Source organism: Streptomyces sp. SKN60, assembly GCF_026236535.1.
In the GTDB taxonomy this organism is placed as follows: domain Bacteria; phylum Actinomycetota; class Actinomycetes; order Streptomycetales; family Streptomycetaceae; genus Streptomyces.
In genome coordinates this window covers 279,831-324,988 of record NZ_JAHTMW010000009.1, presented here as the reverse complement: position 1 = coordinate 324,988, position 45,158 = coordinate 279,831, and the positions used below count along the sequence as shown (strand labels likewise).

General features: G+C 72.8%; 42 protein-coding genes (1 of these 42 only partly in view). 17 read left to right on the top strand and 25 right to left on the bottom strand.

The genetic code is table 11. The annotated features are described in order from the left end of the window. Positions 1-607 precede the first annotated feature (607 nt). Positions 608-1,609, top strand: a complete 1,002-nt coding sequence (trpS, locus tag KV205_RS17900) for a tryptophan--tRNA ligase (protein WP_265865377.1) — start codon at positions 608-610, stop codon at positions 1,607-1,609. On the opposite strand, the gene KV205_RS17895 is transcribed toward trpS, so the two are convergent. Next, the gene (locus KV205_RS17895; protein WP_265865376.1) at positions 1,576-2,604 is read right to left on the bottom strand and encodes a GlxA family transcriptional regulator; all 1,029 of its coding nucleotides are present in this window, start codon (positions 2,602-2,604) and stop codon (positions 1,576-1,578) included. The two genes, trpS and KV205_RS17895, sit on opposite strands and share 34 nt — an antisense overlap. Before the next feature lie 75 nt (positions 2,605-2,679). Here KV205_RS17895 and KV205_RS17890 point away from each other — a divergent pair, with 75 nt between their 5' ends. Continuing rightward, positions 2,680-3,285 (top strand): cysteine hydrolase family protein, encoded by a 606-nt coding sequence (locus tag KV205_RS17890; protein ID WP_265865375.1) that lies wholly within the window; start codon positions 2,680-2,682, stop codon positions 3,283-3,285. Positions 3,286-3,298: 13 nt separating this feature from the next. Here KV205_RS17890 and proC read toward each other — a convergent pair whose 3' ends face one another. From proC to KV205_RS17865, 5 genes are all read right to left on the bottom strand, one after another. Beyond that, entirely contained in the window at positions 3,299-4,108 is an 810-nt protein-coding gene (gene proC, locus KV205_RS17885) for a pyrroline-5-carboxylate reductase (RefSeq protein WP_265865374.1), read from the bottom strand. 110 nt (positions 4,109-4,218) lie between these two features. Then, complete coding sequence (locus tag KV205_RS17880; protein WP_265865373.1) at positions 4,219-4,956, bottom strand: ABC transporter permease; 738 nt, start codon at positions 4,954-4,956, stop codon at positions 4,219-4,221. Continuing rightward, positions 4,953-5,774, bottom strand: a complete 822-nt coding sequence (locus KV205_RS17875) for an ABC transporter ATP-binding protein (protein WP_265865372.1) — start codon at positions 5,772-5,774, stop codon at positions 4,953-4,955. Before KV205_RS17875 ends, KV205_RS17880 begins: the two co-directional genes overlap by 4 nt. A gap of 112 nt (positions 5,775-5,886) precedes the next feature. After that, a complete protein-coding gene (locus tag KV205_RS17870) occupies positions 5,887-6,384 on the bottom strand; it encodes a hypothetical protein (protein WP_265865371.1) in 498 nt (165 codons plus the stop codon). A gap of 80 nt (positions 6,385-6,464) precedes the next feature. Next, a complete protein-coding gene (locus KV205_RS17865; RefSeq protein ID WP_265865370.1) occupies positions 6,465-6,719 on the bottom strand; it encodes an SH3 domain-containing protein in 255 nt (84 codons plus the stop codon). A gap of 172 nt (positions 6,720-6,891) precedes the next feature. Here KV205_RS17865 and KV205_RS17860 point away from each other — a divergent pair, with 172 nt between their 5' ends. Beyond that, positions 6,892-9,057, top strand: coding sequence for a PQQ-binding-like beta-propeller repeat protein (locus tag KV205_RS17860; RefSeq protein ID WP_265865369.1), 2,166 nt, complete (start codon positions 6,892-6,894; stop codon positions 9,055-9,057). 273 nt (positions 9,058-9,330) lie between these two features. On the opposite strand, the gene ilvD is transcribed toward KV205_RS17860, so the two are convergent. The 4 genes from ilvD to KV205_RS17840 form a co-directional block, all read right to left on the bottom strand. Then, positions 9,331-11,184: a dihydroxy-acid dehydratase gene (ilvD, locus tag KV205_RS17855; protein WP_265865368.1), complete on the bottom strand. Its 1,854-nt coding sequence runs from the start codon at positions 11,182-11,184 to the stop codon at positions 9,331-9,333. A 186-nt stretch (positions 11,185-11,370) separates the two neighbouring features. Continuing rightward, positions 11,371-11,997: a TetR family transcriptional regulator gene (locus KV205_RS17850; RefSeq protein WP_265865367.1), complete on the bottom strand. Its 627-nt coding sequence runs from the start codon at positions 11,995-11,997 to the stop codon at positions 11,371-11,373. After that, the gene (locus tag KV205_RS17845) at positions 11,994-12,818 is read right to left on the bottom strand and encodes a sugar phosphate isomerase/epimerase (protein WP_265865366.1); all 825 of its coding nucleotides are present in this window, start codon (positions 12,816-12,818) and stop codon (positions 11,994-11,996) included. The genes KV205_RS17850 and KV205_RS17845 overlap by 4 nt, the downstream gene beginning before the upstream one ends. A 149-nt stretch (positions 12,819-12,967) precedes the next feature. After that, positions 12,968-13,894 carry a Ppx/GppA phosphatase family protein gene (locus KV205_RS17840; protein WP_265865365.1) on the bottom strand — a complete coding sequence of 309 codons (927 nt, stop codon included), beginning with the start codon at positions 13,892-13,894 and terminating at the stop codon, positions 12,968-12,970. 41 nt (positions 13,895-13,935) lie between these two features. Between KV205_RS17840 and KV205_RS17835 the strand changes: the two genes are divergently transcribed. Further along, complete coding sequence (locus tag KV205_RS17835; RefSeq protein ID WP_374214683.1) at positions 13,936-14,841, top strand: hypothetical protein; 906 nt, start codon at positions 13,936-13,938, stop codon at positions 14,839-14,841. A 2-nt stretch (positions 14,842-14,843) separates the two neighbouring features. Here KV205_RS17835 and KV205_RS17830 read toward each other — a convergent pair whose 3' ends face one another. Continuing rightward, a complete protein-coding gene (locus tag KV205_RS17830; protein WP_265865364.1) occupies positions 14,844-16,553 on the bottom strand; it encodes a hypothetical protein in 1,710 nt (569 codons plus the stop codon). 281 nt (positions 16,554-16,834) lie between these two features. Between KV205_RS17830 and radA the strand changes: the two genes are divergently transcribed. Beyond that, complete coding sequence (gene radA / locus KV205_RS17825) at positions 16,835-18,238, top strand: DNA repair protein RadA (RefSeq protein WP_265865362.1); 1,404 nt, start codon at positions 16,835-16,837, stop codon at positions 18,236-18,238. Positions 18,239-18,443: 205 nt separating this feature from the next. Next, positions 18,444-19,502 carry a DNA integrity scanning diadenylate cyclase DisA gene (gene disA, locus KV205_RS17820; RefSeq protein ID WP_265865399.1) on the top strand — a complete coding sequence of 353 codons (1,059 nt, stop codon included), beginning with the start codon at positions 18,444-18,446 and terminating at the stop codon, positions 19,500-19,502. A 96-nt stretch (positions 19,503-19,598) separates the two neighbouring features. Here disA and KV205_RS17815 read toward each other — a convergent pair whose 3' ends face one another. Then, positions 19,599-20,435, bottom strand: a complete 837-nt coding sequence (locus KV205_RS17815) for a hypothetical protein (protein WP_265865361.1) — start codon at positions 20,433-20,435, stop codon at positions 19,599-19,601. Between the two features lie 210 nt (positions 20,436-20,645). On the opposite strand from KV205_RS17815, the gene KV205_RS17810 reads away from it, so the two are divergent. The 6 genes from KV205_RS17810 to cseC all read left to right on the top strand — a co-directional run bounded on the left by KV205_RS17810 (position 20,646) and on the right by cseC (position 26,031). After that, entirely contained in the window at positions 20,646-21,308 is a 663-nt protein-coding gene (locus tag KV205_RS17810) for a phosphatase PAP2 family protein (RefSeq protein WP_265865360.1), read from the top strand. 33 nt (positions 21,309-21,341) lie between these two features. After that, the gene (locus KV205_RS17805; protein ID WP_265865359.1) at positions 21,342-22,349 is read left to right on the top strand and encodes an A/G-specific adenine glycosylase; all 1,008 of its coding nucleotides are present in this window, start codon (positions 21,342-21,344) and stop codon (positions 22,347-22,349) included. A 234-nt stretch (positions 22,350-22,583) separates the two neighbouring features. Beyond that, entirely contained in the window at positions 22,584-23,216 is a 633-nt protein-coding gene (locus KV205_RS17800) for a SigE family RNA polymerase sigma factor (RefSeq protein ID WP_265865358.1), read from the top strand. Continuing rightward, positions 23,204-23,890 (top strand): hypothetical protein, encoded by a 687-nt coding sequence (locus KV205_RS17795; protein WP_265865357.1) that lies wholly within the window; start codon positions 23,204-23,206, stop codon positions 23,888-23,890. The genes KV205_RS17800 and KV205_RS17795 overlap by 13 nt, the downstream gene beginning before the upstream one ends. A gap of 87 nt (positions 23,891-23,977) precedes the next feature. Then, a complete protein-coding gene (gene cseB / locus KV205_RS17790; protein WP_265865356.1) occupies positions 23,978-24,676 on the top strand; it encodes a two-component system response regulator CseB in 699 nt (232 codons plus the stop codon). After that, positions 24,673-26,031, top strand: a complete 1,359-nt coding sequence (gene cseC, locus KV205_RS17785; protein WP_265865355.1) for a two-component system sensor histidine kinase CseC — start codon at positions 24,673-24,675, stop codon at positions 26,029-26,031. The genes cseB and cseC overlap by 4 nt, the downstream gene beginning before the upstream one ends. Before the next feature lie 117 nt (positions 26,032-26,148). Here the strand turns inward: cseC and KV205_RS17780 are convergent, their stop codons facing one another. After that, positions 26,149-27,738, bottom strand: coding sequence for an MDR family MFS transporter (locus KV205_RS17780; protein ID WP_265865354.1), 1,590 nt, complete (start codon positions 27,736-27,738; stop codon positions 26,149-26,151). 115 nt (positions 27,739-27,853) lie between these two features. Here KV205_RS17780 and KV205_RS17775 point away from each other — a divergent pair, with 115 nt between their 5' ends. After that, positions 27,854-28,426 carry a TetR/AcrR family transcriptional regulator gene (locus tag KV205_RS17775; protein WP_265865353.1) on the top strand — a complete coding sequence of 191 codons (573 nt, stop codon included), beginning with the start codon at positions 27,854-27,856 and terminating at the stop codon, positions 28,424-28,426. Between the two features lie 14 nt (positions 28,427-28,440). Here KV205_RS17775 and KV205_RS17770 read toward each other — a convergent pair whose 3' ends face one another. Then, positions 28,441-29,187 (bottom strand): M23 family metallopeptidase, encoded by a 747-nt coding sequence (locus KV205_RS17770; RefSeq protein WP_265865352.1) that lies wholly within the window; start codon positions 29,185-29,187, stop codon positions 28,441-28,443. 465 nt (positions 29,188-29,652) lie between these two features. Here KV205_RS17770 and KV205_RS17765 point away from each other — a divergent pair, with 465 nt between their 5' ends. Next, on the top strand, positions 29,653-29,988 hold the full coding sequence (locus KV205_RS17765) for a trypco2 family protein (RefSeq protein WP_265865351.1): 336 nt from the start codon (positions 29,653-29,655) through the stop codon (positions 29,986-29,988). Then, on the top strand, positions 29,985-32,747 hold the full coding sequence (locus KV205_RS17760) for a serine protease (protein WP_265865350.1): 2,763 nt from the start codon (positions 29,985-29,987) through the stop codon (positions 32,745-32,747). Before KV205_RS17765 ends, KV205_RS17760 begins: the two co-directional genes overlap by 4 nt. A 93-nt stretch (positions 32,748-32,840) precedes the next feature. Here the strand turns inward: KV205_RS17760 and KV205_RS17755 are convergent, their stop codons facing one another. Continuing rightward, positions 32,841-35,363: an ATP-dependent Clp protease ATP-binding subunit gene (locus KV205_RS17755; protein WP_265865349.1), complete on the bottom strand. Its 2,523-nt coding sequence runs from the start codon at positions 35,361-35,363 to the stop codon at positions 32,841-32,843. Positions 35,364-35,824: 461 nt separating this feature from the next. Here KV205_RS17755 and KV205_RS17750 point away from each other — a divergent pair, with 461 nt between their 5' ends. Then, the gene (locus KV205_RS17750) at positions 35,825-36,454 is read left to right on the top strand and encodes an SCO3374 family protein (RefSeq protein WP_265865398.1); all 630 of its coding nucleotides are present in this window, start codon (positions 35,825-35,827) and stop codon (positions 36,452-36,454) included. Here the strand turns inward: KV205_RS17750 and KV205_RS17745 are convergent. From KV205_RS17745 to KV205_RS17700, 10 genes are all read right to left on the bottom strand, one after another. Beyond that, complete coding sequence (locus tag KV205_RS17745; protein WP_265865348.1) at positions 36,433-36,771, bottom strand: Lsr2 family protein; 339 nt, start codon at positions 36,769-36,771, stop codon at positions 36,433-36,435. The two genes, KV205_RS17750 and KV205_RS17745, sit on opposite strands and share 22 nt — an antisense overlap. Before the next feature lie 154 nt (positions 36,772-36,925). Next, entirely contained in the window at positions 36,926-37,468 is a 543-nt protein-coding gene (locus tag KV205_RS17740) for an amino-acid N-acetyltransferase (RefSeq protein WP_265865347.1), read from the bottom strand. 9 nt (positions 37,469-37,477) lie between these two features. Beyond that, complete coding sequence (locus KV205_RS17735; RefSeq protein ID WP_265865346.1) at positions 37,478-37,900, bottom strand: BlaI/MecI/CopY family transcriptional regulator; 423 nt, start codon at positions 37,898-37,900, stop codon at positions 37,478-37,480. Between the two features lie 119 nt (positions 37,901-38,019). After that, a complete protein-coding gene (locus KV205_RS17730) occupies positions 38,020-38,199 on the bottom strand; it encodes a hypothetical protein (RefSeq protein WP_265865345.1) in 180 nt (59 codons plus the stop codon). A gap of 14 nt (positions 38,200-38,213) precedes the next feature. Continuing rightward, positions 38,214-38,813, bottom strand: coding sequence for a hypothetical protein (locus KV205_RS17725; protein ID WP_265865397.1), 600 nt, complete (start codon positions 38,811-38,813; stop codon positions 38,214-38,216). A 160-nt stretch (positions 38,814-38,973) separates the two neighbouring features. After that, positions 38,974-39,780 (bottom strand): type III pantothenate kinase, encoded by an 807-nt coding sequence (locus KV205_RS17720; RefSeq protein WP_265865344.1) that lies wholly within the window; start codon positions 39,778-39,780, stop codon positions 38,974-38,976. Continuing rightward, entirely contained in the window at positions 39,780-40,811 is a 1,032-nt protein-coding gene (nadC, locus tag KV205_RS17715) for a carboxylating nicotinate-nucleotide diphosphorylase (protein WP_265865343.1), read from the bottom strand. Before nadC ends, KV205_RS17720 begins: the two co-directional genes overlap by 1 nt. Then, the gene (locus tag KV205_RS17710; protein WP_265865342.1) at positions 40,808-42,514 is read right to left on the bottom strand and encodes an L-aspartate oxidase; all 1,707 of its coding nucleotides are present in this window, start codon (positions 42,512-42,514) and stop codon (positions 40,808-40,810) included. The genes nadC and KV205_RS17710 overlap by 4 nt, the downstream gene beginning before the upstream one ends. Further along, positions 42,511-43,566 (bottom strand): pantoate--beta-alanine ligase, encoded by a 1,056-nt coding sequence (gene panC, locus KV205_RS17705; RefSeq protein ID WP_265865341.1) that lies wholly within the window; start codon positions 43,564-43,566, stop codon positions 42,511-42,513. The genes KV205_RS17710 and panC overlap by 4 nt, the downstream gene beginning before the upstream one ends. After that, complete coding sequence (locus tag KV205_RS17700; RefSeq protein WP_265865340.1) at positions 43,563-44,552, bottom strand: Rossmann-like and DUF2520 domain-containing protein; 990 nt, start codon at positions 44,550-44,552, stop codon at positions 43,563-43,565. Before KV205_RS17700 ends, panC begins: the two co-directional genes overlap by 4 nt. A 127-nt stretch (positions 44,553-44,679) precedes the next feature. Here KV205_RS17700 and KV205_RS17695 point away from each other — a divergent pair, with 127 nt between their 5' ends. Beyond that, positions 44,680-45,158 carry the 5' end (the start) of a low specificity L-threonine aldolase gene (locus KV205_RS17695; protein ID WP_265865339.1) on the top strand. It continues 691 nt past the right edge of the window, so the window shows 479 of its 1,170 coding nt (coding positions 1-479); its start codon is at positions 44,680-44,682; its stop codon lies off the right edge, out of view.

Below are 45,158 nucleotides of genomic sequence, written 5' to 3'. Positions count from 1 at the left end.
GTTTCCGACTCTATCAGATCTTTCCGATCCGATTTCCTCGGTGCTTTCCGGTCCCTTTTCGACTTTCGTCGTTCCGGTCCCTTCCGGCGGTTCCGACTCTATCAGATCCTTTCGGCGTCTGATTCCCAGTCAGCGGGGTTCGTCTTCCCGGCTGTTGGGCCGTTCCGACGAGTGAGACTTTAGCGGATTCCGCGGCTCCGACGCTAATCGGGGCCTAGCGCTCAAACCTTCGAACGCGGATTCCTCATTTCGCAAAAACGCACGGAAACGCAGGACGGCACGACGAATCGACACCGTCAGGCATTGATGGTTCTTGCGGAATGGCTGTCCGGGGCCGACCGGGGTCGGTGCTCACGTCGGACAACTCGGAGAACACTACGGATCGGGTAATCCCGTGTCAACCCGGGGCCCTGGGCGTACCCTGTGCGTATGACGAAGCATGCGCACACCACTCAGTGGTGGGCCGCCTGACCGGCGGCCCGTAGCTCACGCATGCAGACAACGGCCGCCGCCTCGGCGGCCGTTCGCGTATCCCCCTCCGGGAGCCCGGCCGACGGGCCGGCGGTGCTCAGACCAGAGAGCACAGGAGAGAGGGAGAACGACGCTCATGAAGCGGATCTTCAGTGGGGTCAAGCCGACCGGGCACCTGACGCTGGGCAACTACCTCGGGGCCGTACGGCAGTGGGTCGAGGTGGACCAGTACGCGGCGGACGCGCTGTTCAGCGTGGTGGACCTGCACGCGCTGACCGTGGAGCACGATCCGGCGCGAGTGACGCGGCTGAGCCGGCAGGCGGCGACGCTGCTGCTGGCGGCGGGGCTCGATCCGGAGCGGTGCACCGTCTTCGTACAGAGTCATGTGGACGAGCACGCCCGGCTCTCGTATCTGATGGAGTGCGTGGCCACGGACGGCGAGATGCGCCGGATGATCCAGTACAAGGAGAAGAGCGTGCGGGCCCGGGAGTCCGGGCAGGGGGTGCGGCTTTCGCTGCTCACGTATCCGGCGCTGATGGCGGCGGACATCCTCGCCTACGCGACGGACGAGGTGCCGGTGGGTGAGGACCAGACGCAGCACGTGGAGCTGGCGCGGGATCTGGCGGTGCGGTTCAACCAGCGGTACGGGCAGGTGTTCACGGTGCCGAAGGCGACGCATCCGAAGGTGGCGGCGCGGGTCATGGATCTGCAGGACCCGACGTCGAAGATGGGGAAGTCGCACGAGAACGGGTCCGGGATCGTCTATCTGCTCGACGACGCGGACACCGTACGGCGGAAGATCATGCGCGCGGTGACGGACAGCGGGCGCGAGGTCGTCTACGACCCGGAGGTCAGTCCGGGGGTGGCGAACCTGGCGGATCTGCTGGCCGCCGCCACCGGCTGCCGGGATGTGGCCGAGCTCGCCGCCACGTACGACTCGTACGGCGCCCTGAAGAAGGACACCGCCGAGGCGGTCGTCGAGCTGCTGCGGCCGGTGCGGGAGCGGCATGCCGAGCTGGCGGCGGATCCGGCGTACGTGGAGAAGGTGCTGCGGGCGGGGGCCGAGCGGGCGCGGGGGATGGCGCGGCCGGTGGTCGACCGGGCCTATCGGGCGATCGGGCTGCTGCCGGCGTTCTGACCGCCACTCCGGCGGAAGGCCTGGCGGTAGTCGCGCGGGCTGGTGGCGAGGTGCGAGGCGAAGTGCTGGCGCATCGTGACCTCGCTGCCGAAGCCCGCGCGGCGGGCCACCTCGGGGAGGGGGTGGTCGGTGCGTTCGAGGAGTTTCTGGGCGGCGGCGAGGCGCTGCGCGATCAGCCAGCGGGCGGGGGTGGTGCCGGTCGTCGCCTGGAAGTGGCGGGCGAAGGAGCGGGCGGACATGCCGGCGCGGGCGGCGAGGCTCGCGACGGTGTGCGGCTCGTCGAGGTGGGCCAGGGCGTGGGCGCGTACGGCGGCGAGGGCGTCGGCGTCGCGGTCGGCGCGCGGGGTGGGGTGCTCGATGAACTGGGCCTGGGTGCCGGTGCGGAACGGGGCCGTCACCATCGAGCGGGCGATGGTGGCGGCGACCTCGGCGCCGTGGGCCGTACGGACCAGGTGGAGGCAGAGGTCGATGCCCGCGGCCGTACCGGCGGAGGTCCAGATGCCGGTGTCCTCGACGAACAGGGCCTCGGCCTCGACGGTCACCCGGGGGTGGCGGGCGGCGAGGGCCGGGGCGAGGCGCCAGTGGGTGACGGCGCGGCGGCCGTCGAGGAGGCCGGCACGGGCGAGGACGAAGGCGCCGGCGCAGAGGGAGGCGACAGGGGTGCCGGCGGCGTGGGCGCGGCGCAGCGCGTCGAGCACGGGGGTCGGGAAGTCGGCGGCGGGGTCCTCGATGCCGGGGACGAGGACGAGGTCATCCGGGGTGAGTTCGTCGAGCCAGTCGAGTGGGCGGTCGGGGGTGAGGCTGAGGCCGCCGCGGATCGGGACGGGGGCGGCCGGGTCGGCGGCGGCGCGGCGCAGTTCGAAGGGCGGGACGCCGCGGGTGCTGCGGTCGGTGCCCCAGACCTCGGTGATGACGGAGACGTCGAAGGCGCGGATGCCGGGGAAGGCGAGGAGGGCGATGCGTTGCGCGGCCTGCGCGGCTTCTGCTTCTGCCATGAGTGGCAGTAAACCATCGATCGATGGCTTTTCTGCCTCTGGGGCGGGACTCCGGGCGGCGGCAGGATTCAGGGCATGGAGATCACGGAGAACATCACGGTCGAGAACAACGCGGCGCTCATCGTCATCGACGTCCAGAAGGGCTTCGAGGACGCGTTCTGGGGCCGGCGGGACAACGCGGAGGCCGAGCAGAACATGGCGGCGCTCATCGACCGCTGGCAGGAGACGGGGCGTCCGGTCGTCTTCGTACGGCATGACTCGCCGCGTGCCGGTTCGCCGCTGGCCCTGGGGACCGAGGGCAACGAGCTCAAGGACTTCGTGGAGGAGCGGCGGGGCAAGGGGACCGGGCCGGAGCTGTTCGTGACGAAGACCGTGAACTCGGTGTTCTACGGGGAGCCGGACCTGGACACCTGGCTGAAGGAGGCGGGGATCCGGCAGTTCGTGATCGTCGGCATCCAGACGAACATGTGCAACGAGACGACCGCGCGGATGGGCGGCAACCTCGGCTACGACGTGCTGTTCCCGCTGGACGCGATGCACACCTTCGACCTGACCGGGCCGTTCGGGTGGAAGCAGACGGCGGAGGAGCTGACCCGGGCGACGGCGGTGTCGCTGCACGGCGGGAAGTTCGCCCGGGTGGTGACCACGGAGGACGTACTGAAGGGCGCGTCCGCTCAGTAGGAGGAGGTCGGGCTCAGCCGTTGCCGGAGGCGAGCTCGCGGCTGCGGTCGCGGGCGGCTTCGAGGGCGGCGATGAGGGCGGCCCGTACCCCGTGGTTCTCCAGCTCGCGGATGGCGGAGATGGTGGTGCCGGCCGGGGAGGTGACGGCCTCGCGGAGCTTGACCGGGTGCTCGCCGCTGTCGCGGAGCATCACGGCGGCGCCGATGGCGGCCTGGACGATGAGGTCGTGGGCCTGGGCGCGGGGCAGGCCGAGCAGGATGCCGGCGTCGGTCATGGCCTCGACGAGGTAGTAGAAGTACGCCGGGCCCGAGCCGGAGAGGGCGGTGGCGGCGTCCTGCTGGGACTCGGGGACGCGCAGGGTCTTGCCGACGCCGCCGAAGATCTCCTCGGTGTGGGCGAGGTGGTCGGGGGTGGCGTGGCTGCCGGCGGAGATCACCGACATGCCCTCGTCGACGAGCACGGGGGTGTTGGGCATGACGCGGACGACCGGGGTGCCGGCGGTGAGCCGCTCCTCGATGAAGGCGGTGGTGATGCCCGCGGCGGCGCTGACGACCAGGCGGTCGGCGGCGACGTGCGGGGCGAGCTCGTCGAGCAGGCGGCCCATGTCCTGGGGCTTCACGGCGAGGATGAGGGTGTCGGCGCGCTTGGCGGCGTCGGCGTTGCTGACGGCCTCGACGCCGTAGCGGGCGCGCAGTTCGTCGGCGCGCTCGGCGCGGCGGGCGGTGACGAGGAGGTCGGCGGGGCGCCAGCCGGCGCGGATCATGCCGCTGAGGAGCGCTTCACCGATCTTGCCGGTGCCGAGGACTGCGACGGTCTGGGTCATGGCTCTGTTCACCTCGCCGGAGGGGGTACGTGCGGCCATCCTCGCACCGCGCCCGCTCCGGCGACGTGGCTGTCCGAGGGGCGGGCACGTGATCCGGTCAGGCGATCCGGTCATGCCGTGCGGCGGCGGAGGGTGGCGGCGCCGAGGCCGAGGACGAGGACCGCGCAGCCGGCGACGACGAGGGCGTCCCGTACGAAGTCGGTGGTGACGTCGGTGTGGCGCAGGACCTGGTTCATGCCGTCGACGGCGTACGACATGGGCAGGACGTCCGAGATCGCCTCCAGGGCCGGGGCCATCCGGTCGCGCGGGGTGAACAGGCCGCACAGCAGCAGCTGCGGGAAGATCACGGCCGGCATGAACTGGACGGCCTGGAACTCGGAGGCGGCGAAGGCCGAGACGAACAGGCCGAGGGCGGTGCCGAGCAGCGCGTCGAGCAGGGCGACGAGGAGCAGCAGCCAGGGCGAGCCGATGACGTCGAGGCCGAGGAACCACAGGGCGAGGCCGGTGGCGAGGACGGACTGGACGACGGCGACGAGGCCGAAGGCGAGGGCGTAGCCGGCGATGAGGTCGCCCTTGGCCAGGGGCATGGCGAGGAGGCGTTCGAGGGTGCCGGAGGTGCGCTCGCGCAGGGTGGCGATGGAGGTCACCAGGAACATCGTGATCAGCGGGAAGATGCCGAGGAGCGAGGCGCCGATGCTGTCGAAGGTCTGCGGGCTGCCGTCGAAGACGTAGCGGAGCAGGAAGAGCATCACGCAGGGCACGAGCAGCATCAGGGCGATCGAGCGCGGGTCGTGGCGGAGCTGGCGCAGGACGCGGGCGGCGGTGGCGAGGGTGCGGGCGCTGTTCATCGGCGCTCCTCCTTGGCGGCGGTACGGGTCTGGGCGCGGGCGGCGCGGGCCGCGGCGGCGTCGACGAGGCGGAGGAAGGCGTCCTCGACGGTGGCGGTGTCGTTGCGGCGGCGCAGCGCCTCGGGGGTGTCCTCGGCGAGCAGCTCGCCCTCGCGGAGCAGGAGCAGTCGGTGGCAGCGCTCGGCCTCGTCCATGACGTGCGAGGAGACCAGGAGCGTGGTGCCGCGGTCGGCGGCGATGCGGTGGAACAGGTCCCACAGGTCGCGGCGCAGGACGGGGTCGAGGCCGACGGTGGGTTCGTCGAGGACGAGGAGCTCGGGGGTGCCGAGCAGGGCGACGGCGAGCGAGACGCGGCTGCGCTGGCCGCCGGAGAGGCGGCCGGCGAGGGCGTCGGCGTGGGAGGTGAGGTCGACGTCCTCGATCGCCCGGTCGACGGCGGCGCGGCGTTCGGCGTGGTGGGCGCGGCCGGGGAGCAGGATCGCGGCGAAGTAGTCGAGGTTCTGCCGGACGGTGAGGTCGTCGTAGACGGAGGGCGCCTGGGTGACGTAGCCGATGCGGGAGCGCAGGGCGGGGTCGCCGGCGGGCCGGCCGAGGACGTCGAGGGTGCCGGTGACCTTGGCCTGGGTGCCGACGATCGCGCGCATGAGCGTGGTCTTGCCGCAGCCGGAGGGGCCGAGGAGGCCGGTGATGCGGCCGCGGGGGACGGTGAAGTCGAGGCCGCGCAGGGCGGTGCGGTCGCCGCGGACGACGGTGAGCGCGGTCGCCGTGATGGCGGCGGACGGGGCGGCCGGTGGGGCCTCACCGGTTTTATTCATCATGTGATGAATAATGGGCCGGAGGGTGCGGAACGTCAAGAACCCCGGACGGCGAACGTCCGGGGTTCTCGGAGGGTGTTTGGCGAGGTTTGGCGAGGTTCGGCGAGGGTGGGGGTCAGCCGCGCTTGGGCTTCTTGCGGCCGCGGCGCTTCTCGAAGCGCGTGACGGCCTCCTCGTACTCCGTGCGCCGCAGCTTCTCGCCGGGCGCCTCGCTGAGGCTGCGGAAGAAGTAGGCGAGCAGCGAGCCGATGAAGCCGATGGCCTTCAGGCTGCGCAGGGCATCGTCACGGGCGGGGTCGTCCGGGCGGCGGACGAAGCCCTCCCAGGTCTTGCGGAAGGCGATCGCGCTGCAGATCGCGAACATCACGACCACCAGTAGGTTGACGAAACCGCCGACCTTCGCGATCTCCAGGCCCTGGTAGGCGAAGCGCAGCACGAAGCAGCCGGCGACCGCGGCCACCAGCGAACCGGCCGCCACGCCGATCCGGCGCAGCCCGTAGTTGCCGCTGTGGTCCAGCCAGGTCGTGCCGAAGAAGCGGAGCTCCTCGGGCTGCGGCCCGGCGGGGGTCGCGCCGGCGGTCTTGCTCTGCTTGTCCTCGCGTGCGTCGCTCACGGGGTCGATTATCCCCGGACGGCGAAAGAAGGCGGAAAACCGCCGTATGGCCGTAAGGCCGTAAGGCCGTAAGCAGGAGGTCAGCAGCGCGGGGCGACCATGCCGTCCCTGCCCGTGTGCACGTAGGCGTCGGAGACGTACTCCGCCCCGTCGTCGATCTTGTCCCAGATGTTCGTGGTGCCGTACGGGCCGGTGACCCACGTGCCGTACGTCTGGCAGTAGACCGGCACCGTGACCCCCAGCGGCAGGGTGCGGACGATCGGGTACTGGGTGCCCGGGCCCGAGCGGACGTTGAGCCGGACCCCGGGCGCGACCGGGTAGCGCTGGATGCTCATGGTGTTCCTCCCCCGTTGGCCGGAATACGCTCCCCGTGAAGCGCTCCGCCGAATTTCACTCTCTGCGACGCGCAGGCTAGCAAGCCCCACCGACATCGGCCCCGTCATCGACTAGGCTCCGTGCGTCGCGCGGGCGCGCGGACACCGACGGGGAACCACACGGGGGTTGGCGATGCCGCCGTTGCGCAGGACCGGTGCCGACCGGGAAGCGGAAGGGCCCGACTACGCGGGCGAGTACCGGCTCCAGGCCTGCCTCGGCGCCGGTGGCATGGGCGTCGTCCATCTCGCCACCTCCGCCTCGGGCCTGCGGCTCGCGGTCAAGGTGGTGCACGAACAGTATGCGGAGGACCCCGAGTTCAGGGCCCGGTTCCGGCAGGAGGTCGCGGCCGCGCGGCGGGTCAGCGGGGCGTTCACCGCGCCCGTCGTGGACGCCGACCCCGATGCCGTACGCCCCTGGATGGCCACCCTCTACGTGCCCGGGCCCACCCTCGCCGACCAGGTGAAGCGGAGCGGCCCGCTGTCCCCCGCCGAGCTGCGCCGGCTCACCGCCGGGCTCGCGGAGGCGCTGCGCGACATCCACCGGGCGGGTGTGGTGCACCGCGATCTCAAGCCGAGCAATGTGCTGCTCACCGACTCGGGTCCGAAGGTCATCGACTTCGGGATCTCCCGGCCGGTGGACAGCGATCTGCACACGGAGACCGGGAAGTTGATCGGCTCGCCGCCCTTCATGGCGCCCGAGCAGTTCCAGCGGCCCAGGGAGGTCGGGCCGTCGGCGGACGTGTTCGCGCTCGGCTCGGTGCTGGTGCACGCGGCGACGGGGCACGGGCCGTTCGACTCCGACAGCCCGTACATCGTCGCGTACCAGGTCGTGCACGACGAGCCGGATCTGACGGGGGTTCCGGAGGAGCTCGCGCCGCTGGTCGCGCGGTGTCTGGCCAAGGAGCCGGGCGAACGGCCCACACCGGCCGAGATCATGGCGGCGCTGCTGCCGCCCTCGTACGACGCGACCGCCTTCATACCGGCGCAGCGACGGCCCGCTCTGCGCGCTCTGCCGGTTCCGGACCAGGCCGGGCCCGGTGCCGCCTGGGACGCGGACACGCCGGTACGGGCCCCCGCGCCCGGGCCCGCGCCACGGCGGCGCAGGCTGCTGCGGCGCGGGCCGCTCGCCGTCGGCGCCGCGTTCGTGCTCGCGGCCGGCGGCACCGTCGCCGCCCTCTCGTACGCCGGCGGGCCGGAGCCCGCCCCCCGCCACCCCGCCGAGGCCGCGAAGGCCTTCAGCGGCTGGCAGACCGCCCTGCAGAAGAACGGCGAACCGGCCGCGCCCGCTTGCGCCCTCGACGGCGGCGCACTGTACTGCTCCGGGCGCGGGATCGCCGCCGCCCGGCTCGACCCGGCCACCGGACGGGTCCTCTGGTCCCGGCCCGGGCCCGCCGACGCGTTCCCGCCGCCGGCCCCGGCCGCGCTGGCCGGCGGGCGGCTCGCCGCTGCGTCGGCGACCGGTGAGCTCCGGACGTACGGCGCCGACGGCGTCCCCGGCTGGCAGCGGACGGCGAAGGGCGGCCGGGCCGAGAGCGCGCACGCCGCCGGCGACGTCCTCGTGCTCTCCGACGGCACGGCCGCGCTGCGCGGCGTCGACGCGGCGACCGGCCGGGAACTGTGGCACCACGCGCTGCGTGGGCACCAGTACCCGGTGCCAGGCGCGTACGACGTGGCCACCGGCCTGCTCACCGTCACCGAGGTGCTCGTCGACGGGCGCCACACGCGCGTGAGCACCGTCCGGCCGCGCACCGGCGAGGTCGTCCGGCAGCAGCGGCTCACCGGCCAGCTCTCCCCCGCCGACTCGGTGCGGGGCGGGGTGCTGGTCCTGGCCGCGCTGAACGGCGACGGGATGGCCGAGGCCCTGGTGCGCTACGGCCTCGCGGACGGCTCCGTCCACCGGTCCGTGCTGCCGGACCTGGTCGACGGCCCGTCCCTGGCCGCGCACGGCGACGTCGTCATCCTCCTGTCGCCCAGCGGGCGGCTCGGCGCCGTCGACATCTCGGGTCAGCGCGGCCGCCTCCTCTGGGGCCTGGAGACGGCCACCGCCCACCTCTCCGCCCCCGTCCTCGACGCCGCCGGGGCCCGCCTCTACCTCTCCGCCCCGGACGGCCGCCTCCTCGCCGTCGACGCCCACCGCGGCACCATCCTCGGCCAGACCACCCCCCGCCTGCACGACGGCCGCCCCTCCTCCCCCACCTCCACCGTCCCCGCCCCCTCCCTCGCCCCCGACCGCGTCTACGGCACGGCCCCGGACGGCTCGGTCTTCGCGGTGGACGCGGGGGATCCGGCGGGGTGGTAGGGCGGGCGCTCCGGCGTGGGCCGGGGGCGGTCACCGGACCTGCGGCCCGGAGGCCCAGCCCGGCCTGGGCCGGGCGCTGCGGCACGGGCCGACGCCGGGCCCCGGGCCCTGCGCGGCCGGTGACCCGCCTGGCGGAGCCGGTGAGGCGCCGCGTATTCAAAGCCTCGGGGCCGGAGGCCCGGGCGGCACGCGCCCCGCACGCGAAACCGGCCGTGGCCGGGGTCCTCGATTCGAGGGCCCCGGCCACCGCCGGTTGTCCGTTCCCGCGGGGCCTCAGCCCAGCTTCGTCACGTCGCGGACCGCGCCCTTGTCCGCGCTCGTCGCCATCGCCGCGTAGGCGCGCAGGGCGGCCGTGACCTTGCGGGTGCGGTTCTTCGGGGCGTAGACGCCGCCGAGGGCCTCGCGGCGGGCGGCGAGGGTGGGGGCGTCGACGAGGAGGTCGATCGAGCGGTTGGGGATGTCGATGCGGATCCGGTCACCGTCCTCGACGAGGGCGATCGTGCCGCCCGAGGCGGCCTCCGGGGAGGCGTGGCCGATGGAGAGGCCCGAGGTGCCGCCGGAGAAGCGGCCGTCGGTGACGAGGGCGCAGGTCTTGCCGAGGCCGCGGCCCTTGAGGAAGGAGGTCGGGTAGAGCATCTCCTGCATGCCGGGGCCGCCCTTGGGGCCCTCGTAGCGGATGACGACCACGTCGCCGTCCTTGACCTGCTTGTTGAGGATCTTCTCGACGGCCTCCTCCTGCGACTCGCAGACGACGGCCGGCCCCTCGAAGGTCCAGATCGACTCGTCGACGCCCGCGGTCTTCACCACGCAGCCGTCGACGGCGATGTTGCCGCGCAGCACCGCGAGGCCGCCGTCCTTGGAGTAGGCGTGCTCGGCGGAGCGGATGCAGCCGGCCGCCGCGTCCACGTCGAGCGTGTCCCAGCGCTCGGACTGCGAGAACGCCTCGGCGGAGCGGACGCAGCCGGGGGCCGCGTGCCACAGCTCGACGGCCTCCTCGGACGGAGACCCGCCGCGCACGTCCCAGTTCTTCAGCCAGTCCGCGAGGGACGGGCTGTGGACGGCGTGCACGTCCTCGTTGAGCAGACCCGCGCGGTGCAGCTCGCCGAGGATCGCGGGGATGCCGCCGGCCCGGTGCACGTCCTCCATGTAGTACGTGCCGCGCGGGGCGACGTTCGGGGCGACCTTGGCCAGGCAGGGCACGCGGCGCGAGATCTCGTCCATGTCCGACAGGCCGTAGTCGAGCTCCGCCTCCTGGGCGGCGGCCAGCAGGTGCAGGATCGTGTTGGTGGAGCCGCCCATGGCGATGTCGAGGGCCATGGCGTTCTCGAAGGCGGCCTTCGTGGCGATGCCGCGCGGCAGGACGGTCGCGTCGTCCTCGTCGTAGTAGCGGCGCGTGATGTCGACGATCGTCCGCGCGGCGTTCTCGTACAGCGCCCGGCGCGCCGTGTGGGTGGCGAGAGCGGAGCCGTTGCCGGGGAGGGAGAGGCCGATCGCCTCGGTCAGGCAGTTCATCGAGTTGGCGGTGAACATGCCGGAACAGGACCCGCAGGTCGGACAGGCGCTCTCCTCGATACGGAGGATGTCCTCGTCCGACACCTTGTCGTTGACGGCCTCGGAGATCGCGTCGACCAGGTCGAGCGTACGGACCGTGCCGTCGACGAGCGTCGCCCGGCCGGACTCCATGGGGCCGCCGGAGACGAAGACCGTCGGGATGTTGAGGCGCAGGGCCGCCATCAGCATGCCGGGGGTGATCTTGTCGCAGTTGGAGATGCAGATCAGGGCGTCGGCGCAGTGCGCCTCGACCATGTACTCCACGCTGTCCGCGATCAGGTCGCGGGAGGGGAGCGAATAGAGCATGCCGCCGTGGCCCATGGCGATGCCGTCGTCGACGGCGATCGTGTTGAACTCGCGGGCGATGCCGCCGGCGGCCGTGATGGCCTCGGAGACGATCCGGCCCACCGGCTGGAGGTGGGTGTGGCCGGGGACGAACTCCGTGAAGGAGTTGGCCACCGCGATGATCGGCTTCCGTCCGATGTCCGCGCCCGGTACACCGGAGGCGCGCATAAGGGCGCGGGCGCCCGCCATGTTGCGGCCGTGGGTGACTGTGCGGGACCTCAGCTCGGGCATCGTCGCTCGCTCCTCGTGATGGGTGTGTCTGGAGTCGAGCGTACGCTTCGACTCCAAGATCTGGACAAGGGTGTCCGCATCGCGGACGGTCGGTTCAGCGTACGAGCGTGCCGCGCACCGGGTGGGCCGTACGGTCGGAACCCGTGGCCCGCACCGGCACAAGCCCCGCCCCCGCCACGCCGCGCGTCACGGCTGCGTCAGATAGCGCTGCAGCGTCGGCGCCACCTGGGCCACGATCGTCTCCGGCTCCGCCGAGGCCAGCGGCTCCACCTGGATCACATACCGCAGGATCGCGATCCCGATCATGTGCGAGGCCGCCAGCTCCGCCCGGAACTTCGGGTCCGGTACGTCGAGGTCGGCGGCGATCCGCTCCAGGAGCCGGCGCAGCACGAAGCCGCGCAGCACCTTGGCCGCGGCCTCGTGGGTCAGCGCCGAGCGGATGATCGCGAGCAGCGGGGCGCGGGTCGCCGGGTTCTCCCAGACGCCGATGAAGAAGCGGGCCAGGCGCTCGCCGATGGCGTCGCGCGGGCCGCCGATGATGGCCGGGACGACGGCGGTCGGCTCGAACGACACCTCGATCGCCGCCGCGAAGACCTCGTCCTTCGTGCCGAAGTAGTGGTGCACGAGCGCCGGGTCGACCCCGGCCGCCTTCGCGATGCCGCGCACCGAGGTCTTGTCGTAACCGCGCTCGGCGAACTGCTCGCGCGCCGCCTCCAGGATCCGCTCCCGCGCGCCCGGTCCGCCCTCGTCCGCCGCCGTACGGGAGGGGCGGCCGCGCCGCCGGGGAGCACCGCCCGTCGAACCGTCGCTCACGCGCGCGTGCCCCGGGAGGCGGCGGCCAGGTGGAGCCGGGTGAAGGCCAGGGCCTCGGCGAGGTCGGCCTCGCGTTCGGCGGAGGACATCGCGCGCCGGGTGTTGACCTCGATCACGACATGCCCGTCGTAGCCGCGGTGGGCGAGGCGTTCGAGCAGCTCCGCGCACGGCTGGTTGCCGCGGCCGGGCACGAGGTGCTCGTCCTTGGCGGAGCCGCGCCCGTCGGCGAGGTGGACATGGCCGAGGCGGTCGCCCATCCGGTCGATCATGGCGAGGGTGTCGGTGCGGGCGGTCGCGGTGTGCGAGAGGTCGATCGTGAAGTGCCGGTAGTCGTCCTTGGTGACGTCCCACTCGGGGGCGTACGCGAGCATCTCGCGGTCCTTGTACCGCCACGGGTACATGTTCTCGACGGCGAAACGGACGTCCGTCTCGTCGGCCATCCGCCAGATGCCGGTGACGAAGTCCCGGGCGTACTGGCGCTGCCAGCGGAACGGCGGGTGCACGACGACGGTCGACGCGCCGAGCTTCTCGGCCGCGGCCTGCGCGCGCTGCAGCTTGACCCACGGGTCGGTGGACCAGACCCGCTGGGTGATCAGGAGGCAGGGCGCGTGCACGGCGAGGATCGGCACCTGGTGGTAGTCCGAGAGCCGGCGCAGCGCCTCGATGTCCTGGCTGACCGGATCGGTCCACACCATGATCTCGACGCCGTCGTACCCGAGGCGCGCGGCGACCTCGAAGGCCGTCGCCGTCGACTCCGGATACACCGAGGCCGTCGACAGGGCGACCTTCGCATCCGGGACGCGCACCGCTGGTTCTGCCACGGAGACAGGGTACGGGGCGGGGCTGTGGCCCGGGGCGTGGTTCCGGTCACGCCCCGCACGGCGCCGGGGGCCGGGACCCGCAGGACCCGGCGCCGGGACCCGTACCCGTACCCGTACCCGTACCCGTACCCGTACCCGTACAGCGCCCCCTACGGCAGGTGGTCCAGGCGCCGCAGGATCACGCCCTCGCGGAGGGCCCAGGGGCAGATCTCCAGGCGGTCGACGCCGAAGAGGTCCATCGCGCCCTCGGCGACCAGGGCACCGGCGAGGAGTTGGGCGGCGCGGCCTTCGGAGACGCCGGGGAGGAGGGCGCGTTCGGGGGTGGTCATGGCGGCGAGGCGGGGGACCCATTCCTCCAGGGAGGACTTGGAGAGGGTGCGCTGGACGTAGAGGCCCTCGCCGGAGCCGGGGGCGCCGGCGATGCGGGCGAGCTGCTTGAAGGTCTTGGAGGTGGCCACCACGTGGTCGGGCCGGCCGAAGCGGCTGAACTCGCCGACCGTACGGGCGATCTGCGCCCGCACGTGCCGGCGCAGCGCCTTCACGTCCCCGGTGTCCGGCGGGTCGCCGGGCAGCCAGCCCTTGGTGAGCCGGCCCGCGCCGAGCGGCAGCGACACCGCCGCGTCGGGCTCCTCGTCGATGCCGAAGGCGACCTCCAGCGAGCCGCCGCCGATGTCCAGGAGGAACAGCTTCCCCGACGACCAGCCGTACCAGCGGCGGGCCGCCAGGAAGGTGAGCCGGGCCTCCTCGGGGCCGGTGAGGACCTGGAGCGCGATGCCCGTCTCCTCGTACACCCGGGCCAGCACCTCGTCGGCGTTGCTGGCCTCGCGGACGGCGGAGGTCGCGAAGGGCAGGACCTCCTCGCAGCCCTTGTCCTCGGCGGCGGTCAGCGCGTCGCGGACGGTGGCGACGAGCCGCTCCACGCCCGCGTCGGCGATGGCGCCGCGCTCGTCGAGCAGCTCGGCGAGGCGGAGCTCCGCCTTGTGGGAGTGGGCGGGCAGCGGGCGCGCGCCGGGGTGGGCGTCCACCACCAGCAGGTGCACTGTGTTCGAACCGACGTCGAGGACTCCGAGTCTCATGGACGGAAACGCTACTGCGCGCGCCGCATACGCTTGGTGTTGTGCCAAAGACGAAAAAGGCGAAGCCGGGCAAAGGCAGCGCCGACACGAGTGCTGACGAGAGTGCCGCGAAGGCCGCGAGGGTCTCGCACGCGGCCAAGGCCGTGAAGGCCGTGAAGGTCGGGAAGAAGCGCGCCAAGGACGCCGACCCCGCGCCCGAGCCCGACGAGAAGGGTCTTGACTTCCCCCGCGCCTGGGTGGAGTTCGCCGACCCCGAGGACGAGGAGCAGGTCTACCGCTGCGACCTGACCTGGCTCACCTCCCGCTGGACCTGCATCTTCGGCAACGGCTGCCAGGGCATCCGGGAGGGCCGGGCGGACGACGGCTGCTGCACGCTCGGCGCGCACTTCTCCGACGAGGACGACGAGAAGCGGGTCGCCCAGCACGTGGCGCGGCTGACGCCGGAGCTGTGGCAGTTCCACGACGTGGGCACGGAGACCGGCTGGGTGCAGGTCGACGAGGACGGCGAGCGGCAGACCCGCCGCTGGCAGGGCTCGTGCATCTTCCAGAACCGGCCCGGGTTCGCGGGCGGCGCCGGCTGCTCGCTGCACATCCTGGCGATGCAGGAGGGCCGCGAGCCGCTGGAGACCAAGCCGGACGTGTGCTGGCAGCTGCCCGTGCGGCGGACCTACGACTGGATCGAGCGGCCCGACGACACCAAGGTGCTCCAGGTGTCGATCGGCGAGTACGACCGGCGCGGCTGGGGCCCGGGCGGCCACGACCTGCACTGGTACTGCACGACGGCCAGCTCGGCGCACGTCGGCAAGGAGCCGGTGTACGTCTCCTACCGTCCCGAGCTCGTCGAGATGATGGGGCAGGCGGCGTACGAGGTCCTCGTCGGCCTGTGCGAGGCGCGGCTCGCCTCCCAGCTGCCGCTGGTGGCCCCGCACCCGGCCGACCCCGCCTGATCTCAGCTGGAGGACGGCGTCGGGTCGGTGCTCGGTGAGCCGGTGCTCGACGAGTCCGTCGGCTCCGGGGTGGGCTCCGTGGTCGGCGGCTCGGTCGTCGGGTCGGTGGTCGGGTCGGTCGTGGGCTCGCCGGTGGGCGGTTCGGTCGTCGGGTCCGTGGTGGGCGGCGGGGTCGTCGGCTCGTCCGTCCCGGTCGCCGGCGGAGTGGTCGGCCGCGTCGTCGTGGGCGGCGGGACCGCCCCGTACCCGCTGATCCGCACCACCGCGCCCGAGGGGTTCACCCCCACCCGCGCGCTCCAGGCGCCGGCCGGCTCGCGGGAGCGGTCGACGAAGATCCGCACGGTGATCGACTCGCCCGGGCGCAGGACGCCGGAGGCCTGGCTCACGTACAGCCAGGGCGCGTCCGACCACAGCGACCAGGCGCCCGGCGAGCCGCCCCCGTTGGTGACGGTCAGCAGGGTCGTTCCGCCGCTGCCGCGGGCCTCGACGGTGAGCAGGGCGGGCGCGGGCTGTCCGGGCACGGCCGGGCTGCCGGGCGCGCCGGGGCTGATGACCTCGACGGACACGTCCGGGGAACGGCTGCCGCGGGTGAAGCGGGGGCCGGGGGTGGTACGGGCGTTGCCCGCGTTCTCGTAGCGGTCGTACGGGCGCTTGCCGGTGCCGCCCTGCGTGTCGCCCCGCTCGTCCGCCTCGCGGGCGCTGATCCCGGGCCCGTCCTGGCCCTCGCCGCCGGCCGGGGTGCCGCGGTACGAGGTCCACAGCGCGAGCACCGGGGCGGCGACGACCGCGGCGACCACGGTGGTGGTGACCGCGCGGGCCCGCATCCGGTCGCGGCGGGCCGCGTGGTCCTTCGGGTCCAGCGGGAAGCCGGTCGGACCGAACCGGGGCGCACCCGCGCGGGCGCGCGGGACGTGCAGCATCGCCACGTACGCGGCGGCGCGCGGCGCCTCGACGACCGGGAGCCGGCCGGCCGGCAGCGCGGTCGCGCCCGGCCAGGGCCCGGCGGCACCCGCCCGCTCGGCGGCCCGGCGGCAGCGCGGGCAGTCGTCGACGTGCCGCACCAGCTCGGCCCGCAGGGTCGCCGAGAGCAGCACCTGGTGGTCGCCGGTCAGCCGGGCCACGGTCGGGCAGTCGCCGGTCTCGACGACCGCGAGGGCGGCCCGGGTGCGCTCGACCTCGCAGCCGGCCGAGGACAGCAGCTCGCGGGCGGCGACCGGGTCGAGCGACAGGACGGCCGCGACCTCCCGGGAGCCGAGCCCGTGGCGCACCGCGAGCTCCAGGGCCTCGCGCTGCTCCGGCGTCGTCCCGGCGGCCTCCGGCCAGGCCAGTGCGGCGAGCTCGGTACGGCGGCGCTCGGCGACCTCCGGGGAGACCCGGGGCGCGGCGGGCGCGGCGACCGCCGGGCGGCCGGTGTGCGCGCCCTGCCGGCGGCGCCGCTGCTCGCCGAGGCTGCGCAGACAGGCCCAGCGGGCGAGCGCGTACAGCCAGGCCCGCCGGCCGCTCGCGTCGGACGGGCAGCGGCCGTGGTGCCGCTCGGCGACGGCGAGGACGTCACCGAGGACGGCGGTGGCGGTGTCGTGGTCGCAGAGCACGGAGAGGCAGTACGTGAACAGGCCGTCCAGATACTCCTCGTAGCGCGCGGGAGGCCGCCGGCCGAGGGTGCGGGGGCCTCCGGTGCTTCGGTCGGGTCGTTCCAGGCGGCTGCTCGTCACTGGGCGACCGTAGGCAGGAGGGCGGGGACACTTCTCACCCCTTGCACGCTTTTAACCCGTACGGGTTAACGGCGGCCCCAGACCGGTGCCGAACCGGTGCGGCCCGACCGAGAACCGCCGAGCGAGCCAAAGGGCGCGCCGGGGGAACGGCCCCGAGCGCGCGGAGCCCCCGAGGAACGAGGGGGAGAGCACGGTCGGGGTCGTGAGCCCGGCTCAAAGCGCCCGGAGGCAAGCCGAGGCCTCAAAAGAGGGTGTCAGTGGGGGCCGATACGGTGTCGGTCATGGCTGCTCGTACCAAAACCGCCAAGGACAGGCCGTCCTACCGCTGCACCGAGTGCGGCTGGCAGACCGCGAAGTGGCTCGGCCGCTGCCCCGAGTGCCAGGCCTGGGGCACCGTCGAGGAGTACGGCGCGCCCGCCGTGCGGACCACCGCCGCCGGGCGGGTGTCGAGCGCCGCGCTGCCCATCGCGCAGGTCGACGGGCGGCAGGCGACCGCCCGGGGCACCGGCGTCGACGAGCTGGACCGGGTGCTCGGCGGCGGGCTTGTGCCCGGCGCGGTGGTGCTGATCGCGGGCGAGCCGGGCGTCGGCAAGTCGACGCTGCTGCTCGACGTCGCGGCGAAGGCCGCGAGCGACGAGCACCGCACCCTCTACGTGACGGGCGAGGAGTCCGCGAGCCAGGTCCGGCTGCGCGCCGACCGGATCCACGCGCTCAGCGACCACCTCTATCTGGCGGCCGAGACGGACCTGTCCGCCGTCCTCGCGCACCTGGACGAGGTGAAGCCCTCGCTGCTGATCCTGGACTCGGTGCAGACCGTGGCCTCGCCGGAGATCGACGGCGCGCCGGGCGGTATGGCGCAGGTCCGCGAGGTGGCGGGCGCGCTGATCCGGGCCTCCAAGGAGCGGGGCATGTCGACCCTCCTCGTCGGCCATGTGACGAAGGACGGCGCGATCGCCGGTCCGCGGCTCCTGGAGCACCTGGTCGACGTGGTGCTGCACTTCGAGGGCGACCGGCACGCGCGCCTGCGCCTGGTCCGGGGCGTGAAGAACCGGTACGGGGCGACGGACGAGGTCGGCTGCTTCGAGCTGCACGACGAGGGCATCACCGGGCTCGCCGACCCGTCCGGGCTGTTCCTGACCCGGCGCGACGTGGCCGTGCCCGGCACCTGCCTCACCGTGACCCTGGAGGGCCGCCGGCCGCTGGTGGCCGAGGTGCAGGCGCTGACGGTGGACTCGCAGATCCCCTCGCCGCGCCGGACCACCTCGGGTCTGGAGACCTCCCGGGTGTCGATGATGCTGGCCGTCCTGGAGCAGCGCGGCCGGATCAGCGCGCTCGGCAAGCGGGACATCTACAGCGCGACGGTGGGCGGCGTGAAGCTGTCCGAGCCGGCCGCCGACCTGGCCATCGCGCTGGCGCTGGCGTCGGCCGCGAGCGACACCCCGCTGCCGAAGAACCTGGTCGCGATCGGCGAGGTCGGCCTCGCCGGCGAGGTGCGCCGGGTGACCGGTGTGCAGCGGCGGCTCGCGGAGGCGCACCGGCTCGGGTTCACCCACGCGCTCGTGCCGGCCGACCCGGGGAAGGTGCCGCCGGGCATGAAGGTCACCGAGGTCGCGGACATGGGCGACGCGCTGCGGGTGCTGCCGCGCGGCCGGCGCCCGCGCGCCGAGGCGGAGGAGCGCGCCTAGCCGCCGGTGGGGGTGAACGGGGCTTCGGAGGCCGGTCCGGGAGGGTCCGTAAGGGCCGTCCGGCGGGGGTTCGCGGTGTGCGGGCGCGAAGGGCTCGCGGCGCGGGGCCCTGGGCCGCGGGGCGGTGTCGCTAGACTTTGCCCTGGTCTCGCCCATCCGTACGAGCCGGAGGAGTCTAGTGGCAGCCAAGGACAACGAGGCACTGATGCGTGCGTCGCTCAGCGCCGTCGCCCCCGGCACCGCCCTCCGCGACGGGCTCGAACGCATTCTCCGCGGCAACACCGGCGGTCTGATCGTGCTGGGCATGGACAAGACCGTCGAGTCGATGTGCACCGGCGGTTTCGTCATCGACGTCGACTTCGCGGCGACCCGGCTGCGCGAGCTGTGCAAGCTCGACGGGGCGATCGTCCTCGACAAGGACATCTCGAAGATCCTGCGGGCCGGCGTGCAGCTGGTGCCGGACGCGTCGATCCCCACCGAGGAGACCGGTACCCGGCACCGCACCGCCGACCGGGTCTCCAAGCAGTGCGGCTTCCCCGTCGTCTCGGTCTCCCAGTCGATGCGCCTGATCGCCCTGTACGTGAACGGCGAGCGCCGGGTCCTTGAGGAGTCGGGCGCGATCCTGTCCCGCGCGAACCAGGCGCTCGCGACCCTGGAGCGCTACAAGCTGCGCCTGGACGAAGTGGCCGGCACGCTCTCCGCCCTGGAGATCGAGGACCTGGTGACCGTCCGGGACGTGACCGCGGTCGCGCAGCGCCTGGAGATGGTGCGCCGGATCGCCACCGAGATCGCCGAGTACGTGGTGGAGCTCGGCACCGACGGCCGGCTGCTCTCGCTCCAGCTGGACGAGCTGATCGCGGGCGTGGAGCCGGAGCGCGAGCTGGTCATCCGCGACTACGTGCCGGAGCCCACCGCCAAGCGGTCCCGCACGGTCCCGGAGGCGCTGACCGAGCTGGACGCGCTGACCCACGCCGAGCTGCTCGAACTTCCGATAGTGGCCCGCGCCCTCGGCTACAGCGGCTCCATGGAGACCCTGGACTCGGCGGTCTCGCCGCGCGGCTACCGGCTGCTCGCCAAGGTGCCGCGGCTGCCCGGCGCGATCATCGAACGGCTCGTGGAGCACTTCGGCGGCCTGCAGAAGCTGCTCGCGGCGAGCGTGGACGATCTGCAGACCGTGGACGGCGTCGGCGAGGCCCGGGCGCGCAGCGTCCGCGAGGGCCTGTCGCGGCTCGCGGAGTCCTCGATCCTGGAGCGGTACGTCTGACGCTCACAGCGCCACCGCATCCGTACGCGAAGAGGCCCCGGGACGGCTCGTCCCGGGGCCTCCCCCCTCTGTACGGGTACGGCGCCAGGGCAGGCCCTAGTCCTTGTCCAGGCGGAACGCCACCGGCGACACCTTCAGGCCCGGCACCGCCGCCTCCACCAGGTAGTTGCCCGGGGCCGCCTCGCCCGCCGGGGCGCTCGCGCACTGCGGGGCGCTGCGGTGGCGGTCCCACTCCACGGTGTGGGTGATGGTGCCCTTGGCGGGGACCTTGAGGAACAGCGGGGGCGCGGCGGCCGGGCAGTCCTTGGAGGACCACAGCACGCCCTTGGTATCGCGGACCGTCAACACCGCGCTCTTCGGGCCGAGATCGGCCTTGCAGTCGGCGGCCGAGGTGTTCTTGACGGTCAGCAGGAAGCGCGGCTTCTCGCCCGGTCCGTAGGCCAGTTCGGCGCTGCGGAAGGTCAACTGCAGCGCGCCGGCCGGGCAGTTCGGCAGCGGAGAATCGGCCGGAACCTGCTGTCCGGCGCCGGTGCCCGCGCCGCCGTCGCCGCCCGCGCCGTCCGTGTCGCCGTTCTTGCCGGCCGAGGCCCCCGCGTCCGCGCCGCCCGTGCCCGCGTCCGTACCGCCGTCAGCGGCGCCGGAGCTGTCGCCGCCCGCGCCGTCCGAGTCGCCGGAGTCACCCGACTCGTCGCGGCCACCGGGCTGTTGGCTGATCGCCGGGCCGGTGCCGGAGGGCCCGGGGGTGATGGGGGAGGGGGCGGGCGAGGAGCCGTTGGCGGCGTCGTTCGGCTTCTTGCCCCCGCCGCCGCCACCGGAGGTGAGGGCCCATACGGCGATCAGCGCGAGCAGGGCAACCAGGCACAGCGCCACGGCCCTCCGACGCCAGTAGATGGAGGAGGGAAGCGGCCCGACCGGATTGCGCAGTGATCCCACGCCACGAACCTTACGAGAGATCAGGGCCAACTCCCGCCCCCCATGCCGCTCCAGGCACCAAGTTTTGCCGATGATCACATCCGAGCTCGCGTCCGAGCTCGCATCCGGCCTCGCATCCGGGCTCACATCCGCACCCCTACTTTCGTCGGGGAGGGGCGTCGCCGAAGGGCCGGGGCGGGGGACTCCCCGGGCCGGATACCGTCGTTGACCATGGACAACCTCCCCCAGCTCTCCGACGGCCTGTATCTCGACATCAGCGAGTTCGCCCACACCACCCCGCACTGGTTCCAGAAGATCGCGGAGGTGTGGACCGAACTCGGGCTGCTGCTCTTCGGGGTGCTGTTCGTGGCCGGCTGGTGGCGCTCGCGCCGGGGCTCCGCCGACGCCATGGCGCCGGCGCTGCTCGCCCCGCTCGCGACCGCCTTCGGCTATGTGGTGAGCGAGGGCCTCAAGTCCCTGGTGGACGAGGAGCGTCCGTGCCGGGCGGTGGCCGGGGCGCCGGTCTCGCTCGTCGCGTGCCCGCCGCACGGCGACTGGTCCTTCCCGAGCAACCACTCGGCGATCGCCGGGGCCGCGGCCGTCGCGCTCGCGCTGTCCTGGCGCGGGATGGTGTGGCTGACCGCGCCGATGGCGCTCCTCATGGCGTTCTCCCGGGTGTTCGTCGGCGTGCACTACCCGCACGACGTCACGGTCGGCCTGCTGGCCGGCGGCGCGGTCGCGTTCGTGGCCGTGAAGGCGGGCCGGCGCCCGGTCCTCGCCCTGGTGGAGACGGCCAGGGCGAGCCGGAGCGGCGCGGTGGTGTGGTGCGTGGGGCGCGGGGTGCGCTCGCACGCCTCCGCGCGCCCCGTGGGTGCGCGCCACGGCGCGCGCTGATCCCCCGGCGGACATGCCAGGATCGGAGGTGCCATGACTTCCATCGACGCCTCCGCATCCAGCGCCGCCCCCCGCGCCGCCGCACCCGCCGCCGCGCCCTCCGCTCCGCACGACGCTCCCCACGACGCTCCCCACGACGCCCCGTCCGCCGCCGGGTACGAGGGATCGCCCGCCGCGCTGCACGGGCCCGTCCTCGCCTGGTTCGACCGGCACGCCCGCGATCTGCCGTGGCGCCGCCCCGAGGCCGGGGCGTGGGGCGTGATGGTCAGCGAGTTCATGCTCCAGCAGACGCCGGTGGTGCGGGTGCTTCCGGTGTACGAGCAGTGGTTGGCGCGCTGGCCGCGCCCGGCCGACCTGGCCGCCGAGGCGCCGGGCGAGGCGGTCCGCGCCTGGGGCCGGCTCGGCTATCCGCGCCGGGCGCTGCGGCTGCACGCGGCGGCGGTGGCCATAAAGGAGCGGCACGGCGGGGACGTACCGAGCGATCACGCGCAGCTGCTCGCGCTGCCGGGGATCGGCGAGTACACGGCCGCGGCGGTGGCCTCCTTCGCGTACGGGCAGCGGCACGCGGTGCTCGACACGAACGTGCGGCGGGTGTTCGCGCGGGCGGCGAGCGGCGTGCAGTACCCGCCGAACGCGACCACGGCCGCCGAGCGCCGGCTCGCCCGGGCGCTGCTGCCCGCGGACGAGGCGACGGCCGCGCGGTGGGCGGCGGCCTCCATGGAGCTGGGCGCCCTGGTGTGCACGGCGAAGAACGAGGAGTGCGGGCGCTGCCCGGTGGCGGAGGTGTGCGCCTGGCGGCTCGCGGGTAAGCCGGCTCATGACGGTCCGCCGCGCCGCGGTCAGACGTACGCGGGCACGGACCGGCAGGTGCGGGGCAAGCTGCTCGCCGTCCTGCGGGAGGCCGTGGACCCGGTGCCGCAGGCCGCGCTCGACGCGGTGTGGGACGAGCCGGTGCAGCGGGCCCGGGCGCTCGACGGCCTGGTCGCGGACGGTCTGGTCGAGCCGCTGGAGGGCGGCCGCTACCGGCTTCCGCTGGGCTGACGGCCGAGCTGATCCGTGCATCCGGATCCCCGGTCCGGACCGCGCCTTCGATCCGAAGGATCCGGAACCTTTGCATCCGCTGTTACACAACCGATGGACAGCCGTGCGTCCGCCGACGGCTGCCCCGCACAGCCCCGTGACAACTGCTCCGTAGCGTCGTCGGCGTAAGGGATCAGGGCAGCAGAGACCAGGTCAATGACCAGGGCTGGTCACGGGGATCGGAGGCGGTTCGGGATGGCGCACGGCGAGACGCTCGGCGAGGTGCTCGACTTCGAGGAGTACGTACGTACCCGGCAGGACGCGCTGCTGCGCAGCGCCCGCCGGCTCGTGCCCGACCCGGTGGACGCCCAGGACCTGCTGCAGACCGCTCTGGTCCGTACGTACGGACGCTGGGACGGCATCGCCGACAAGTCGCTGGCCGACGCGTACCTCCGCCGGGTCATGATCAACACCCGGACCGAGTGGTGGCGGGCCCGCAAGCTCGAAGAGGTGCCCACCGAGCAGCTGCCCGACGCGCGCGTCGAGGACGCCACCGAGCAGCACGCCGACCGGGCCCTGCTCATGGACATCCTGAAGGTGCTCGCGCCCAAGCAGCGCAGCGTGGTCGTGCTGCGCCACTGGGAGCAGATGAGCACCGAGGAGACCGCCGCCGCGCTCGGCATGTCGACCGGTACGGTGAAGAGCACGCTCCACCGCGCCCTGGCCCGACTGCGCCAGGAGCTGGAGAGCCGGGCCGCCGAGGGCGACGCCCGGGCCCTGGGCGCCGGCGTCCTGGAGCGGAGCGCGACCACGAACACGAACACGAACACGAACAAGATCACGACCGTACGAGGCGACGAGCGGAAGCAGGAGCGGTGCGCGGCCTGAGACCAGGTGAACCGGTCGGCGGACGGTGGGCGGCGGGTGGCACGGCGGCGGCCGGGCTCGCCGCCTTCGGGCTGCTCGTGGCCGGCTGCTCCACCGGGGGCACCGGTTCGCGCGACGAGGGCGCCGCCCGGTCCGACGAGGTCGCCTCGACGGCCCCGGCCACCCCGAGCCCGTCCGCCCCGCCCGGCCAGGACGCGGGCCTGAAGGCCAAGCGGGTGGACCCGATCGCGCTGATCAAGAACGATCCGAAGATCGGCGAGCGCCTGAAGGCCGACCTCAAGCCGTGCACGGCCGACGCCTACCCGGTGGACACCTCGTACGGGAACCTCACCAACTCCTCCTCCCCCGACGTCGTCGTCAACGTGATGACCTGCGGCGACGCCGTCGGCATCGGCACGTACGTGTACCGCGAGGAGAACAACGCGTACCGCAACGTGTTCATGGCCGAGGACGCGGCGGTGTACGGGACGATCGACCGCGGGGACCTGATCGTCACCAAGCAGGTGTACGCGAAGGGCGACCCGGTCGCCTTCCCGTCGGGCGAGGACGTGATCACGTACCGCTGGGCGGGGAACAAGTTCACCCAGCACGACTGGGTGCACAACGACTACAGCAAGGCGGTCGGGGACGGCGGCATCGACGCCACCGAGCCGGCGCCGGTCCCGTCGAGCTAGGCACTGACCCGAAAGACACAGCCCCGCCCCCTACTCCCCCCACTCCCCCACGACCGGCAAGCGCGTCAGCGGAAGGCACCACCACCCATGGCCGAGACCCATGTCCTGTTCGTCGAGGACGACGACGTCATCCGTGAGGCCACCCAGCTCGCCCTGGAGCGGGACGGCTTCACGGTGACGGCCATGCCCGACGGTCTGTCCGGCCTGGAGGCCTTCCGCGCGCACCGGCCCGACATCGCGCTCCTGGACGTGATGCTGCCCGGCATGGACGGCGTGAGCCTGTGCCGGCGCATCCGCGACGAGTCGACCGTTCCGGTGATCATGCTGTCGGCGCGGGCCGACTCCATCGATGTCGTCCTCGGCCTGGAGGCCGGCGCCGACGACTACGTCACCAAGCCCTTCGACGGCTCGGTGCTCATGGCCCGGATCCGCGCCGTGCTGCGCCGCTTCGGCCACGCGGGCGGGAACGGCGGCGACGCGGAGACGGCCGGCGCCGAGTGCGGGGTCCTGGTCTTCGGCGACCTGGAGGTCGACACCGAGGGCATGGAGGTGCGCCGGGCCGGCGCGCCGGTCGCCCTCACGCCCACCGAGATGCGGCTGCTGCTCGAGTTCTCCTCGGCGCCCGGCACCGTACTGTCCCGCGACAAGCTCCTGGAGCGGGTCTGGGACTACGGCTGGGGCGGCGACACCCGGGTCGTCGACGTCCATGTGCAGCGGCTGCGCACCAAGATCGGCCAGGACCGGATCGAGACGGTCCGCGGCTTCGGCTACAAGCTCAAGGGATGAAGCCGTTCGGGAGGCGGATCAGACGGAGGAGAGCCCTCCGGACCGGGGTCCGCTGGAAGATCGCGGTCGCCATCGCGGCGGTCGGCGCGCTCGTCGCGGTCACCCTCAGTCTGGTCGTCCACAACGCGGCCCGGGTCTCGATGCTCGACAACGCCCGCGATGTGCAGATGTGGCGGCTCGTCTTCGCCCAGCGGGTCTACGAGACCTCCAAGCCGAAGGAGCCGCGCTTCGGCACCAAGATCAACGACCCGGCGCTGCCGCCCCAGCTCGACCAGCTGATGCGCGACGGACGGCGCGGCACCTACGTACAGGAACATCGCAGCGGCCCGCCGGACGTGTGGGCGGCCGTGCCGCTCGCCAACGGCGACGTGCTCTCGCTCCACGTGCCGTTCGCCGACCGCAGCGCCACGATCATGAACGACCTCGACCGGGCACTGATCATCGGCTCGGTGTCCGTGGTCTTCGGCGGCTGCGCGCTCGGCGTGCTCATCGGCGGGCAGCTCTCGCGGCGGCTGCGCAAGGCCGCCGCGGCGGCCGGCCGGGTCGCCCAGGGCAACACCGAGGTGCGGGTACGGGACGCCATCGGCGGCGTCGTGCGCGACGAGACCGACGAGCTGGCCCGGGCCGTCGACGCCCTCACCGATGCCCTGGGCGAGCGGATCGAGGCCGAGCGGCGGGTCACCGCCGACATCGCGCACGAGCTGCGCACCCCGGTGACCGGGCTGCTCACGGCCGCCGAGCTGCTGCCGCCGGGCCGTCCGACCGAGCTCGTACGGGACCGGGCGCAGGCCATGCGGACCCTGGTCGAGGACGTCCTGGAGGTGGCCCGGCTGGACAGCGCGTCGGAGCGGGCCGAGCTGCAGGAGATCGCGCTCGGCGAGTTCGTCGAGCGGCGGGTGCGGGCGCTCGACCCGGACGCGGTGGTCCATGTGGTCCACGAGTCCTGGGTCAACACCGATCCGCGCCGCCTGGAGCGCATCCTCGGCAACCTCCTCGCCAACGCCGCCAAGCACGGCAAGGGCGGCAAGGGCAGTGCGGGCGGACCGGTGGAGGTCACCGTCGAGGGCCGGGTGGTACGGGTCAGGGACCACGGGCCCGGCTTCCCCGAGGCGCTCCTCAAGGAGGGCCCGAGCCGTTTCCGTACGGGAAGCAGCGACCGCGCGGGCCAGGGCCACGGCTTGGGCCTGACCATCGCCACCGGCCAGGCCCGGGTCCTCGGCGCCCGCCTCACCTTCCGCAACGCGGCCCCGGAGGGGACTCCGGACGGCGCGGGCGGCGCCATCGCGGTGCTGTGGCTCCCGGAGCACGCGCCGACGACCACGGGGAGCTTTCCGATCCTGCGGTTAGCCGACTGACCCCCACTCCCTGCTCCCTGCTCCCTGCTCCCTGCTCGTACGGCAACGGCCCCCGGTGTCCACAGGGACACCGGGGGCCGTTCGGCTGCCGGCCGCGGCTCGCGCGGGTGCGGGCCGTTAGGCGGTGGCCTTCGCGGTCTTGTCCGCCGGCTCGGCGGCATCCGCCGTGGCCTCGTCCGCCTTCGGGAGGCCGGTGCCGCGCAGTGCCACCTCCTTCACGAAGAAGGCGAGGACGAAGCCGAGGACGGCCACGATCGAGCCGACCAGGAAGGCCGAGTGAGTGCCGGAGGAGACCGCGTGCTGGTAGGCCTCGCGGACCGCCTCCGGCAGCTTGGCCAGGCTCGCGGCGTCGAGCTGCGCCGAGCGCGCGGTCGCGGCGCCGCCGCCGCGGGCGGCCATCTCGTTCTGGACCTGGTGGTTGAAGAGCGCACCCATGATCGCGACGCCGAAGGAGGAGCCGAGGGTCCGGAAGAGGGTGGTCGAGGACGAGGCCACGCCCATGTCCTTCATCTCGACGCTGTTCTGCGCGACGAGCATGGTGATCTGCATCAGGAAGCCCATGCCGGCGCCGAGCACGGCCATGTAGACGCCCGAGACGAACCGCGTGGTGTCGGTGTCCATGGTGGACAGCAGGTACAGGCCGACGACCATGAACGCGCCGCCGATGATCGGGAAGATCTTGTACTTGCCGCTGCTGGTGGTGACCCGGCCGGCGATCATCGAGACGACCATCATCGACAGCAGCATCGGCAGGAGCAGCAGACCGGAGTTGGTCGCCGAGGCGCCCTGCACGGACTGCTGGAACAGCGGCAGGAAGAGCACCGCGCCGAACATGACGAAGCCGGTGAGGAAGCCGATCACGGACATCAGGGTGAAGTTGCGGCTGCGGAAGATGTGCAGCGGCATGATCGGGTCGCTCGCCCGGGTCTCGACGAGGAGGAAGGCCGCGAGGGCCAGGACGCCGCCGACGGCGAGGCCGATGATGGTGGCCGAGCCCCAGGCGTACTCGGTGCCGCCCCAGGTGGTGACCAGGACGATCGCGGTGATGCCGATGGTCAGCAGCGCAGCGCCGAGGAAGTCGATCCGGGTGCCGGCCGCGCGCTCCTTCTTCGGCAGGTGGAGCACGGTGGCGAGCATCGCGAGGGCGACGGCGCCGAGCGGCAGGTTGATGTAGAAGGACCAGCGCCAGCCCCAGTGGTCGGTGATGGTGCCGCCGACCAGCGGTCCGCCGATCATGGCGAGCGCCATGATGCCGGCCATCATGCCCTGGTACTTGCCGCGGTCCCGGGGCGGGATCAGGTCGCCGATGATCGCCATGACGCCGACCATCAGTCCGCCGGCGCCCAGGCCCTGGACGGCGCGGAAGCCGATGAGCTGGCCCATGTCCTGGGCCATGCCGCTGAGCGCGGAGCCGATCAGGAAGATCACGATCGAGGTCAGGAAGACGCTCTTGCGGCCGAACATGTCGCCGAGCTTGCCCCAGATCGGGGTCGACGCGGCGGTGGCCAGGGTGTAGGCGGTGACGACCCAGGAGAGGTGCTCCAGGCCGCCGAGCTCGCCGACGATGGTCGGCATCGCGGTGCCGATGATCATGTTGTCCAGCATCGCGAGCAGCATCGCGATCATGAGGGCGAGGAGGACGACGCGAACGCTGCGCGCGGGTGCGGCCTCCCCCTCGGCTGCCTCGGGTGTCAGTGTCGTTGCCATGTCGTCCCCTTGCTTCCCTTACTTGCCGCCCGGCTAGTTACTACACTGGGGAAAGTAGACCCGTAACTTGCCGGTCGTCAAGTAAGTTTGTGTGTCAGCGAAGGAAACGAGAGACATGGCCCAGGCCCGAGGCAACACCCGCCAGCGCATCCAGGACGTGGCTCTCGAACTCTTCGCCGAGCAGGGTTACGAGAAGACCTCGCTGCGCGAGATCGCCGAGCGCCTGGACGTCACGAAGGCGGCGCTTTACTACCACTTCAAGACCAAGGAAGACATCATCATCGGGATCTTCCAGGACCTGGCGCGGCCGATCGACGAGCTCGTCGCCTGGGCGGCCGAGCAGCCGCGCACCCTGGAGACCAAGAAGGAGATCCTGCGCCGCTACCACAGCGCCCTGACCGACGCGGCGCCGCTGTTCCGCTTCATGCACGAGAACCAGGCGACCGTGCGCGACCTCAGCATCGGGCTCACCTTCAAGGAGCGCTTCGTCGCGCTCAACGAGTTCATCCAGGACCCCGCGGCCCCGATCAAGGACAAGGTCCGCGCCGTGAGCGCGATCTTCGCGCTGCACGCCGGGACGTTCTTCATGCAGAACGTCGAGGGCGACCCCGAGGAGAAGCAGGAAGCCGTCCTCGAGGTCGCCCTCGATCTGATCGAGCAGGCCGAGCAGGCCTCACAGCGGTCCTGAGACCGCCGTCAGCGTCAGATGGAGACGCCGTGGGTCCGCAGGAAGGCGGCCGGGTTGATGGCGGAGCCGTAGTTCGGCGTGGTGCGGATCTCGAAGTGAAGGTGCGGGCCGGAGGAGTTGCCGGTGTTGCCCGAGAGGGCGATCTGCTGGCCAGCGGCGACCTTCTGGCCGATGTGGACCTTGATCTTCGACAGGTGGGCGTACTGCGAGTACGTGCCGTTGGCGTGCTTCACGACGATCGCGTTGCCGTACGCGGGGCCGTCGCCGCCGCCGTTCGGGCCGGCCTTCACGACGGTGCCGGCGCCGGCGGCCTTGACCGAGGTGCCGGTCGGGACGGCGAAGTCCTGGCCGGAGTGCTTGTGGGCCCACATGGCGCCGCCCTGGTTGAAGGTGGCGGACAGGGTGTAGGAGCTGACCGGCTTGACCCAGGACGCGGCCTTCTTGGCGGCGGCAGGCTTGACGGTCTTCGCGGCCTTCGCCTTGGCGACGGCGGCCTTGACCTGCGCCGCCTTCAGCTGCGCGGCCTTCGCCTGCGCGGCCTTCGCCTGCGCGGCCTTGACCTGCGCGGCGACCTTGGCCTGGGTGGCGGCCTGCTGGGCGACGGCGGCGGATGCGGCGACGTTCGTGGTGGACGCGACGGCGGCCTTGCCCTCGGCGGCGAACGCGGAGCCGGCTCCGGCCACCAGCGACGCTCCCAGACCCGCGGCGGCGAGGGCGACGGCGGTGGTACGGATGCTGGGCTTCATGACGCGCTTCGACATACGGGGGAGAACCTCCGGACAGAACGGGACCCGGCACCAGAGCGGTCGGCGCCGGGCTTGCTCATCCTTGGTAACCCGGACTCCCGGCCCGGGTAAAACACCCCATCTACGACATTGCGTCGTAGCGATCTCGCCGGGAATCAACCCGGCACCCCCTCGCGGACCGCGGCGCGAAATCGGACAAATGCGACCCGCGTAGACCCGTTTAACCCCATGTCGCGCCCGCCCCGAACCGCCCGAAACGCCCACCCGCGCCCGCTTCCGCCTTATCCGGGACCTACGTCCCGGCGGTTCGCCCCGAAAGGCCCGGATCACGGCGGAACGCCACCACTATTCCGCCTAGTACCGCCCGAAACGCCTGTGCGCCTTGTCACCACGCCCACCCCGCCATTGCGACCTGGGTCACGCGACCGAACCGTCCGGAACCCCCTCCACCACCGCTTTCGGCGGGCTAGCTTCCGAGGCATGACCGACACCACGCCCAAGATCGAACTGGCCGACGCCATCGCCTCCGTACGCGACGAACTCCTGACCGCCGCCCGCCGCGCCACCGGCCACCCCGTCTCCTTCGAGGTCGGCGACATCGAGATGGAGTTCACCGTCGAGCTCCGCAAGGAGGCGAAGGGCGGCGGCAAGGTCAAGGCCTGGGTCGTCGAGGCCGGCGCCGAGGCGAGCCGCTCCCGCGGCGAGACCCACCGGGTCTCCTTCACCCTGAAGCCGCGGAACGCGGCGACGGGCGGGGCGTGGCTGGTGGGCAGCGAGGAGGAGGCGGACGTCTCCGGCTTCGGCGGCGGCCTGTGAGCGTCCGCTCCGCGCTCGCGATCCTCGGCAGGCAGCAGGGCAGCGGGGTCCTCGTGGCCCCCGACCTGGTCCTGACCAGCGCCCATGTCGTCGGCGACGCCTTCAGCGCCCGGGCCGCCGCACCGGACCGGCCCCTGAAGGAGTTACGGGTGGTCTGGGTCGACCACGGCCTCGACGCCGCCCTCCTGCGCGCCGCCGAGCCCCTCGGCCCCGCACCCCGGCTCAGCGGGCTCACCACCGACCGCCCGATCCAGGGCTGCGAGATCCTCGGCTACCCCCGGATCCAGCGGTACGAGGGCCGGAAGCTGGACCTCGACCAGTTCACCGGCACCGTGCTGCCGCTGGCCGGGCGCATCCGGGGCCTCCTCACCGTCGAGCTGGACCATCCGCCCGTGACCGCCGAGGAACCGGACGGCCCCTCGCCCCTGGCGGGCCTCTCCGGCGCCCCCGTCTTCGCCGCCGACGGCCTCATCGGCATCGTCCGCTCCGTCCCCCGGGGCCGCGGCCACCGCCGCCTGGAGTGCGTCCCGCTGTCCACCGTCACGGCCCAGGAATCCGTACGGCAGTGGCTCCCCGACACCCTGCTGTCCCCGGCCGACGAACATCCCGCGGACCGGGCCTACGAGGCGGAGTACGCCGCGGCGGTCGGCGCCGCCTACCGCCGCACCCGGATCTTCGGCCTGGACGAGCTCGGCAAGCGCGCCTCCGAGTGGGACCTCGACACCGCCTACCTCTCCCTGGAGGCCACCGCCAGGACCCGGGAGACCGTCCCCGTACCGCGCAGGATCGACGACCTGCTCGCCGACCGGCCCCGCGTCCTGCTGCGCGGCGACGCCGGTGCCGGGAAGACCACCCTGGTGTGGTGGCTGGCCGCGCACGCCGCCGCCGGGACGCTCGGGCCGGGGCTCGCCGCGCTCAACGGGCTCGTCCCCTTCGTCGTACCCCTGCGCTCCCTCCGGGCCAAGGGCGCCGGCTTCCCGGCCCCCGGCGAGCTGCCCGGCGTCGCCGGACTCATGGTCGACGCGGCCCCGGACGGCTGGGCGGGGCGGGTGCTCGCCGCCGGGCGCGGGCTGCTGCTCGTCGACGGCCTGGACGAGGTCACCCAGGACGACCGCGACGACGCCCACACCTGGCTCAGCGGCCTCCTCGCCCGCTTCCCCGACACCCGGTGCGTGGCGACCGTACGCCCGCACGCCGTCGCCCCCGACTGGCTGGGCGCCGAGCGCTTCGACGAGCTGACCCTGCTCCCGCTGCGCGGCGAGGACATCCAGGCCTTCGTCACCGCCTGGCACGACGCGGCCCGCCTCGACGCCGACGCGTACGACCGGGCCGCCCTCGACGAGCTCGAACGCGACCTCGCCCAGCAGTTCCGCCACAACCCCAACCTCGCCGAGCTCGCCCGCACCCCGCTGCTGTGCGCGGTGATCTGCGCCCTGCACCGGCTACGGGACGGCCTCCTGCCCGAGACCCGCTGGGAGCTGTACGACTCCGCCCTCACGATGCTGCTCGGCACCCGCGACGAGCGCCGCCGGGTCGGCTCCCCCGACGGCATCCGCATGTCGGTCGAGGAGCACCGCCAGCTCCTCCAGCGCCTCGCCGTCCGTCTGGTCCGCACGGGCCAGACCGAGTTCACCCGCGAGCAGGCCCTCCAGCGCCTGGAGCACGACCTCCCCGGCATGCCGCGGATCCGGGCCCAGGGCACCCCGGAGGAGATCCTCACCCACCTGATCAACCGCAGCGGCCTCCTCCAGGAGCGCACGGACGACGTCTTCCAGTTCACCCACCGCACGTTCCAGGACTTCCTGGCGGCGAAGGAGCTCGTCGAGGACGACGCCCTCCCCGAGGCTCTGCTCAAGGCCCACGACCAGCAGTGGCACGACGTCCTACTGCTTGCGGCCGGCCACTGCCGGCGGTCGGACCTTCCCCTCCTGGTGGAAGGCCTCCTGAAGGCGGGCTCCGGGACGCGCAAGCGGGACCTGAAGACCACGCTGTACGTGATGGCGGCGCTGGCCGCGCAGCATGGGGCGTGGCTGGAGGAGGGCCTGCGGCGGCGGGTGCGGAAGGCGGTGACGTCGATGATCCCGCCGAGGAGTCCGGAGCAGCTGGTGCAGCTGTCGCGGCTGGGTGCGTACGTCCTCCCCCTCCTACCGGGGCCTGAGGAGGTTGCGAAGGACTCCGCCGATCAGATCGTCGACCTGATCGGCCTCATCGGCACAGCCGCCGGGCTACCCCATGCCCGCGCGTACGCGCGGGCAGGACAGTGGCGGATCTCGGTCCACTGGGAGCGGTTCCCAGCGGAGGCCTTCGCCCGTGACGTGCTCAGCCAGGTGCCGGACTCGAGCGTCATCACTGTGACCCGGGCGGAACAAGCGCGCCACGTTCGCCATGCCGCCCAGGTATCCATCTTGCATCTGCGCGGCAATCACCCCTCTGAAGTGCTGCGGCAAGCGCTGACGGGCTGGCGCCCACTCAGCATCCGCGTGTCCGCCAACGCTGTGCTCACCGACCTAGACGTGCTGCGATCCGTGGACTGCACCCGGCTCAGGATCCTGGAGCTGCTCGACTGTCCCATGGCGACGGACCTAACGGCCCTCGCCGACCTGAGCGGCCTGAAGCACTTTCGCCTAACCGCCTCCCGCGAGTCTCGGCCAGACCTGCGACCCTTCATCGGGCACACCGCCCACATCATGGTGACGGGCGTCCCCCGCAAGAACATCCTCGGCGCCGCCGCCCTCGGCGACCGCCTCACCGTCGAATAGCACCGCGCAACACAAAGGGGCGGCCCCGGAACCGTTTCCGGTCCCGGGGCCGCCCCTTACGCGCTACAGGCTCAGGCCCAGCGCAGCGTCACGTCACGCTTCCTTGGACAGGTTCGGACCCGCCCCGCCCGCCGCCTCGATCGGCGGCACGTCCGGCAGGGCCGACTTCTCCTCGCCGCGGAAGGTGAACTTCTGCTCCTCACCCTCGCCCTCGGTGTCCACGACCACGATGTGACCGGGGCGCAGCTCGCCGAAGAGGATCTTCTCCGAGAGGCTGTCCTCGACCTCGCGCTGGATCGTCCGGCGCAGCGGCCGGGCGCCCATGACCGGGTCGTAGCCCTTCTTCGCGAGGAGCTCCTTTGCGGACTGGGAGAGCTCGATGCCCATGTCCCGGTCCTTCAGGCGCTCGTCGACGCGGCTGATCATGAGGTCGACGATCTGGAGGATGTCGTCCTGGGTCAGCTGCGGGAAGACGATGATGTCGTCCACACGGTTGAGGAACTCCGGGCGGAAGTGCTGCTTCAGCTCGTCGCTGACCTTCGCCTTCATCCGCTCGTAGTTGGACTTCGTGTCGCCCTGGGCCGCGAAGCCGAGGTTGAAGCCCTTCGAGATGTCCCTGGTCCCGAGGTTGGTCGTCATGATGATGACCGTGTTCTTGAAGTCCACGACCCGGCCCTGGGAGTCGGTCAGCCGACCGTCCTCCAGGATCTGGAGAAGGGAATTGAAGATATCGGGGTGGGCCTTCTCGACCTCGTCGAAGAGAACCACGGAGAACGGCTTGCGGCGCACCTTCTCGGTGAGCTGGCCGCCCTCTTCGTAGCCCACGTATCCGGGCGGGGAGCCGAAGAGACGCGAGACGGTGTGCTTCTCGCTGAACTCCGACATGTCGAGGGAGATCATCGCGTCCTCGTCGCCGAAGAGGAATTCGGCGAGCGCCTTGGACAGCTCGGTCTTACCGACACCGGACGGGCCGGCGAAGATGAACGAGCCACCGGGACGCTTCGGGTCCTTCAGACCCGCTCGCGTACGCCGGATGGCGCGCGAGAGGCCGATGACGGCGTCCTTCTGGCCGATGACGCGCTTGTGGAGCTCGTCCTCCATGCGCAGCAGGCGGCTCGACTCCTCCTCGGTCAGCTTGAAGACCGGGATGCCGGTGGCGGTCGCGAGGACCTCGGCGATCAGCTCGCCGTCGACCTCGGCGACGACGTCCATGTCGCCGGCCTTCCACTCCTTCTCCCGCTTGGTCTTCGCGGCGAGGAGCTGCTTCTCCTTGTCGCGCAGGGAGGCGGCCTTCTCGAAGTCCTGCGAGTCGATCGCGGACTCCTTGTCCCGGCGGACGGAGGCGATCTTCTCGTCGAACTCGCGGAGGTCCGGCGGCGCGGTCATCCGGCGGATGCGCATCCGGGAGCCGGCCTCGTCGATCAGGTCGATCGCCTTGTCCGGCAGGAAGCGGTCCGAGATGTAGCGGTCGGCCAGGGTGGCGGCCTGGACCAGGGCCTCGTCCGTGATGGAGACCCGGTGGTGGGCCTCGTAACGGTCGCGCAGACCCTTGAGGATCTCGATCGTGTGCGGCAGCGACGGCTCGGCGACCTGGATCGGCTGGAAGCGGCGCTCGAGGGCCGCGTCCTTCTCCAGGTACTTCCGGTACTCGTCGAGGGTGGTGGCACCGATGGTCTGGAGCTCACCGCGGGCCAGCATCGGCTTGAGGATGCTGGCGGCGTCGATCGCGCCCTCGGCGGCGCCCGCACCCACCAGGGTGTGGAGCTCGTCGATGAACAGGATGATGTCGCCGCGGGTGCGGATCTCCTTGAGGACCTTCTTCAGGCGCTCCTCGAAGTCACCGCGGTAGCGGGAGCCGGCGACCAGCGCGCCGAGGTCCAGGGTGTAGAGGTGCTTGTCCTTGAGGGTCTCGGGCACCTCGCCCTTGACGATGGCCTGCGCCAGGCCCTCGACGACCGCCGTCTTGCCGACGCCGGGCTCGCCGATGAGGACCGGGTTGTTCTTCGTACGGCGGGACAGCACCTGCATGACCCGCTCGATCTCCTTCTCGCGCCCGATGACCGGGTCGAGCTTGGACTCGCGGGCCGCCTGGGTGAGGTTGCGACCGAACTGGTCGAGGACCAGGGACGTCGAGGGGGTGCCCTCGGCAGGACCGCCGGCGGTGGCGGCTTCCTTGCCCTGGTAGCCGGAGAGCAGCTGGATGACCTGCTGCCGCACCCGGTTGAGATCGGCGCCCAGCTTCACGAGGACCTGGGCGGCGACGCCCTCGCCCTCGCGGATCAGGCCGAGCAGGATGTGCTCGGTGCCGATGTAGTTGTGGCCGAGCTGGAGGGCCTCCCGGAGCGACAGCTCCAGGACCTTCTTGGCACGAGGGGTGAAGGGGATGTGCCCGGACGGGGCCTGCTGGCCCTGGCCGATGATCTCCTCCACCTGCTGGCGGACCGCCTCGAGCGAAATCCCGAGGCTCTCCAGGGCCTTAGCGGCGACACCCTCACCCTCGTGGATAAGGCCCAGGAGGATGTGCTCGGTGCCGATGTAGTTGTGGTTGAGCATCCGGGCTTCTTCCTGAGCCAGGACGACAACCCGCCGCGCGCGGTCGGTGAACCTCTCGAACATCGTTAATCGCTCCTCAGAGCGGTCAGTCAGTTAGGGGTCGATCCCCTCCCTGTCCTTCCGCAGCTTAGTCCCGCAAGCGGGGACCGCTCATTCCAACTGCCGACATCCGTCCGGATCACCCCCTTACTTCTTGGGGAGACCTGCTGCCGAACAGCCGACAAATGCTCCAACTCGATGGTGCGAGACGATGTTCCCGCAGGCCAAGCAGTTACCCACGCCTCCAGTACGCCGATGGCGAACGTGAGACGCTTCGGCCCGACTTCTGCCCGCGAGACGCCCCTCCTCACATGGAATGTCTTACCCGTAAGTACTGACACTCCATGCGGCGCACCCCGGGTCCCTCCGCTACGGGCGAACAACCTTGCGCGCTCGAATGCACCCGTACGCCCCCATCATGGACACTCTGCGCTCCGGATCAAGGACCGAGCGTGACCAAAGTCGCCCGTGGGCGTTCCCTCGGTATGACCATCGCCGTGCCCCTGCCCCGCACCCCGTCGGACGGCGGTGTGGCGCGGTGGTACGAGCACGAGCTCGGCTGGGCGACGGCGGCCGGGCCTCCGGTGCAGCTGGTCACGGGGCTGCGCTTCGACGTCCTCGAGCTGCCCGCGGCGGCCGGCCGCGGTGTGCTGCGCCGGGTGGGCGCGGCGACCGGTCCGGTGGCCCTGATGGGGCGGCGGATGCGGCTGCTCGTCGCGGCGGGAAGCGCCGAGGAGCTGCCCGGGCTGCTCGACTGGCTGGAGTGGCGCGGGATCTCACTGGATCTGGCGATGCTCGGCGCCGACGGCCGGATGACCGCCCCGGTGCCCCCCGGCGGGCGCCCGACCGGCCGGAGCGCGTACGGCGCGGCGCCCGGGCCCGCGGTGTGGCTGAGGGCCCCGGAGCCGGGGCGCGAGGTGGAGTCCTCGCTGCCGGCCCTGCGGCCCTCGTCGCGGAGCGGCGCCTCGGCCGACGGGGCCGCTCCCTGCCTGGTCAGGCTGGTGGCCGCGGCGGCCGCCGAGTGTCATCGGGCGCGACTGCTGAGTGCTGCCCGGGCCCACCGGCCGGAGCCGGCGGCTGCGGGGGCGGGCGGTCAGCGGTTGGCGTCCTCGTAAGCGGCCTTGATGTCGGCCGGCACGCGGCCGCGGTCGTTCACGTTGTAACCGTTCTCCTTGGCCCACGCCCGGATCTTCGCGGTGTCCTGGCTGCCGCCGGAGACGGCGACGCGGGCCTTGCCGCGGGCGCCGGCGGTGCGGCCACCGGTGCGTCGGCCACCCTTGGTGTACGGCTCGAGCAGGCCACGGAGCTTGTCCGCGTTGGCGGTGGTGAGGTCGATCTCGTAGGACTTGCCGTCCAGCGCGAACGTCACGGTCTCGTCCGCCTCGCCGCCGTCGAGGTCGTCGACAAGAAGGACCTGAACCTTCTGTGCCACCGGATTTCCTTTCATCGAAAATGCAGTACGCGGAAAGGAAACCGCTTTTCCCGGAAAAACACAAACCCCTGGCAGAGGTTCAGAACCTCGGCATCGCGGGAAACGTGCGCGATTCGGACATAGGCACTCCGAAGCACTCGGCCCCGGGCCCGTCTCACAGGTGCAGAAGCATCCGGCTGTTGCCCAAGGTGTTCGGCTTCACTCGTTCGAGACCGAGGAACTCCGCGACACCCTCGTCATAGGAACGCAGGAGCTCGCTGTAGACATCTCCGTCGACCGGAGTCTCGCCGATCTCGACGAAGCCGTGCTTCGCGAAGAAGTCCACTTCGAAGGTGAGGCAGAAAACCCGGCGGACACCGAGCCAGCGCGCGGTGTGCAGCAACTTGTCGAGCACCTGATGTCCCACTCCGGCGCCCTTGAAGTCGGGATCGACGGCGAGAGTGCGGACTTCGGCGAGGTCTTCCCACATCACGTGCAGCGCGCCGCAGCCGACGACGGTGGCGTCGTCGTCGCGTTCGGCGACCCAGAACTCCTGGATGGCCTCGTAAAGCGTCACGGTCGCCTTGTCGAGGAGGATGCCGCGGCGCACGAACGGATCGACGAGCCGGCGCACCGCGGCGACATCGGAGGTACGAGCGCGGCGCACGGTGACGGCACGGGCGGAAGGCGCCGGCGAGAAGGATGACGCGGATGACATGGGGGGACGTTATCGCCCGGGGCCTTCCGTCTCCTCGCCGCCCTCGGTGCCGGCGGGGGGCGGATCGGGGTTGTCGCGCTGGACGATACGGATGGCGTCGTTCAGCGCCTCGCGCTGTTCGGGCGACATCATGCCGAAGAAGGCGACGAGGGCGGCGGCGGGGTTGTCGCTCTGCGCCCAGGCCTCGTTCATGAGCGCGGCCGAGTAGGCGGCGCGGGTGGAGACCGCCGTATATCGATAGGCGCGGCCTTCGACTTCCCGGCGCACCCAGCCCTTCTGATGGAGATTGTCCAATACCGTCATGACGGTGGTGTAGGCGATGGACCGTTCCTGCTGGAGATCCTCCAGGACTTCCCGGACGGTCACCGCGCGGTTCCATTGCCAGACGCGGGTCATGACGGCGTCTTCCAGCTCTCCCAATTGACGGGGCACGGCGCCACCTTAGTGCGAGATCACCGAATATACGTCCATTTATGGATGAAACGCCCCGGGAGACAGCAAAAAGGACGTACGGCCGGGCACTGCCGGTCGTACGTCCTCGGGCGCCGCGACTACGGGGCGGGGGTGCCGTCCTGCTGGCGGGCGGCCTCGGCGCGGGCGAGGGCGGCGTCCACGGCGGCGTCCTCCTTGGCCTTGTTGGGCCCGCCCTGGGTCTTCACGATCACGACGATCAGGGCGATGAAGAAGGCCGCCATCACCACGGGGGGAACGAGCGCGGATACGTAGTCCATGGCGTCCAGCGTAGCTATCCGGCGGCGCGTTCCTCGGGCGGGGGCGGGGGTACGGGGCGGCGGCGCGGCGGGAACACCTCGGAGGGCTTGGGCACGGGCTTCTCGCCCGGCGCGGGCGGCTTCGGGGCGTTCGGGGCGGGCTTGGCCGGGCCGGACGGCGCCGGCGGCTTGGGCCGCTCGTCGGCGGCCCGCCCGCCGGGCAGCGCGAGCAGCCGGGCGCGGGGCCGCGCCGTCGCCTGGGTGACCCGGGCGAGCCGGGCCCGGACGGATCGTTCCGCCAGGACCTGGCAGCGGGCGAGCAGGCCGGCGGCCCGCGCGTTGCCCCGGAGCGCCCGGAGCGCGGCGAGGTCGTCGACCCCGGGGTCGTACCCCGCGGCCAGGGCGTCCTGGAGCAGCTCCAGATAGCCGCCGAGAGACCCGGGCAGGGCCTGCCGGTACCGGACCAGATCGTCGACGAGGAAGGCGCGCAGCCGCCCGGCCTCGCGCACGGCCTCGTCCACGGAGTCGGCCAGACGCAGGCAGTCCTGCACGTCGTCGTCCTGAAGGGGGGCAGGGTTCAGCGCGGTGGCGAGCGCGCGTCGGAGCACCCGCAGCTCGTCCGCGCTGAACGCCATGCCGCCGCGGGATCCGTAGGGCGTGGGCATGGACCGACGATACGCGCTAATCGGACAAATCCGCCCCTTCTCGATCTTCGCGGCGGCGGAATCAAGCCGTACGGCGCAATGGGAGGCGGGTGCGGCCCTCAGGGCCCGGCCCCGGGGGCCGGGCCACCGGCTACATCCGCGGCGCGTTGCGCTCGTAGACCAGGCGGAGGCCGATCAGGGTCAGCCAGGGCTCGTGGGCGTCTATCTCCTTCGAGTCGGCGAGGACCATGGGGGCCAGGCCGCCGGTGGCGATGACCGTGACGTCGGAGGGGTCGCCGGTCGGGCCGACGAGTTCGCGCTTCATGCGGGCGACGACGCCGTCGACCTGGCCCGCGTAGCCGAAGACGATGCCGGACTGCATCGCCTCGACCGTGTTCTTGCCGATCACGCTGCGCGGACGGGCCAGCTCGATCTTGCGGAGCATCGCGCCCTTCACGCCGAGCGCCTCGACGGAGATCTCGATGCCCGGGGCGATCGCGCCGCCCGCGTACTCGCCGCGCGTCGTGATCGCGTCGTACGTCGTCGCCGTGCCGAAGTCGACCACGATCGCCGGGCCGCCGTACATGTCGACCGCCGCCACCGCGTTGATGATGCGGTCGGCGCCGACCTCCTTCGGGTTGTCCGTGAGGACCGGGACGCCCGTCTTGACGCCCGGCTCCACCAGGACCGCCGGCACGTCCCCGTAATAGCGCCGGGTGACCTCGCGCAGCTCGTGCAGCACCGAGGGGACCGTGGCGCAGATCGCGATGCCGCCGATGCCGTCGCTCAGCTCGACGCCGAGCAGCGGGTGCATGCCCATCAGGCCCTGCAGCAGGACCGCCCACTCGTCGGCGGTCCGGCGCGGGTCCGTGGAGATGCGCCAGTGCTCCACGATCTCCTCGCCGTCGAAGAGACCGAGGACCGTCTGCGTGTTGCCGACGTCGATCGTGAGCAGCATCAGGCGTCGACCTCGCGCAGGTCCAGGCCGATGTCCAGGATCGGGGAGGAGTGGGTGAGGCCGCCCACCGCGAGGTAGTCGACGCCGGTCGCCGCGTACGCCGCCGCGTTGTCCAGGGTGAGCCGGCCGGAGGACTCCAGGACCGCGCGGCCGGCGACCAGGGCGACCGCCTCCTCCGTCTCGATCGGCGTGAAGTTGTCGAGCAGGATCAGGTCGGCGCCCGCGTCCAGGACCTCGCGGACCTGGTGCATCGTGTCGACCTCGACCTCGATCGGCACCTCGGGGAACTGCTCCCGGACGGCCTTGAAGGCCTCGGCGACGCCGCCCGCCGCCACCACGTGGTTGTCCTTCACGAGGGCCGCGTCCGCAAGGGACATGCGGTGGTTCACGCCGCCGCCGCAGCGCACCGCGTACTTCTCCAGGGCGCGCAGGCCCGGCGTCGTCTTGCGGGTGTCGCGGACCTTCGCCTTCGTGCCCTCAAGGGCGTCCGCCCACGCGCGCGTGGCGGTCGCGATGCCGGACAGGCGGCACAGGATGTTCAGCGCGCTGCGCTCACCGGTCAGCAGGTCACGGGTGCGGGCGGTGACGCTGAGCAGCTTCTCGCCCGCCGCGACCCGCGCGCCGTCCTCGACGTGCCGCTCGACCTCGAACTCGTCGGTGCAGACGATCGACAGGACCGCCTCGGCGACCCGAAGGCCCGCCACCACACCGGCCTCGCGGGCGGTGAAGTCGGCCGTCGCGACGGCGTCCTCGGGGACGGTCGCCACGGTCGTCACGTCGACCCCGCCGTCGAGGTCCTCCGCGATCGCGAGGTGCGCGATGTCCTCGACCTGCACCGGGTCGAGCCCCGCGTCGGCGAGCAGCCCGGCGAGCGCCGGGTCGAGGCCGCACTCGAACTCGTCGGCCTCGCCGCAGCCGCAGCCGTCGCCACAGCCGCCCGCGGCCTCGGCCCCGGACTCGGCCGGGACGGCGCTGATCTGGATGAGGGGGACGTCCACGGGCTCCGGACGTGCTTCTTCGGGCGTGGTCACGACTGCGGCTCCCAGGGTGCGTCGACGGTTACGGCGTCGGGGGTTACGGGCGGAAAGTCCGCGCCGGTGGTGCGGTGCACCGCCAGGCGGCGGTCGGGCGTCAGGCGTACGACGAGATGACGGCGCCAGGCCGCGTCGTCCCGGTCGGGGAAGTCCTCGCGCCAGTGGCAGCCGCGGGTCTCCGCGCGCTCACGGGCGGCGGCCACCAGGACCCGGGCCACGCACAGCAGATTGGTGGTCTCCCAGGAGTCCACGCCCGGCTCGGCGGCCTTGCGCTCGTCCTCGGCGCCGCGGCGCAGCACCTCCAGGGCGTCGGCGGCCCCGGCCAGGCTCTCGGCGGAGCGCAGCACGCCCGCGCCGGCGGTCATGGTGCGCTGCACCTCGCGGCGGGTCTCGGGGGCGAGCAGGCTGAGCACCGTGGAGGTGTCGGCCACCGCCGGGCGGCCCTCGCGGTGCGGGCCGTGCGCCGTGATGTCGGCGGCGATCCGCTCGGCGAAGACCAGGCCCTCCAGGAGCGAGTTCGAGGCGAGCCGGTTCGCGCCGTGCACGCCGGTGCAGGCGACCTCGCCGCACGCGTACAGGCCGGGGACGGTGGTGCGGCCGTGCAGGTCGGTGCGGACGCCGCCGGAGGCGTAGTGGGCGGCCGGGGCGATCGGGATCGGCTCGGTGACCGGGTCCATGCCGTGCGAGCGGCAGGCGGCCAGGATGGTCGGGAAGCGCTGCTCCCACATCTCGGCGCCGAAGTGCCGGGCGTCCAGGTACATGTGCTCGGCGTCCTGCTCCAGCATCCGCCGCGTGATCGCCTTGGCGACGATGTCGCGGGGCGCGAGCTCGGCCAGCTCGTGCTGCCCGAGCATGAAGCGGACCCCGTCGGCGTCGACGAGATGGGCGCCCTCGCCCCGTACCGCCTCGGAGACCAGCGGCTGCTGGCCCTCGGAGTCGGCGCCGAGGAAGAGCACCGTGGGGTGGAACTGGACGAATTCGAGGTCGGAGACCTCGGCCCCGGCGCGCAGCGCGAGGGCGACGCCGTCGCCGGTGGAGACGGACGGGTTGGTGGTGGCGGAGAAGACCTGGCCCATGCCGCCGGTGGCGAGGACCACGGCGGGGGCGTGGACGGCGCCGACGCCGTCGTGCTGGCCCTCGCCCATCACGTGCAGGGTGACGCCGGCGGTGTGGCCCGTCTCGTCCTTGAGGAGGTCGAGCACGAGCGCGTGCTCGATGAAGCGCACGCCCCGGTCCCGTATCGCCTCGACCAGGGCGCGGGAGACCTCGGCGCCGGTCGCGTCGCCGCCGGCGTGCACGATGCGGCGGCGGTGGTGGCCGCCCTCGCGGGTCAGCGCGATCGTGCCGTCGTCGGCCTTGTCGAAGTGGGCGCCGGTGGCGATCAGCCGGCGGACCGCGTCGGGGCCCTCGGTGACCAGGACGTCCACGGCCGGCTCGTCGCACAGCCCGGCGCCGGCGACGAGGGTGTCGTCGAGGTGCTGCGCGGGGGTGTCGCCGTCGCCGAGCGCGGCGGCGATGCCGCCCTGCGCCCAGCGGGTGGAGCCGGCGTCGAGCCGGGCCTTGGTGACGACGACCGTGCGCAGCCCGGCGGAGGTGCAGCGCAGGGCGGCGGTGAGGCCCGCGACACCGGAGCCGACCACGACGACATCCGCGTCGATGGACCATCCGGGGGCGGGCGCGTGCAGCCGTATTCCGGTCACTTCACGACTCCGAACGTGAGGGGGATGTTGTCGATGAGCCGCGTGGTCCCCACCCGCGCGGCGACGGCGAGGATCGCCTCTCCGTCGTGGCCGTCCTCGACCTCGGTGAAGTCGGCCGGGTCGACCAGGGCCAGATAGTCCAGGGCGAGCGGCGGCTCGGCATGGCACGCGTCGTCCAGTACGGCACGGGCGGCGGCCCGTACGGCCTCGGCGCCCCGGCCCTCGGCGGCCTGGGCGACCGCGTGGGCGTCGGCGGCGGCGCGGGCCTCGCCGAGCCGGGACAGCGCCTCGGCGCGGTTCTCGGCCCGGCCGGGGTCGCCGAGCAGCGCGTCGGCGCGGGCGCGCAGCGCCGCCTGGGCGGCGAGCCGGTCGCGGGCGGCGAACAGCGCCCGGGACAGCGCGAGGGCGGTGTGGCGCTCCTCGGGCGACAGATAGCGGTTGCGGCTGGACAGGGCGAGGCCGTCGTCCTCGCGGACGGTCGGCACGCCGACGATCTCGACCGGGAAGTTCAGGTCGCGGACCATGCGGCGGATCAGGGCCAGCTGCTGGGCGTCCTTCTGGCCGAAGAAGGCCAGGTCGGGGCCGGTGAGGTGAAGGAGCTTGGCGACGACGGTGAGCATGCCGTCGAAGTGCCCGGGCCGGGAGGCGCCTTCGAGGCGCTCGCCCATGGGGCCGGCGGTGATCCGCACCTGCGGCTCGCCGCCGGGGTAGACCTCGTCGGCGGAGGGGGCGAAGACCACGCTGGCACCGGCCGCGAAGGCCAGCGCCAGGTCGGCGTCGAGGGTGCGGGGGTAGCGGTCGAGGTCCTCGCCGGCGCCGAACTGCAGCGGGTTGACGAAGACGGTGACGACGACGAAACCGTCGGCGCCGACCCGCTCGCGGGCGGCCCTGATCAGGGTGGCGTGGCCCTCGTGGAGGGCGCCCATGGTCATGACGACGGCGTTGCGTCCGGGCGCGCCGAACCGCGACCTGGCGTCCGCCAGTTCCGCGGCCGTGGGGGCCAGCTCACCCGGCTGGTGGCGCCCGGCGCTCTGCTCGGCGATCAGGCTCATCGGTCGTCTCCTTGCGGCCCGTCGGCGGGTCCGGTCGTGCCGCTGGTTCCGGTCGGGCCCGGCGGGGTGTCGGCGGCGAGCACGCCGAGCAGGTCCTCGGCCAGCTCGGGCTTGAGCAGGCCGTGCGCGAGGGCGCGGTCGGCGGTCGCGCGGGCCATCGCGAGATAGCCGGCGACGGTGCCGGGGGCGTGCTTGTGCAGCTCCGCCACATGGGCGGCGACGGTGCCGGCGTCACCGCGGGCGACGGGGCCGGTCAGGGCGGCGTCACCGGACCGCAGCGCGTTGTCCAGGGCCGCGCCGAGGAGCGGGCCGAGCATCCGGTCGGGCGCGGACACGCCGGCCGCGCGGAGCAGCTCCATGGCCTGGGCGACCAGGGTGACCAGGTGGTTCGCGCCGAGGGCGAGGGCCGCGTGGTAGAGCGGCCGGTTCGCCTCGGCGATCCACTCGGGCTCGCCGCCCATCTCGATGACCAGCGCCTCGGCGGCGAGCCGCAGCTCCTCGGGCGCGGTGACGCCGAAGGAGCAGCCCGCGAGCCGCTGCACGTCCACCGAGGTGCCGGTGAAGGTCATGGCCGGGTGCAGCGCGAGCGGCAGCGCACCGGCCCGGCGGGCCGGGTCGAGCACCCGCACCCCGTACCGCCCGGAGGTGTGCACGAGGAGCTGCCCGGGGCGCACCGCACCGGTTTCGGCCAGGCCCTCGACGAGGCCGGGCAGGGCGTCGTCGGGGACGGTGAGCAGGACCAGGTCGGCGAGGGCGAGCACCCGGGCGGGCTCGACCACGGGGACGTCCGGCAGCAGGGCCGCGGCGCGCCTGCGGGAGGCGTCGGAGACCGCGGAGACGGCGACGGGCCGGTGTCCGGCGAGCTGGAGTGCGGCGGCGAGGGCAGGGCCCACGCGTCCGGCGCCGACGACTCCGACGGTGAGCCGGGCGGGGCGGTCCTCGGCGCGGTCCGCCTGCGGGTGCCGGGGTTCTGGTGGTGCGTTCACGGTTTCGGGTCGGCCTTCCGTTCCAGTCCTCGGGGGGTACCGGACGATTTCTGGTCATGCTACGCCAGCGTTTCGCGCTCGCCCGTGGCTGTCCACAGGGTGTGGGCGGCGGTGTGATGATCTGCTCATGGAGGATCAGAACGAGACCGAGAACAGCACCGCGCAGGAGTCGGGGCCGGCGTACCGGGCCCGGGTGTGGGGCGGCGCCCCGCGCAAGCTGTGGAACGCGCCGATGGACGGCACCGTGGGCGCGCGGCTGCGCAACCTGGCGGACTGGGCGGACGGCTCCGGCCGCGCCGGACTGCCCCTCGACATGTACGGCAACGGGGTCGTCGAGGAACTGGAGCAGCGGGTCGCCGAGGAGCTCGGCATGCCCGCCGCGGCCTTCTTCCCCACCGGGACCATGGCCCAGCAGGTCGCCCTGCGCTGCTGGGCCGCCCGCACCGGCGACCCGGTGGTCGCGCTGCACCCGCTGGCCCACCCCGAGGTGCACGAGAACGGCGCCTTCGCCGCGGTCAGCGGCCTGCGCACGGTCCACCCCACCGACGAGCCCCGGCTGCCCACCGCCGACGAGGTGCGCGACCACCCGGAGCGCTTCGGCGCCCT

What these genes read in the sequence shown, in the direction of transcription:
- KV205_RS17765 (WP_265865351.1), top strand. Translation starts at nt 29,653, where the DNA reads ATGACCGACACCACGCCCAAGATCGAACTGGCCGACGCCATCGCCTCC.
- KV205_RS17895 (WP_265865376.1), bottom strand. Translation starts at nt 2,604, where the DNA reads ATGGCAGAAGCAGAAGCCGCGCAGGCCGCGCAACGCATCGCCCTCCTC.
- cseC (WP_265865355.1), top strand. Translation starts at nt 24,673, where the DNA reads ATGAAGCCGTTCGGGAGGCGGATCAGACGGAGGAGAGCCCTCCGGACC.
- KV205_RS17775 (WP_265865353.1), top strand. Translation starts at nt 27,854, where the DNA reads ATGGCCCAGGCCCGAGGCAACACCCGCCAGCGCATCCAGGACGTGGCT.
- KV205_RS17780 (WP_265865354.1), bottom strand. Translation starts at nt 27,738, where the DNA reads ATGGCAACGACACTGACACCCGAGGCAGCCGAGGGGGAGGCCGCACCC.
- KV205_RS17720 (WP_265865344.1), bottom strand. Translation starts at nt 39,780, where the DNA reads ATGCTGCTCACGATCGACGTCGGCAACACGCAGACGGTCCTCGGTCTC.
- KV205_RS17860 (WP_265865369.1), top strand. Translation starts at nt 6,892, where the DNA reads ATGCCGCCGTTGCGCAGGACCGGTGCCGACCGGGAAGCGGAAGGGCCC.
- KV205_RS17805 (WP_265865359.1), top strand. Translation starts at nt 21,342, where the DNA reads ATGACTTCCATCGACGCCTCCGCATCCAGCGCCGCCCCCCGCGCCGCC.
- KV205_RS17800 (WP_265865358.1), top strand. Translation starts at nt 22,584, where the DNA reads ATGGCGCACGGCGAGACGCTCGGCGAGGTGCTCGACTTCGAGGAGTAC.
- radA (WP_265865362.1), top strand. Translation starts at nt 16,835, where the DNA reads ATGGCTGCTCGTACCAAAACCGCCAAGGACAGGCCGTCCTACCGCTGC.
- KV205_RS17730 (WP_265865345.1), bottom strand. Translation starts at nt 38,199, where the DNA reads ATGGACTACGTATCCGCGCTCGTTCCCCCCGTGGTGATGGCGGCCTTC.
- KV205_RS17755 (WP_265865349.1), bottom strand. Translation starts at nt 35,363, where the DNA reads ATGTTCGAGAGGTTCACCGACCGCGCGCGGCGGGTTGTCGTCCTGGCT.
- KV205_RS17770 (WP_265865352.1), bottom strand. Translation starts at nt 29,187, where the DNA reads ATGTCGAAGCGCGTCATGAAGCCCAGCATCCGTACCACCGCCGTCGCC.
- KV205_RS17740 (WP_265865347.1), bottom strand. Translation starts at nt 37,468, where the DNA reads ATGTCATCCGCGTCATCCTTCTCGCCGGCGCCTTCCGCCCGTGCCGTC.
- panC (WP_265865341.1), bottom strand. Translation starts at nt 43,566, where the DNA reads ATGAGCCTGATCGCCGAGCAGAGCGCCGGGCGCCACCAGCCGGGTGAG.
- trpS (WP_265865377.1), top strand. Translation starts at nt 608, where the DNA reads ATGAAGCGGATCTTCAGTGGGGTCAAGCCGACCGGGCACCTGACGCTG.
- KV205_RS17875 (WP_265865372.1), bottom strand. Translation starts at nt 5,774, where the DNA reads ATGATGAATAAAACCGGTGAGGCCCCACCGGCCGCCCCGTCCGCCGCC.
- cseB (WP_265865356.1), top strand. Translation starts at nt 23,978, where the DNA reads ATGGCCGAGACCCATGTCCTGTTCGTCGAGGACGACGACGTCATCCGT.
- KV205_RS17750 (WP_265865398.1), top strand. Translation starts at nt 35,825, where the DNA reads ATGACCATCGCCGTGCCCCTGCCCCGCACCCCGTCGGACGGCGGTGTG.
- KV205_RS17865 (WP_265865370.1), bottom strand. Translation starts at nt 6,719, where the DNA reads ATGAGCATCCAGCGCTACCCGGTCGCGCCCGGGGTCCGGCTCAACGTC.
- KV205_RS17725 (WP_265865397.1), bottom strand. Translation starts at nt 38,813, where the DNA reads ATGGCGTTCAGCGCGGACGAGCTGCGGGTGCTCCGACGCGCGCTCGCC.
- KV205_RS17810 (WP_265865360.1), top strand. Translation starts at nt 20,646, where the DNA reads ATGGACAACCTCCCCCAGCTCTCCGACGGCCTGTATCTCGACATCAGC.
- KV205_RS17890 (WP_265865375.1), top strand. Translation starts at nt 2,680, where the DNA reads ATGGAGATCACGGAGAACATCACGGTCGAGAACAACGCGGCGCTCATC.
- disA (WP_265865399.1), top strand. Translation starts at nt 18,444, where the DNA reads ATGCGTGCGTCGCTCAGCGCCGTCGCCCCCGGCACCGCCCTCCGCGAC.
- KV205_RS17880 (WP_265865373.1), bottom strand. Translation starts at nt 4,956, where the DNA reads ATGAACAGCGCCCGCACCCTCGCCACCGCCGCCCGCGTCCTGCGCCAG.
- ilvD (WP_265865368.1), bottom strand. Translation starts at nt 11,184, where the DNA reads ATGCCCGAGCTGAGGTCCCGCACAGTCACCCACGGCCGCAACATGGCG.
- KV205_RS17840 (WP_265865365.1), bottom strand. Translation starts at nt 13,894, where the DNA reads ATGAGACTCGGAGTCCTCGACGTCGGTTCGAACACAGTGCACCTGCTG.
- proC (WP_265865374.1), bottom strand. Translation starts at nt 4,108, where the DNA reads ATGACCCAGACCGTCGCAGTCCTCGGCACCGGCAAGATCGGTGAAGCG.